Annotated in this window: 49 protein-coding genes (1 of these 49 running past the window's edge); 36 read left to right on the forward strand and 13 right to left on the reverse strand. The window is 70.3% G+C overall.

Annotated elements, in window-relative coordinates; translation table 11 throughout:
* A partial coding sequence (locus tag APR04_RS27240) for a hypothetical protein (protein ID WP_253874911.1) occupies positions 1-403 on the reverse strand: 403 nt, incomplete at its 3' end.
* 262 nt (positions 404-665) lie between these two features.
* On the opposite strand from APR04_RS27240, the gene APR04_RS27245 reads away from it, so the two are divergent.
* A complete protein-coding gene (locus APR04_RS27245; RefSeq protein WP_253877002.1) occupies positions 666-1,409 on the forward strand; it encodes a VOC family protein in 744 nt (247 codons plus the stop codon).
* A gap of 116 nt (positions 1,410-1,525) precedes the next feature.
* On the opposite strand, the gene APR04_RS27250 is transcribed toward APR04_RS27245, so the two are convergent.
* On the reverse strand, positions 1,526-2,005 hold the full coding sequence (locus tag APR04_RS27250; RefSeq protein WP_253877139.1) for a tRNA (cytidine(34)-2'-O)-methyltransferase: 480 nt from the start codon (positions 2,003-2,005) through the stop codon (positions 1,526-1,528).
* A gap of 374 nt (positions 2,006-2,379) precedes the next feature.
* Here APR04_RS27250 and trpS point away from each other — a divergent pair, with 374 nt between their 5' ends.
* A complete protein-coding gene (gene trpS, locus APR04_RS27255; protein WP_253877004.1) occupies positions 2,380-3,513 on the forward strand; it encodes a tryptophan--tRNA ligase in 1,134 nt (377 codons plus the stop codon).
* A gap of 94 nt (positions 3,514-3,607) precedes the next feature.
* On the forward strand, positions 3,608-4,096 hold the full coding sequence (locus APR04_RS27260) for a hypothetical protein (RefSeq protein ID WP_253877006.1): 489 nt from the start codon (positions 3,608-3,610) through the stop codon (positions 4,094-4,096).
* 148 nt (positions 4,097-4,244) lie between these two features.
* Here the strand turns inward: APR04_RS27260 and APR04_RS27265 are convergent, their stop codons facing one another.
* Positions 4,245-6,179: a phosphoenolpyruvate carboxykinase (GTP) gene (locus APR04_RS27265; RefSeq protein WP_372496179.1), complete on the reverse strand. Its 1,935-nt coding sequence runs from the start codon at positions 6,177-6,179 to the stop codon at positions 4,245-4,247.
* Between the two features lie 220 nt (positions 6,180-6,399).
* Between APR04_RS27265 and APR04_RS27270 the strand changes: the two genes are divergently transcribed.
* A complete protein-coding gene (locus APR04_RS27270) occupies positions 6,400-7,887 on the forward strand; it encodes a helix-turn-helix domain-containing protein (protein ID WP_253877008.1) in 1,488 nt (495 codons plus the stop codon).
* Positions 7,888-7,934: 47 nt separating this feature from the next.
* Entirely contained in the window at positions 7,935-8,612 is a 678-nt protein-coding gene (locus tag APR04_RS27275; RefSeq protein ID WP_253877010.1) for a hypothetical protein, read from the forward strand.
* Positions 8,613-8,719: 107 nt separating this feature from the next.
* Here APR04_RS27275 and APR04_RS27280 read toward each other — a convergent pair whose 3' ends face one another.
* On the reverse strand, positions 8,720-10,015 hold the full coding sequence (locus tag APR04_RS27280; protein WP_253877012.1) for an alpha/beta fold hydrolase: 1,296 nt from the start codon (positions 10,013-10,015) through the stop codon (positions 8,720-8,722).
* A 129-nt stretch (positions 10,016-10,144) separates the two neighbouring features.
* On the opposite strand from APR04_RS27280, the gene APR04_RS27285 reads away from it, so the two are divergent.
* Genes APR04_RS27285 through APR04_RS27295 form a run of 3 tightly spaced genes read left to right on the forward strand, consistent with a single transcriptional unit; the run spans position 10,145 to position 12,235 of the window.
* A complete protein-coding gene (locus tag APR04_RS27285; protein WP_253877014.1) occupies positions 10,145-10,846 on the forward strand; it encodes a YqeB family protein in 702 nt (233 codons plus the stop codon).
* A gap of 41 nt (positions 10,847-10,887) precedes the next feature.
* Positions 10,888-11,658 carry a YqeB family protein gene (locus tag APR04_RS27290; RefSeq protein ID WP_253877016.1) on the forward strand — a complete coding sequence of 257 codons (771 nt, stop codon included), beginning with the start codon at positions 10,888-10,890 and terminating at the stop codon, positions 11,656-11,658.
* Complete coding sequence (locus tag APR04_RS27295; RefSeq protein ID WP_253877018.1) at positions 11,642-12,235, forward strand: TetR/AcrR family transcriptional regulator; 594 nt, start codon at positions 11,642-11,644, stop codon at positions 12,233-12,235. The genes APR04_RS27290 and APR04_RS27295 overlap by 17 nt, the downstream gene beginning before the upstream one ends.
* Before the next feature lie 57 nt (positions 12,236-12,292).
* On the opposite strand, the gene glpK is transcribed toward APR04_RS27295, so the two are convergent.
* The 3 genes from glpK to APR04_RS27310 form a co-directional block, all read right to left on the reverse strand.
* The gene (glpK, locus tag APR04_RS27300) at positions 12,293-13,807 is read right to left on the reverse strand and encodes a glycerol kinase GlpK (protein WP_253877028.1); all 1,515 of its coding nucleotides are present in this window, start codon (positions 13,805-13,807) and stop codon (positions 12,293-12,295) included.
* 45 nt (positions 13,808-13,852) lie between these two features.
* The gene (locus APR04_RS27305) at positions 13,853-14,584 is read right to left on the reverse strand and encodes an MIP/aquaporin family protein (RefSeq protein WP_253877030.1); all 732 of its coding nucleotides are present in this window, start codon (positions 14,582-14,584) and stop codon (positions 13,853-13,855) included.
* Between the two features lie 105 nt (positions 14,585-14,689).
* Positions 14,690-16,435 carry a glycerol-3-phosphate dehydrogenase/oxidase gene (locus tag APR04_RS27310; protein ID WP_253877032.1) on the reverse strand — a complete coding sequence of 582 codons (1,746 nt, stop codon included), beginning with the start codon at positions 16,433-16,435 and terminating at the stop codon, positions 14,690-14,692.
* Between the two features lie 183 nt (positions 16,436-16,618).
* Here APR04_RS27310 and APR04_RS27315 point away from each other — a divergent pair, with 183 nt between their 5' ends.
* Entirely contained in the window at positions 16,619-17,152 is a 534-nt protein-coding gene (locus APR04_RS27315; protein WP_253877034.1) for an amino-acid N-acetyltransferase, read from the forward strand.
* Between the two features lie 18 nt (positions 17,153-17,170).
* Here APR04_RS27315 and APR04_RS27320 read toward each other — a convergent pair whose 3' ends face one another.
* A complete protein-coding gene (locus tag APR04_RS27320) occupies positions 17,171-18,067 on the reverse strand; it encodes an iron-sulfur binding domain-containing protein (protein WP_253877036.1) in 897 nt (298 codons plus the stop codon).
* A gap of 202 nt (positions 18,068-18,269) precedes the next feature.
* Here APR04_RS27320 and APR04_RS27325 point away from each other — a divergent pair, with 202 nt between their 5' ends.
* On the forward strand, positions 18,270-19,073 hold the full coding sequence (locus APR04_RS27325; protein ID WP_253877038.1) for a hypothetical protein: 804 nt from the start codon (positions 18,270-18,272) through the stop codon (positions 19,071-19,073).
* Between the two features lie 240 nt (positions 19,074-19,313).
* Here APR04_RS27325 and disA read toward each other — a convergent pair whose 3' ends face one another.
* Both disA and radA read right to left on the reverse strand, forming a co-directional pair.
* Positions 19,314-20,396 carry a DNA integrity scanning diadenylate cyclase DisA gene (gene disA / locus APR04_RS27330; protein WP_253877042.1) on the reverse strand — a complete coding sequence of 361 codons (1,083 nt, stop codon included), beginning with the start codon at positions 20,394-20,396 and terminating at the stop codon, positions 19,314-19,316.
* Positions 20,397-20,459: 63 nt separating this feature from the next.
* Positions 20,460-21,893: a DNA repair protein RadA gene (radA, locus tag APR04_RS27335; protein ID WP_253877049.1), complete on the reverse strand. Its 1,434-nt coding sequence runs from the start codon at positions 21,891-21,893 to the stop codon at positions 20,460-20,462.
* Between the two features lie 112 nt (positions 21,894-22,005).
* On the opposite strand from radA, the gene APR04_RS27340 reads away from it, so the two are divergent.
* The 12 genes from APR04_RS27340 to araA all read left to right on the forward strand — a co-directional run bounded on the left by APR04_RS27340 (position 22,006) and on the right by araA (position 35,537).
* Positions 22,006-22,983 carry a phosphatase PAP2 family protein gene (locus APR04_RS27340; RefSeq protein WP_253877060.1) on the forward strand — a complete coding sequence of 326 codons (978 nt, stop codon included), beginning with the start codon at positions 22,006-22,008 and terminating at the stop codon, positions 22,981-22,983.
* A gap of 34 nt (positions 22,984-23,017) precedes the next feature.
* Entirely contained in the window at positions 23,018-23,683 is a 666-nt protein-coding gene (locus tag APR04_RS27345) for a hypothetical protein (protein WP_253877062.1), read from the forward strand.
* A gap of 66 nt (positions 23,684-23,749) precedes the next feature.
* Positions 23,750-24,553 (forward strand): pyrroline-5-carboxylate reductase, encoded by an 804-nt coding sequence (gene proC / locus APR04_RS27350; protein WP_308292399.1) that lies wholly within the window; start codon positions 23,750-23,752, stop codon positions 24,551-24,553.
* Positions 24,554-24,600: 47 nt separating this feature from the next.
* Positions 24,601-25,602, forward strand: coding sequence for a LacI family DNA-binding transcriptional regulator (locus APR04_RS27355; protein WP_253877154.1), 1,002 nt, complete (start codon positions 24,601-24,603; stop codon positions 25,600-25,602).
* 14 nt (positions 25,603-25,616) lie between these two features.
* Positions 25,617-26,540 (forward strand): CPBP family intramembrane glutamic endopeptidase, encoded by a 924-nt coding sequence (locus APR04_RS27360; protein WP_253877070.1) that lies wholly within the window; start codon positions 25,617-25,619, stop codon positions 26,538-26,540.
* A gap of 282 nt (positions 26,541-26,822) precedes the next feature.
* Positions 26,823-27,644 carry a carbohydrate ABC transporter permease gene (locus tag APR04_RS27365; protein ID WP_253877156.1) on the forward strand — a complete coding sequence of 274 codons (822 nt, stop codon included), beginning with the start codon at positions 26,823-26,825 and terminating at the stop codon, positions 27,642-27,644.
* A complete protein-coding gene (locus APR04_RS27370; protein ID WP_253877072.1) occupies positions 27,644-28,504 on the forward strand; it encodes a carbohydrate ABC transporter permease in 861 nt (286 codons plus the stop codon). The genes APR04_RS27365 and APR04_RS27370 overlap by 1 nt, the downstream gene beginning before the upstream one ends.
* A 37-nt stretch (positions 28,505-28,541) precedes the next feature.
* Positions 28,542-29,888: an ABC transporter substrate-binding protein gene (locus APR04_RS27375; protein ID WP_253877075.1), complete on the forward strand. Its 1,347-nt coding sequence runs from the start codon at positions 28,542-28,544 to the stop codon at positions 29,886-29,888.
* 60 nt (positions 29,889-29,948) lie between these two features.
* Positions 29,949-31,352: an RICIN domain-containing protein gene (locus APR04_RS27380; RefSeq protein WP_253877077.1), complete on the forward strand. Its 1,404-nt coding sequence runs from the start codon at positions 29,949-29,951 to the stop codon at positions 31,350-31,352.
* Between the two features lie 230 nt (positions 31,353-31,582).
* A complete protein-coding gene (locus tag APR04_RS27385) occupies positions 31,583-33,250 on the forward strand; it encodes a xylulokinase (RefSeq protein WP_253877158.1) in 1,668 nt (555 codons plus the stop codon).
* On the forward strand, positions 33,247-34,026 hold the full coding sequence (locus APR04_RS27390; protein ID WP_253877079.1) for an L-ribulose-5-phosphate 4-epimerase: 780 nt from the start codon (positions 33,247-33,249) through the stop codon (positions 34,024-34,026). The genes APR04_RS27385 and APR04_RS27390 overlap by 4 nt, the downstream gene beginning before the upstream one ends.
* A complete protein-coding gene (gene araA / locus APR04_RS27395) occupies positions 34,023-35,537 on the forward strand; it encodes an L-arabinose isomerase (protein WP_253877081.1) in 1,515 nt (504 codons plus the stop codon). The genes APR04_RS27390 and araA overlap by 4 nt, the downstream gene beginning before the upstream one ends.
* 219 nt (positions 35,538-35,756) lie before the next feature.
* Here the strand turns inward: araA and APR04_RS27400 are convergent, their stop codons facing one another.
* Together APR04_RS27400 and APR04_RS27405 are read right to left on the reverse strand one after the other, a co-directional pair.
* Entirely contained in the window at positions 35,757-36,170 is a 414-nt protein-coding gene (locus tag APR04_RS27400) for a GOLPH3/VPS74 family protein (protein ID WP_253877083.1), read from the reverse strand.
* A gap of 198 nt (positions 36,171-36,368) precedes the next feature.
* Positions 36,369-36,965 (reverse strand): peptidoglycan-binding domain-containing protein, encoded by a 597-nt coding sequence (locus tag APR04_RS27405; RefSeq protein WP_253877092.1) that lies wholly within the window; start codon positions 36,963-36,965, stop codon positions 36,369-36,371.
* Positions 36,966-37,278: 313 nt separating this feature from the next.
* Here APR04_RS27405 and APR04_RS27410 point away from each other — a divergent pair, with 313 nt between their 5' ends.
* The 6 genes from APR04_RS27410 to APR04_RS27435 all read left to right on the forward strand — a co-directional run bounded on the left by APR04_RS27410 (position 37,279) and on the right by APR04_RS27435 (position 46,599).
* Positions 37,279-38,286, forward strand: coding sequence for an ABC transporter substrate-binding protein (locus APR04_RS27410; protein WP_253877094.1), 1,008 nt, complete (start codon positions 37,279-37,281; stop codon positions 38,284-38,286).
* A 104-nt stretch (positions 38,287-38,390) separates the two neighbouring features.
* Entirely contained in the window at positions 38,391-39,917 is a 1,527-nt protein-coding gene (locus APR04_RS27415; RefSeq protein WP_253877096.1) for a sugar ABC transporter ATP-binding protein, read from the forward strand.
* Positions 39,914-40,981, forward strand: a complete 1,068-nt coding sequence (locus APR04_RS27420) for an ABC transporter permease (protein ID WP_253877098.1) — start codon at positions 39,914-39,916, stop codon at positions 40,979-40,981. The genes APR04_RS27415 and APR04_RS27420 overlap by 4 nt, the downstream gene beginning before the upstream one ends.
* Positions 40,978-41,976, forward strand: coding sequence for a galactofuranose ABC transporter, permease protein YjfF (gene yjfF / locus APR04_RS27425; RefSeq protein WP_253877100.1), 999 nt, complete (start codon positions 40,978-40,980; stop codon positions 41,974-41,976). The genes APR04_RS27420 and yjfF overlap by 4 nt, the downstream gene beginning before the upstream one ends.
* Before the next feature lie 105 nt (positions 41,977-42,081).
* Positions 42,082-45,711 (forward strand): alpha-L-arabinofuranosidase family protein, encoded by a 3,630-nt coding sequence (locus tag APR04_RS27430; protein ID WP_253877102.1) that lies wholly within the window; start codon positions 42,082-42,084, stop codon positions 45,709-45,711.
* Between the two features lie 108 nt (positions 45,712-45,819).
* Positions 45,820-46,599 carry a GTP pyrophosphokinase gene (locus tag APR04_RS27435; RefSeq protein WP_253877104.1) on the forward strand — a complete coding sequence of 260 codons (780 nt, stop codon included), beginning with the start codon at positions 45,820-45,822 and terminating at the stop codon, positions 46,597-46,599.
* A 77-nt stretch (positions 46,600-46,676) separates the two neighbouring features.
* Here the strand turns inward: APR04_RS27435 and arfA are convergent, their stop codons facing one another.
* Positions 46,677-48,209, reverse strand: coding sequence for an arabinosylfuranosidase ArfA (gene arfA, locus APR04_RS27440; RefSeq protein WP_253877106.1), 1,533 nt, complete (start codon positions 48,207-48,209; stop codon positions 46,677-46,679).
* 127 nt (positions 48,210-48,336) lie between these two features.
* On the opposite strand from arfA, the gene APR04_RS27445 reads away from it, so the two are divergent.
* From APR04_RS27445 to APR04_RS27480, 8 genes are all read left to right on the forward strand, one after another.
* The gene (locus APR04_RS27445) at positions 48,337-49,434 is read left to right on the forward strand and encodes a LacI family DNA-binding transcriptional regulator (RefSeq protein WP_253877160.1); all 1,098 of its coding nucleotides are present in this window, start codon (positions 48,337-48,339) and stop codon (positions 49,432-49,434) included.
* A gap of 184 nt (positions 49,435-49,618) precedes the next feature.
* Positions 49,619-50,971 (forward strand): ABC transporter substrate-binding protein, encoded by a 1,353-nt coding sequence (locus APR04_RS27450; protein WP_253877108.1) that lies wholly within the window; start codon positions 49,619-49,621, stop codon positions 50,969-50,971.
* On the forward strand, positions 50,968-51,927 hold the full coding sequence (locus tag APR04_RS27455; RefSeq protein ID WP_253877110.1) for a carbohydrate ABC transporter permease: 960 nt from the start codon (positions 50,968-50,970) through the stop codon (positions 51,925-51,927). Before APR04_RS27450 ends, APR04_RS27455 begins: the two co-directional genes overlap by 4 nt.
* On the forward strand, positions 51,927-52,829 hold the full coding sequence (locus APR04_RS27460; protein ID WP_253877112.1) for a carbohydrate ABC transporter permease: 903 nt from the start codon (positions 51,927-51,929) through the stop codon (positions 52,827-52,829). The genes APR04_RS27455 and APR04_RS27460 overlap by 1 nt, the downstream gene beginning before the upstream one ends.
* A 261-nt stretch (positions 52,830-53,090) precedes the next feature.
* A complete protein-coding gene (gene chvE / locus APR04_RS27465; protein ID WP_253877114.1) occupies positions 53,091-54,266 on the forward strand; it encodes a multiple monosaccharide ABC transporter substrate-binding protein in 1,176 nt (391 codons plus the stop codon).
* Positions 54,267-54,445: 179 nt separating this feature from the next.
* The gene (gene mmsA, locus APR04_RS27470; RefSeq protein WP_253877124.1) at positions 54,446-56,017 is read left to right on the forward strand and encodes a multiple monosaccharide ABC transporter ATP-binding protein; all 1,572 of its coding nucleotides are present in this window, start codon (positions 54,446-54,448) and stop codon (positions 56,015-56,017) included.
* Positions 56,014-57,195 (forward strand): multiple monosaccharide ABC transporter permease, encoded by a 1,182-nt coding sequence (gene mmsB, locus APR04_RS27475; protein ID WP_253877127.1) that lies wholly within the window; start codon positions 56,014-56,016, stop codon positions 57,193-57,195. The genes mmsA and mmsB overlap by 4 nt, the downstream gene beginning before the upstream one ends.
* 120 nt (positions 57,196-57,315) lie before the next feature.
* Positions 57,316-57,671, forward strand: the 5' portion of a protein-coding gene (locus APR04_RS27480; RefSeq protein ID WP_253877129.1) for a TetR/AcrR family transcriptional regulator. 271 nt of this gene lie beyond the right edge of the window; only the first 356 of its 627 coding nucleotides appear in the window; its start codon is at positions 57,316-57,318; its stop codon lies beyond the right edge, outside the window.

A 57,671-nucleotide genomic window follows, 5' to 3' on the forward strand; every position in this document is an offset into this window, starting at 1 on the left:
CACCCAGGGTCCCCGCGACCAGGCGCTCCCGCGTCACCGGCAACGCCGTGGCCAGGCGACGCGCCATCGTCATGTCCTTGCCCGCCGCCGCCGCCGAGATGCCCTCACGCACCCGCAACCACGACGTGAACGTGCGCGCCGTACCACCCGACCGCCACGAACCCTCAGCCTCGATCCGCGGCAACAAGACGTACCGCACCCCGTCCAACCGGCCCGTCAACCGACGGGCCCGGGTGTGCGCCTCGACCAAGCGGGCGACGGACGGCGCATCCCACCCGTCCAACACCTCCGGACCGGTCAGACCCGCCAGCTCACCCACCGCGTCCTCGATCCGCGCCAACGCCTCCTCGATCGACACCGCGGGAGGCAGACCACCAGTCGTGTCGTTCGTCGACTGCTCCACCAGTACCCACCCCCCATCTCCGTCGTCCGTTGACCCCATTATCTCGAACATACGTATGATATGCGCGCGCTATCCGGAATCTGTGGATAACCCTCCACGACAGCGAGATCCCCCTGAGGCCTGTTCCAGAAGTCCCCCAGGACAGGCGATCGCGGAGTGGTACGACTCGGGTGAGGTCGAGATGTGGGACGTGACTGTGGCCGACGGGATCTCCTGAACCACGCTTGACCTCAACCGGCATTGAGGTTGTTGGCTGTGCCGCATGGAGATCATGAGCGTCGACACGGTGACCCGGTCGACGGCGGAGACCGCTGCGTACTACGAGACCGTCCTCGGGCTCCCGGTGCGGAAAGAGATCGGTGCGGTTGAGGTTGCCGTCGGGCGGTCGGTCATCCGGTTCCGGGAGGACGCGGATTCCGTGGGGGACCAGCACTACGCCTTCCTCGTCGACGACGCGCGGTTCGAAGCTGCCCGGGACTTCCTCGCAGCGGGCCCTGGGCTGCTCGGCGACGGTGACCGCACCGAGTTCGAGGCGCAGCAGGCCTGGAACGCGCGGTCGCTCTACTTCCCCGGGCCGGACCGGTCGGTGCTGGAAGTCATCGCGCGCCGTGATCTCCCCTCAGCGCTGGGTGCCGGGCCCGTGCCGGGTGCGAAGGCCTCAAGCCCGCACGAGCCCGACACCCAGCTCGTCCCGTTCGGGCCCGGTGACCTGTTGTCAGTGAGTGAGGTGGGCATCGCGGTGCCCGACGTCGTCGGTACTGCCGACCGCCTTACCGAGACAGGGATCGGTCGCTACCCGGACGGTTCGGAGACGTTCTCTCCGGCCGGGCACATCGACGGCATGCTCATCCTGGTCAGCCAGGGGCGCACGTGGTTCCCGACGTCGGACCGCGTCGTGGGCGAACCGCCGGTCACGGTGATCGGGCAGGCAGGAGCAGCGAGTCCCGGCGTGGTCGCCGGGAGGTACGAGCTGGCCCCGGGCCGCGTGCTCGTCGTCCGACCGTAGCTCGCACGAGGGAAGCGGCAGACCTCAGGCCATCCGCATGATGGTGATCGCCCTGTTTTGATCATCTCGTTGTCACTTCTGCGAGGATCTCGACAGCACTCTTGCGATCGGCCACCTCACGCGCCCTCCGCGAACCCCGCCTGTCGCCACACCTCGTACACCGCGATCGACGCCGCGTTCGTCAGGTTGAGCGACCGCCGCCCGGGCAGCATCGGGATCCGCAGCTCGTCGGTGACGCGCGGGTGGGCGAGCGCCTCCGGCGGCAGCCCCGTGGGCTCCGGGCCGAACAGCAGCACGTCTCCCGGCTGGTACTCGACGTCGGTGAAGCGCGTGGTCGCACGGGTCGTGAACGCGAAGACGCGTGCTCCCGGCAGGGCGTCGAGCGCCGTGTCGAGCGACGGGTGCACGTCCATGACGGCGAGGTCGTGGTAGTCGAGGCCCGCACGCTTCAGCTTGGCCTCCGACAGGTCGAAGCCCAGCGGCTCCACCAGGTGCAGCCGGGCACCGGTGACCGCCGCGAGCCGGATCGCGGACCCGGTGTTACCGGGGATGCGGGGCTCGAAGTAGACGATGTGGGCGAGCGGGAACTCGGGCAGCGCGGAGGCGTCAGGCTGGTGCGGCACAGCCCCATTCTCCCTGCCCGACGTCGGGGCGCGTGACGCCACGGCGGTCGGCTTGTTCGCTTCCTCGATCTCGAACCGCAGCTGAAGGTCGGTGCGCTCGATCATGTCGCGCTGACCGTCGTAGGGACTTGCACCAGCAGCCACGGCCTCGAAGACCTCCTTGCTCGGCGTCGAAAGGACACATACTCTGAGCGCATGACGCACGGGCTCGACTGGTGGCGGCTGCACTCGCAGCCGTGACCTGACGCGCCCACCCGCACGGAAGTCCCGAGCTGCTCGCCGCAGCCCGGGACTTTTCTGTGCCCGACGCCGTCCGTGGGCAGCTCCCTGACCAAGGAGACACCCACATGTCCGTCACTATCGCACCCGAGGCGACCACACCGCCGTCGGCCACTCCCGGCGGGCCGGCCAGCACGACCCGCTCCGCCGCAGCGGCCCGCGAGCGAACCGCCGACCTGGAGCAGCTGATCGTCCAGAACCCGGGGGCGTACCGCGTCCTGACCGGGGACCGGCCCACGGGGGCGCTGCACCTGGGCCACCTGCTCGGCACCGTGGCCAATCGCGTGCGCCTGCAGAACCTCGGCGTCGAGATGTTCCTCATCGTCGCCGACTACCAGGTCATCACCGACCGGGACGACGCAGGGGACCTGCCCGCCACCGTTCGCGAGGTGCTGCTCGACTATCTCGCCGCAGGGATCGACCCCGAGTGCACCACGATCTTCACGCACTCGGCAGTCCCGGCCCTGAACCAGCTGCTGCTGCCCTTCCTGTCGCTGGTCACCGTCGCAGAGCTCGAGCGCAACCCCACGGTCAAGGCCGAGTCGGAGGCCGCGGCAGAGCGCGGCGGCCGGGGAACGAGCGGCCTGCTGTTCACCTACCCGGTGCATCAGGCAGCAGACATCCTGTTCTGTCACGGCAACCTCGTGCCGGTCGGCGAGGACCAGCTGCCGCACCTCGAGGCCACCCGGACCGTGGCCCGCCGGTTCAACCAGCGCTACTCAGCCGCGCAGCCGTACTTCCCCGAGCCGGATGCGCTCATCGCACAGTCCCCGACAATCCTGGGCAGCGACGGGGGCAAGATGTCGAAGTCACGCGGCAATGCGCTGGAGCTGCGCGCCACCGAGGACGAGACCGTTGCGTTCTTCCGGCGCGCGAAGACCGATGCCGACCGTGCGATCACGTACGAACCCGAGCGACGGCCCGAGATCGCCAACCTGCTCCAGATCGGTGCGTACTTCACCGGGACCTCGCCGCAGGCACTCGCCGACGAGGTGGGCTCGGCCGGCGCGGGGCGTCTCAAGACGCTGGTCACCGAGGCGGTCACGGAGGGCCTGCGCCCCCTCCGTGCCCGACGCCGGGAGCTCGCCGCCACCGGTTCTCGCCACCTCGCCGAGGTGCTCGCCCGCGGCAACGCCCATGCGAACGCGATAGCCGACCGCACCCTCGACGACGTCCGCGATCTCATGGGGATGCGGTACTGACCTGTCTGCCCGAGCCCGGGAGGGGTCCCTTCCGTTCATGGCTACGGTGTGCCGCGCGTGCGCTCGGCACGCGTGTCGACCGAAGGAGAGAGACATGATCACCGCACCTCGGAGAGCGACGAGCAAGCTGGCAATAGCATTGCTGGCGACGTTCTCCCTTACGCTGCCCGCCACCGCTGTCGCGGCTGTGCCCGCTGCCCCGGCGCCTGTCGCACCGGTGGTCGCCGCTGCGCCCTCCGCGCCGGTCTCCGCGTTGGCATCCGTGTGTCCGGGCAAGCGCATCGTGCACAAGCCGATCAAGCTGAACGGATACAAGATCGGCTGGCTGAACGTCTACTACAGCCGGAGCAAGGGCACCAAGTGCGGCGTGGTGATGCACGCGGGGGCGAGCTGGGGAAAGACCGCCTACACGCAGGTGCAGGTCTGGAACGCGTACTCGTCGTCCTTCTCGGGTGGCGACTATCGCTACCGGACAGGCAAGGCGTCGGTCGGCGGCGTCCGCGGTGAGTGCGTCTCGGCGCAGGGGCTCATGGACTGGCGCGGCAAGACCAGGACGGCCACCGTGCACGGGCTCTGCGGCTGATCCGACACCGCGGGCCGGCGCACCAGCCCGCGGACAAAGAAGTTCCCCGGCCGGGATGCCTCGATGACCCGGCCGGGGAAGTCTGCTCGGACGGCTGCCGGCACGACGGGTAGCCACCCGTTGCAGCCGCGCCGTCAGCCGTCCGAAGTCACTTGGCCAGACGCTCCCGCAGGGCGTCCAGCTGGGCGCGCAGCGCGGCCGGTGTGTGGTCGCCGAACCGCGCGAAGAACTCCTCGGTCAGCTCGGCCTCGGCCAGCCACGGCTCGGTGGGGACGTCGAAGAGCGCCGCCAGATCGGCGTCGGACACCTCGAGGCCGTCCAGGTTCAGCGTGCCCGGCGCGGGCAGGTTGCCCACCGGGGAGGCCACCGACGTGTCGGTGCGCAGGCCGCGGCCGGCCTCGACCTGACCGACGATCCACTCGATGACACGCGAGTTCTCGCCGAAGCCCGGCCACAGGAAGCTGCCGTCGTCGCCCTTGCGGAACCAGTTCACCTGGAAGATCTGCGGGCGCTTCGACTCCTCGATGCCCGCACCGACGTCGAGCCAGTGCGACCAGTGGTCGGCCATGTTGTAGCCGCAGAACGGGAGCATCGCGAAGGGGTCGCGGCGCAGCTCGCCGAGCGCGCCCTCTGCCGCTGCCGTGCGCTCCGACGAGATCGTCGCGCCCATGAACACGCCGTGCTCCCAGCCGAACGACTGCGCCACGAGCGGCACGTTGGTGGCGCGGCGTCCGCCGAAGACGATGGCGTCGACCGGCACGCCGGCCGGGTCCTCCCAGGTGTCCGCGATGGTCGGGCACTGGGCCGCCGAGACCGTGAAGCGGGAGTTCGGGTGGGCGGCGGGGCGCTCGTCGGCGTCGGCGGGCGTCCAGTCGTTGCCCTGCCAGTCGATGAGGTGCTCCGGCGCCTCGGGCGTCAGGCCCTCCCACCAGACGTCGCCGTCGTCCGTCAGGGCGACGTTGGTGAAGATGGTGTCGCGGTCGAACGTGGCAACGGCCGTCGGGTTCGTGTCGATGCCGGTACCCGGCGCCACGCCGAAGAAGCCCGCTTCTGGGTTGATGGCGCGCAGGGCGCCGTCGGGTCCCGGGCGCATCCACACGATGTCGTCGCCGAGGGTCTCGACCTTCCAGCCCGGGATGGTGGGCTGCAGCATCGCGAGGTTGGTCTTGCCGCAGGCGCTCGGGAAGGCGGCGGCAAGGTGGTACTGGCGCTGCTCGGGCGACGTGATGCGGATGAGCAGCATGTGCTCGGCGAGCCAGCCTTCGTCGCGCGCCATCGCCGAGGCGATCCGCAGCGCGAAGCACTTCTTGCCCAGCAGGGCGTTGCCGCCGTAGCCGGACCCGTACGACCAGATCTCGCGGCTCTCGGGGAAGTGCACGATGTACTTGGTGTCGTTGCAGGGCCAGGCGACGTCGGCAGCGCCATCAGCCAGCGGGGCGCCCACGGAGTGCACGGCAGGGACCCACGGCTGCCCCGCGTCGATCAGCTCGAGGATCTCGTCCGAGACGCGCGTCATGACGTGCATCGAGACGACGACGTACGGCGAGTCGGTGATCTCGATGCCGACCTGTGAGATCGGGCCGCCGACCGGGCCCATCGAGAACGGCACCACGTACATGGTGCGGCCCTTCATCGAGCCCTCGAAGACACCTTCCAGCTCGGTGCGCATCTCGGCGGGGGCCGCCCAGTTGTTCGTGGGACCGGCGTCCTCCTCGGCCTCCGAGCAGATGAAGGTGCGCGACTCGACACGCGCGACGTCGGCGGGATTGGAGCGGGCCAGGTACGAGCCGGGGCGCTTCTCCTGGTTGAGCTCGACGAGCGTGCCGGCGGCCAGCATCTGGTCGATGAGGCGCTGCTTCTCGTCGGCGGAACCATCGCACCAGACGATCTCGTCCGGCTGCGTGAGCTCGGCGACACCGGCCACCCAGGCCCGCACGCCGTGCTCTCCCGCGGACGCGGCCTGCGCGGTCGCCTCGGACGAGGTGGTGGAGCCCTGGCCGGCCGTCAGCTCGGAGACGAGCTCGGCGACGAGCCGGGTACGGCGGGGGTTCGCGAGGACGGACATGTGCGCTCCGATCGTCATGCGGCGAGCCACGGTGGCGGGCTTGTTTCCACTCTGGTACGTGGATCTTCCCGATTTCCAGCCCACGGGCTGTCAAGAAACGCGGATCTTCACGTAGTGTGAAGTAGCGGGTTCCTGTTGGCCGATCCCGGGTTTCCCGGCGTGACGGCCATCACACGAACGGCCGTCACACGAACGGCGATCACACGAACGGCGATCACACGAACGGACGGAGGGCGACGTGCCGAGCTCGAACGAGGCGACCTCGCGCGGCGAGACCGACCTGATCACCCTGGGCCGGCGCATCCGGCACCTGCGCACCACGCAGGGACTCACGCTCGACGGGCTCGGCGAGAAGGTGGGCTCCGCGCCGAGCCTCTTGTCGCTCGTGGAGAACGGGCGGCGCGAACCGCGCCTCGGCCTGCTGCGGTCCATCGCCGAGGCGCTCGGCGTGCCGATGAGCGAGCTGCTCAGCGCTGAGCCGCCGTCGCGCCGCGCGGCCCTGGAGATCGCGCTCGATCGGGCCCAGCGCGGACCGCTGTTCACCACCCTCGGGGTGCCCGCCGTCAAGCCCAGCCAGAAGCTGCCGATGCCCGTGCTGGAGCAGCTCGTCGGGTTGCACGAGGAGCTGGCCCGGCGCGAGCAGCTGGCCATCGCCACCCCGGAGGAGGCGCGGCGCGCCAACACCGAGCTGCGCCTGGAGCGGGAGGCCCGCGACAACCACTACCCGCAGTTCGAGGCGGTGGCGGAGCAGCTGGTCAGGGCCGCCGGGTACACGGGCGGCGCCCTGACCCACCGCACGGTGGCGCGGATGGCGGAGCAGATGGGCTTCACCCTGCTGCACGTTGACGACCTGCCGCGGTCCGCGCGCTCGGTGACCGACCTGCACAACGGCCGCATCTACCTGCCACCTGCGTCGACCCCTGGTGGACACGGGCTCCGGTCGCTCGCGCTGCAGGCGCTGGCGCACCGGGTGCTCGAGCACGACCGGCCGCGCTCCTACGGCGAGTTCCTGCGCCAGCGCGTCGAGATCACGTACTTCGCCGCCGCGTGCCTCGCGCCGCAGTTCGTGGCCGTGCCGTTCCTGGAGGCGCGCAAGCGGGAGCGTGACCTCGCGGTCGAGGACTTCCGCGACGCGTTCGGCATCACGCACGAGGCCGCCGCCATGCGGCTCACCAACCTCGCCACGCACCACCTGGGCATCCCGCTGCACTTTCTGCGGGTGGGGGCCGACGGTGCCCTCTTCCGCGGCTACGCGAACGACGGTCTGCCCTTCCCGCAGGACGTCACCGGCGCCATCGAGGGCCAGCTGATCTGCCGGCGGTGGGCGGCGCGCGAGGCCTTCGAGCGGCGCGACCGCGCCACCGAGTTCTACCAGTACACCGACACACCGGCCGGGACCTTCTGGTGCTCCACCCAGACGGGTTCCATGTCGCAGTCGGGCGGGCCGGACGGCGGGTCGGGTGCGTTCTCGATCACCGTCGGCGTGCCCTATGCCCATGCCAAGTGGTTCCGCGGGCGGGACTCGCAGGTGCGGCGCAGCTCCGGCTGCCCGGACCCGGCATGCTGCCAGCGCCCGGCGCCTGAGCTCACGGACCGCTGGTCGGGCGAGGCCTGGCCGTCCGGGCGCATGCACCAGCAGATCCTCGCGGCCCTCCCGCGCGGCGCCTTTCCCGGCGTGGACGACGCAGAGGTCTACGCGTTCCTGGACAAGCACGCGCCTGGGTAGACCCCGGCTGCTGCTGCTGCCTGTCGGACGGGTTAGCGTAGTCGACCGTGGCATCGAACCTGGCTTGTATCGGACTGGACGTCTGGCGACGTAGCGACTTTCGCGACATGGTGGCGGCGGCTCGCTCCGAGGCGGAGACCATCGCAAAGGACGGCGAGGTCGGCGTCCACGTCTGGACCGACGTGTCCGGTGCCCGGCTGATCATCACCACCGAGGGCGACCTGGTCCGAGCGGTCACGCCCACGTTCTACGCGGCGCCCGGCGCCGTCATCTCCGAGCCGCAGGCGGTCGACGGCGGGCTCGTGCTCGCAGAGCTCGTGAACGACCAGGACGAGGTCATCACCGAGATCGCCTGCCAGCTCGAGGAGCTCGCCCTGCTCGGTTCGGCGCCGCCGCCGGTCAGGGGCCCGGTGTCCGTCGTCGTGCTGGGCAACTCCACCCAGGTGACCGGGCGGGCCGACGGCGCAGCGCCCGGCCTGGTCTTCGAGCCCACCGGGGCCTACTCCCGGTCGACCGACGCCGTCGCGCACCTGACCGGCGTCGTGCTCGCGGTCGAGCGGCGCGCCGTCGGCCGTACCGGCCAGGCCTTCACCGCCGCCCGCGTGCAGACCGACGGCTTCCACGTCACCCTCTGCGTCCCGGCGGGCAAGCCGGAGCTGACCACGGGCGACGTCGTCGAGGTGGACGGCTACGTGGTCGTCTCGATCCCGGCGCTGCGCGCCTGAGGTTGCCCGTCGAAACCCTCCCCTTCGAGGCCTAAGCTTCTTCGCTTTGAGCCGCCTCAAAGCGAAGAAACTTAGGCCTCGAAGGGGATTACCCGGTCGCCGCCGAACTAGCGCAGCGGGCCACCGCGGGCGTCCAGGCGGTCCAGCAGCTTCGGCAGGACGTCGCCGAGACGCAGGCCGTCGTGCTCGAACTCGTTGGTGACCCACGGCGCGACGTTGCCCACGTGCATGGCCGTCTCCAGCGAGAGCGACGAGTCCACGAACATGTCGTCGAAGTACACAGTGGCCTCGACCGGGACCTCGTTCTCCGCGAGGCGGTGCAGGTCGTACAGGTCGCGCCAGTCCTGCCGCTCCGCCAGCGCGTCGGCGGCGGCCCGGAACGGGCGCAGGGCGTTGATCTCGGCGAACATCCAGGGGTAGATCATCTCGCCGGTCAGCAGCAGCGGCCGGGCGCTCTCGGCGAACGCGGGGTCGGCGTCGCGCACGGACTGGGCCGCCCACGCCGTCGGGCCGGTGTGGGACTGGGCGTAGATCGACTCGTGCAGCAGCGCGTACAGGGGGTTGGTCGCGAACGACGTCTCCGCTCCGACCGTGGCGAGGAGGGTGTCGCTCAGCGGGCCACCGTGCGGGGAGTCGAACGCCTCGTCGAGGATCCAGTGCACCCGCTCGAACCCCGGCTGCATGCCGAAGTCCATGCCGAGCGTCTGGAACCGGCGGGTGGTCAGGGTGTCGCCGCCCGGCTCGGTCACCTCGCCGGTCGAGAGCCGGTCGGCGATGCGGCCGAGCGTCTTCACCGCGTGCGGGTAGCGCGCCCTGAACTGCTCGTTCTTGGCGACCACACGCGGCTGGGTGCGCTCGTACACCTCCCGGGCCGACGCCGTCAGGCTGGGCAGGCCGCCGGTGACGAGGCTCGCGTTCAGGCCCTCCGGCGCGAACGACAGGTAGGTCATCGTGATGAACCCGCCGTACGACTGGCCCAGCGACGTCCAGCGCCGCCCGTCGAAGAGCGTCTTCCGGACGTGCTCCGCGTCGCGCACGATGTTGTCCGCGCGGAAGTGGCTGAGGTGCTCGGCCTGCTGCGCCGGCGTGCCGACGGCGTCGAGCGCGGCGGCGCGGACGGCGCTGGACCGCCCGGTGCCGCGCTGGTCCAGCAGCACCACGCGGAAGCGCTTCAGGGCGGTGCCCACCCAGCCCTCCGGGCCGGTCGGGCGCGGGCCCTTGCCGCCGGGGCCGCCCTGCAGGAACACCAGGAGCGGCAGATCCTCGGTCCGCCGCGCGGGATCCACGAGCTCGCGGGCGAACACGGAGATGGTGGGCGAGCCGTCGGGCTGGGACCAGTCCAGCGGGACGTCGACGGAATGGTCGGTGACGTGGACACCGGGAAGGGTGTAGCTGATGGGCACGGGGACGAGCCTATGGGGCCGAGTCGGTGTCTGTGCAGCGAGCCGACGCCACGAACCTCGCAGGCTGCTCACAAGGGTTCGGCTCGCCACTCGTTGCATTACTGGAGTCGCTGCTCTAATAATTGACCCATGACGACCACCGAGGTGCGCCAGCCACCCGCGCTACCCGTCCTGCTCGGCCTGGGCGTGCTCGCCCTCGGCGTCGTGCTGGGCTGGTTCGCGCCCGCGCTGGCCCGGGGCCTGGCCGGTCTGATCGAGGCGACGCCGCTGCCCGCACCTGGTCTGATCCGGCTGATCGAGACCCTCCCGCTGGAGTGGTCGCTCGGGATCCTCGGCGGGCTCGGCCTCCTGGGCGGAGGTTTCGTCGCCTTCATGACGGTGGGCGAGGCGCCGCGCCTCACCGTCGCGGACGACCACCTGGAGCACCGGCAGGAGGAGCGCGAGGTGTGGATCGAGCGGTCCGACGTCGGCGCCGCGTTCCAGGACGGGAGCGACCTCGTGCTCCTGCGGCCCGACGGCGGTCTGCGTGCCCGGCTCGACGTCGACACCCTGCCGGCCACAAAGGTCCTGGGCGCGCTGGAGCAGCACCGCTGGCCCTGGCGGGACGCCGACCCGCACGAGCAGCAGTTCGAGCGCTGGGTCGACGGCAGGCCCGGCTTCACGCCCGACGAGCACGCAGTGCTCCGCCGTCGGCTCGAGGAACGCAAGGATGCCGCCGCCCGTCGCAGGGCGGACGAGGACCTGGCCCCGCTGGGACTGGTGGCGCGGATCCGGGACGACCGGATCCAGGTGCGCCGGACCACGTCGGACCGCGACACGACGAGCCGGTAGAGCCCGTGGATCGCAGGCGCGGAAGTCTGGATAATCCAGCCATGGACACCACCACCCTGCGCCGACCACGCACTGCCCCCTTCGTCCTCGTCCTCGTGGGTGCGGTGATCGGGGCGCTGGCCGGCTGGCTCGGGCCGATCGCGGCCCGGATCACGGTCGACCAGGCCGCACGAGCCGGTCTGCGGGAAGAGACGGCGGACTCCGTGCTCGGCCCCGTCGTCGAGCTCGCCGCCATCCCCACAGAGCTGGCGGTACCGCTGCTCGGCTTCGCGGGGCTGATCGGCGGGGTGTTCCTCGCGGTCTCACGGGCGGCAGAGGCCCCGCGTGTCGAGGTCGCCGACGGCCATGTGGAGCACCGGCAGCGGCACGTGCCAGAGGTCCGGGTGGAGCGAGCTGAGGTCACAGCGGTGTTCAGGGACGGGAACGAGCTGGTGCTGCTGACCCGCGGTGCGCTGCACGCGCGCCTCGACGTCCGTACGTTGCCGCCTGCGCGGGTCCGTGAGGCGCTGACCCACCATGGCTGGCCGCTGTGTGACGCTGACCCGTTCGAGGCGGACTTCAGGCCGTGGGCCGACGGACAGGCGGGCTTCACCGAGGCCGAGAACGACCTGTTGCGGTACCGGTTCTCGGTGCGGAAGGACTCGGCCGTGTGCCGGGAGGCCGACGCGGGACTCACCGGTGCGGGTCTCGTGGCTCGGACCCGAAAGCGCCGGCTCGAGGCGCGGCGGGTCGGAGACGTCGCGAGGATCCGGAGCGGGTCGGGAGACCTGGCGACGTCGGCCGGCGAGGGAGCCCGTGGCACGGACCGTTGACCCCGTGCGCCACGAGGCGCGCCGGCTCGTCATCATCGACGCGGCCCTGACCGTCTTCGCCGAACGCGGGTACGACGGCGCCACAACCGCCGAGATCTGCCGGCGGGCGGGCATCGGCTCGGGCACGTTCTTCCACTACTTCCCGACCAAGCTCGCGCTGCTGCTCGCGATCCTGGCGCTCGGCACCGCAGAGGTACGCGACGCCGCCGCGGTCTACTCGGACCGGACCGACCCGCTCGGTGTGCTCCTCGACATCGTCAGGCAGGGCGCCGACGACGCGGCAGACCCCCGGATGCCGGGCTTCGTGCGCGCGGTGGGCGGCGTCATGCACCTGCCAGAGGTCGCCGCCGCCCTCGACGCGGACACCCAGGCGCAGCGCGACCTGCTCCTGCCCTGGGTGGAGAGGGCCCAGCGGGCGGGAGAGACCAGGACCGACCTCACCCCGGAACAGATCACCTCGTGGCTCTACCTGCTGACCGACGGCTTCCTTGGCCGCACAGCGGTCGAGGAGAGCTTCACGGCGCGGGGCGAGAAGGCGACGCTCGTCGACACGGCGAGCCGCTTCCTGGCACCGTAACCGGACCTGCCCACCCACCGAGGACTGGTGGGTGGGCCCTCCGCTGACCCGGCCAGGTCAGCCGATGTCCGCGTCCACCCAGTCGAACGTCTTCGTCACGGCCTTCTTCCAGCTCCGGTACAGGCGCTCCCGCTCGTCCTGCTCCATCGCGGGCTCCCACCGGCGGTCCTCCGCCCAGTTCGCGGTGACGTCGGACTCGCCCTTCCAGAAGCCGACGGCGATACCTGCCGCGTACGCGGCGCCGAGCGCCGTGGTCTCCGCGACGACCGGCCGGACGACGGGCACCCCGAGCTGGTCGGCCTGGAACTGCATGAGCAGCTCGTTGGCGATCATGCCGCCGTCGACCTTGAGCTCGGTCAGCTCGACGCCGGAGTCGGCTCGCATGGCGTCCATGACCTCTCGGGTCTGGTACGCCGTGGCCTCGAGCGCGGCTCGCGCGATGTGGTTCCGGTTGACGTACCGGGTCAGGCCGACGAGCGCGCCGCGTGCGTCGGGCCGCCAGTACGGTGCGAACAGGCCCGAGAAGGCGGGGACGAAGTAGGCACCGCCGTTGTCCTCGACCTTGCGGGCGAGCCACTCGACGTCGGGCGCGTCGTGGAACAGGCCCAGGTTGTCGCGGAGCCACTGGACCAGGGACCCCGTGACAGCGATGGAGCCCTCGAGCGCGTAGATGGGGGCCGCGTCGCCGATCTTGTAGCAGACCGTGGTGAGCAGGCCGTTCTCGGACGGCACCTTCTCCGTGCCCGTGTTGAGCAGCATGAAGTTACCGGTGCCGTACGTGTTCTTCGCGGTGCCGACCTCGAAGCACGCCTGACCGAACGTGGCGGCCTGCTGGTCGCCGAGGATGCCCGCGATGGGCACGCCGGGAACCATGCCCCGGGGGCGGCCCTTGCCGTACACCTCGGAGGAGGAGCGGATCTCCGGGAGCATCGACAGCGGGATGCCCATGTCCGCGGCGATGTCCTCGCGCCAGGACAGCGTGTCGAGGTCCATCAGCATGGTGCGGGAGGCGTTCGTGACGTCGGTGACGTGCACGCCGCCGTCGACCCCGCCGGTCATGTTCCACAGGAGCCAGGCGTCGGTGTTGCCGAACAGCAGGTCGCCCCGCTCGGCCGCCTCGCGCGCACCCTCGACGTTGTCCAGGATCCACTTCACCTTCGGGCCGGAGAAGTAGGTGGCGAGCGGCAGGCCCACGATCGCCTTGTACTTGTCCGGGCCCTCGGACCCGCCGAGCTCCTCGACGATGGCCTGGGTGCGCGTGTCCTGCCACACGATCGCGTTGTAGACCGGCTTGCCGGTCGTCTTGTCCCACACGACGGTGGTCTCGCGCTGGTTGGTGATGCCCACGGCCGCGAGGTCGCTGTGGTTGATGTTCGCCCTGGTCAGCGCGAGCCCGACCACCTGGCGGGTGTTGTCCCAGATCTGGTCCGGCTTGTGCTCCACCCACCCGGCCTTCGGGAAGATCTGGTCGTGCTCGATCTGGCCGCTGGACACGACGGTCCCGGCGTGGTCGAAGATGATCGCCCGAGAGCTCGTCGTGCCCTGGTCGATCGCGAGTACGTAGTCAGCCATCGCTGTTGACTCCCTTGTCTGTGTCCGTGTCGAAGTCCGTGTGGATCAGAAGACCGCCGCAGCCAGCAGGCCTCCGATCGCACCACCCACCAGCGGCCCGAGGACCGGCACCCAGGAGTACGCCCAGTCGCTGGAGCCCTTGCCGGGGATGGGCAGGATGAAGTGCGCGATGCGCGGTCCGAAGTCACGCGCCGGGTTGATGGCGTATCCCGTGGGGCCACCGAGGCTCGCGCCGATGCCGACCACGAGGAGGGCTGCGGCCAGCGGCCCGAGGTCGCCCGGCCAGTTGCCGAACGACAGGATCACGAAGACCAGCATGAACGTGGCGATGACCTCGGTGACGAAGTTCCACGTGTACGAGCGGATCTCGGGGCCGGTGGAGAAGACGCCGAGCTTGACGGCCGGCTCGGCGTCCTCGTCGAAGTGCTTCTTGTGCGCGAGGTAGGCGAGGACGGCGCCCACGAAGGCACCGGCGAGCTGGGCCACCCAGTACAAGAGCATGTTGCCGAAGGTGGCCGGGACCCCTTCCGCGAACTCCTCTGCCCCGTTGGTCAGGATGCCGAGCGTCACGGCGGGGTTGATGTGCCCGCCGGACCTGAAGGCGACGAACACGCCGGCGAAGACCGCGAGGCCCCAGCCGAAGTTGATGAGCAGCCAGCCGCCGTTGAAGCCCTTGGTCCTGGGCAGGATGGCGTTGGCCACCACGCCGGCACCACCGAGGATGAGGATCATTGTGCCGAGGAACTCCGGCAACATGATGTCTGTGAATGCGTTCATCGCTGACTCGCTCTCTGCCGACCACACTGTCGGCGTACGGGGGTGTACCCGGCGGCTCTCTGGGGGGAGCCCGTCGGCAGTTCGGTGCTTACGTCCTTTGCTTCCTTAGTTTCGGAGCGGCTGCATGGCCGCGACGTCCGGGGTGGTCAGGCGCGACCGTTCGGCGGCCTCGTCGTCGGGAGCCTCTTCCGCCTGGCGTTCGGCCTCTATCCGCGCCTGCCAGGCGCGGACCTCGCGCTCGGTGTCGGACGCGTCCCAGCCGAGCAGCGGGCCGACGACGGAGGCGACCTCCTCGGCCGCCTCGGTGCCTCGGTCCGCGATCTCGTAGACGAGCCGTGTGCGGTGCGCGAGCACGTCCTCGAGATGGAGGGCGCCCTCGTGGCTCACGGCATAGTGCGCCTCGGCGCGAAGGTAGGCGGTGGCGTGCTCGAGGGGCCGTGCGAGCGAGGGGTCGGCGTCGCACAGCTCGACGATCTCGGCGAGGTTCGCGCCGTACCGGTGCAGCAGGTGGTCGAGCAGCGGGGGAGTCCAGCCGAACCGCTTGCCCCACGTGCGCGCCTGACGCTGCACGGCCCGCAGCCCGACGGCGCCCGTGAGCGGGATCTGGTGCGTGATCGAGGGCAGCGCGGCGGAGCGCTGCCCGATCGCGAAGTCGACGGCGTCCTTGGCCATGATCCGGTAGGTCGTCAGCTTGCCGCCCGCGATCACGGTGAGGCCAGGCGTCGGCGAGGCGACGGTGTGCTCGCGGCTGACCTTCGCGCTGCTCGTGCCGGCCTTGGTGCCCGGCTGGAGCAGCGGGCGCAGGCCCGCGTAGGTGCCGATGATGTCTTCCCGGGTCAGGGGGTGTGCCAGCACGGCGTTGGCGTGGTCGAGCACATAGTCGATGTCGGCGCTCGTGGCGACCGGGTGGGTCGGGTCGAGGTCCCACGGTGTGTCGGTGGTCCCGATGATCCAGTACCTGCTCCACGGGATCACGAACAGCACGGACTTCTCCGTCTGCAGGATCAGTCCGGCATGGCCACGGATGCGTTCCCGCGGGACGACGAGGTGGACGCCCTTGCTGGCGAGCACGCGCAGCCCGCCCTCCGAGCCCGCGAGGGCCTCGGTGTCCTCTGTCCACACGCCGGTCGCGTTGATGACCGAGCGGGCCCGGACGGTGATCTCCTTGCCGGTCTCCAGGTCCACGATCACCGCGCCGTTCACTGCGCCCGTCGCACCCTGCGTCAGGCCCACCACCTGGGTACGGCTCGCGGCGTGCGCCCCGTAGCTCGCGGCGGTGCGGATGACCGTGGCCACCAGCCGGGCGTCGTCGACCGACGCGTCCCAGTACTGCACGGCGCCGACGGCGGCGTCGTGCGCCAGGTCCGGGAACTTGGCCTCCATCTGCTTCTTGCTCAGGTGCCGGTGGAGCGGCAGTGGCCGGCGGCCCGGCGTGAGCGTCGCGAGCACGTCGTACATGGCGATGCCGGCGCCCACGTAGGCACGCTCCCAGACCCGGTGCTCCAGCGGGTACAGGAACGGGACCGGTCGCACCAGGTGCGGTGCGAGGTCCCGGAGCAGGAGGTCGCGTTCGGTGAGGGCCTCGTGGACCAGCTCGAAGTCCAGCATCTGCAGGTAGCGCAGCCCGCCGTGGACCAGCTTGCTGCTCCGGCTGGAGGTGCCTTGCGCCCAGTCCTGTGCCTCGACGACGGCGGTCGACAACCCGCGGGTCACCGCGTCCAGCGCTATGCCGGCCCCGGTGATCCCGCCCCCGATCACCAGCACGTCGAGCTCGGCCGATGGACTGACACTGGCTTCGAGCGCGGCCAGTGCTTGCGTCCGCGCGTCTGCGGTCAGGCGTGTGGATGCCATGCGCCCAACTCACCACGCATTCCGTCACTTGGCAAGACCTTTGCCCTGTTAGCCAGGGTGTGTCGGTAGGTTCTCTTGCTCACATTCCGGTTCGCCGTACGCTTCGTCCGGCGCAACCGCCTGATATGCCCGTCTGGTGCGCCCACCGGGCGCAGCGCGAGGGCTCGGCCGTAGTGTGTCGCCGTGACGACACCCGAGGCGCCGGCCGCGCCCGTGATCCGCCCAGCGCTCCCGGCCGACGTGCGCACTATCCGTGACCTCGTCGAGCCGCTCAGCCAGGAGCGGATCCTCCGACCGTACGAGATGGTCGGCTATTTCGAGGCGGTCCAGGAGTTCCTGGTGGCCACCGACCGGGCGGCGGCGACGGGCGACGCCGTCGTCGGCTGCGGGGCGCTCCATGTGATGTGGGACGACCTCGCCGAGGTGCGCACGCTGGCCGTGCACCGCGACTGGCGCGGCCGCCGGGTGGGGCACGCTCTCCTCGAGGCGCTGATCGAGCGAGCCGGCGCCCTCGGGCTGCGCCGCGTTTTCTGCCTGACCTTCGAGGTCGACTTCTTCGCCGCCCACGGGTTCCGCGAGATCGACGGCACGCCCGTCACCCACGAGGTGTACGCGGAGCTGCTGCGCTCCTACGACGAGGGCGTGGCCGAGTTCCTCGACCTGGCGCGGGTGAAGCCCAACACCCTTGGCAACTCGCGGATGCTGCTGGAGCTCTGACCCACGCCCACGACCGAGCTATCTCGGGAGGTGGAGGCGGCTTGCTTCGTCCTGCTCGGCCAGGCCGTCCTCGACCAGGCCGGCGATCGCGCGGTCCAGCTGCCGCGGGTCGTGCCACAGGGACGTGAGCAGGGCGCGGTCCACCGGCTCGTCCGCCTGGCGGAGCTCCGCCATGACCCGGCCGCGCGCCTGCCGGTCGGTGCCTGCCCAGGCCTGCGTGCGGCGTCGTTCGGCGTGGGCGTCCGGCGGCGAGCCCGCCTGGCGCCACGCGCACAGCGCGGCCACCGGGCACGCGCCGCACTTCGGGGCCTTCGCCGTGCAGACCAGCGCGCCCAGCTCCATCGACGCGGCGGCCCAGCGGGCGGCGTCGGTGTCGCCGTCGGGCGCGAGGGCCGTGGCAAGGGCACGTTCCGCAGCGGTGTACGACGGCGCGGGAAGGGCCGCCCCGCCGACCGCGCGCGCCAGCACCCGGCGCACGTTGGTGTCGACCACCACTGATCGCTTGCCGTAGGCGAACGCCAGCACCGCCGCCGCCGTGTACTCACCCACGCCGGGCAGGTCACGCAGCTCGGCCTCGGTGCCGGGCACCACGCCGCCGTGCCGTTCGACGACCACCCGGGCGCACTCCTGCAGCCGCAGCGCACGGCGCGGGTACCCGAGCCGGCCCCAGGCCCGGAGGACGTCGGCGGTCGCCGCGTGCGCCAGGTCAGCGGGGGTCGGCCACTGCTCCAGCCATGCGCGCCAGGCGGGCTCCACGCGGACCACCGGTGTCTGCTGCAGCATGACCTCGCTGACGAGCACGCCCCAGGGGGTCCGGTCCGGTGCACGCCAGGGCAGGTCGCGTGCGGCGCCGTCGAACCAGTGCACGACGCCGGAGCGTACCGCCGTGCGTCGTGTCGCTTCCCGTGCTGTCACGGGGACTCATCCTGCCCCACGATCGCCGCTCGGCCGAAGCGGACCGAGTGGCGGGTGGGGCTCGCGGACCCCGTGAAGTAGGACACTTGACCGAGTCGGCGGCGCGGCTGTCACCACGGCGGTGCGGAGCGTCGTATTTTGGTGCCGCGCGGTGTTACCGCACGTGGGACCGTGTCCAGGAGTCCAGCAGGGGGTTCAGCAGGTGGTCAGTGCGCCGGAGGAGGCCGAACGGCCCCAGGACCACGACGCGGAGCGGGCGTCCGCCGGCCGGCGACGGCTCGGGCGTGTGGCCGTGGTGCTGGCCGTCCTGGCGTTCGGCGGCGTCGGGGTAGCCCTGACGTGGCCCGAGACCGACGCGCCGATCGTGTCGGACAAGGCGAACCCGCCGAACCCCGTGGACCCGAACGCCGCCGCGGCGCCGTGCGAGCCCGGCGACCTCGATGTCGGGCTGGCGGCGGACCGGCTGACGGTCACCCCCGGCGTCCCGGTCGGGTTCACGGTGTCGCTCCGGAACGAGGGGCCGGTGCAGTGCCTGGTCGAGGCGCCGGCGCACGGCCTCGCCGTGACCGTGTACCAGGGCGAGGTGGGTGAGCCGACGGCGGAGCGGGTCTGGTCGTCGGCGGACTGCGCCGACCAGGAGGAGGAGCGGCTGCTGCTGCTCGGGCCGGACGACGTCGACACCACGGACGTGAGCTGGTCCGACTCCCGGTCCGTGCCCGGTTGCGAGGCGGGCCAGCCCAGGCTGACCGCCGGCGAGTACACCGCACAGGTCACGCTCGCCGATATCGAGGGGGTGTCCAGCGACGTGGTGCGCATGACGTACACGGTGCCGGAGCCGAGCGGGTCGCCGTCGCCGTCAGGGAGCCCGTCCGGGGACTCGTCCGCGAGCCCGTCGGCGGACGCGTCGGACGACGCTGAGGCATCGGCGGAGCCGGACGGGACGGACGGGACGGACGGGACGGACGCGGCGAACGAGCCGAGTGGCGACTCCGACAAGAAGCCCTGACGCCGCTGCCGGCCGGCGCCAATGCGCGAGTGCAGATTTGGTTGCGATCGCAGATGCCGACTGCAGACTTTGTCGCGGTGAGGGGCACTCAAACCGCAATCAAGTCTGCACTCGTCGGCCGGGGGCGCGATCAAGTCTGCACTCGCCGGTCCGGTCCGGTCCGGTCCGGTCCGGTGCGGACCGGACCGGTGTGTTCCGGGCAGCAGTCCGCGTCAGGCGTGCTCCGTCAGAGGTATCGCGTCAGACGTACCGCTCGAGGATGCTGGACTCGGCCAGCCGGGACAGGCCCTCGCGGATGGTCCGGGCGCGCTGTTCGCCGACGCCGTCGACCGACATCAGGTCGTCCACGCTTGCGGCGAGGAGCTTCTGCAGGCTGCTGAAGTGCCCGACGAGCTGCTCGATGGTGGTGTTCGGCAGGCGCGGCACCTTGGACAGGAGCCGGTAGCCGTGCGGCGCGACGGCGGCGTCGAGCGCGTCCCCGCCGCCGGGCAGGTCGAGGATCCTGCCGATCTGGCTCATGTCGAGGAGCTCCTGCGACGTGAGCGCGGAGAGCTCGGCCTGCACGTCGGCGAGCGTGCGGTCCTTGCGGCCCAGCACGTAGTCGCGGATCACGAACTCGCGGTCCGAGCCGACGTCGCCGATCAGCTCGTCGAGCTGGAGCGCCAGCAGGCGGCCGTCCACGCCGAGCTCGATCACGTAGCCCGCGATCTCGTCGGAGATGCGGCCGACCATCTCGAGGCGCTGGACCACCGAGCACACGTCACGCACCGTGACCAGGTCCTCGATCTCCAGTGCGGACAGCGTGCCGGACACCTCGTCGAGGCGGGCGCGGTAGCGCTCGAGCGTCGCGAGGGCCTGGTTGGCCCGGCCGAGGATCGTGTCCGAGTCCTCCAGCACGTGCCGCTGCCCACCCACGTAGAGCGCGACGATCCGCATGGACTGGCTCACGGAGATGATGGGGAAGCCGGACTGCTTGGCGACCCGCTCGGCAGTGCGGTGGCGGGTGCCGGACTCGGTGGTCTCGATGGTCGGGTCGGGCAGCAGCTGCACCGCGGCCTTGCGGATGCGGGTAGCGGCCCGGTCCAGCACCACCGCGCCGTCCATCTTGGACAGCTCGCGCAGCCGGGTGGCCGAGAAGTCGACGTCGAGCGAGAACCCGCCGGAGCAGATCTGTTCCACCGTCGGGTCGAGCCCGAGCACGATGAGCGCGCCGGTACGGCCGCGCAGGATGCGCTCGAGTCCGTCGCGGAGTTCGGTCCCGGGCGCGACGGCGGCCAGGGTCTCCCGGAGCAGCTCGTCAGGGTGCGAGGAGGTGGTGGCCACGAAGAAATCCTACGCTGCGCGCAGGCTCACAAGCAGTTCGTTTCGCGGACCGGTCAATCACGGTCAATCACGGTCCGTCTCGCTTCCGGTCTCGCTGCCTGCGGACTGCGCCCACTCCACGGCGTCGCGGATGTGGGCGGCCTCCACCAGCCGGAGCCCCTCGGGCGCCTTGACGCCGGTCCCGTGCGGCACGACGGCGTGCGCGAAGCCCAGGCGCGCCGCCTCGCCAAGGCGGCGATCCAGCCCGGCGACCGGGCGCAGGTCGCCGGCCAGGCCAACCTCGCCGACGGCGACCGTGGCCCCGGGCAAGGGCCTGCCCGTTCGCGCGGAGACGAGCGCCAGCGCGGCCGCGAGGTCCGAGGCCGGTTCGGTGATCCGGGCACCGCCGACGGTCGAGGCGTAGACGTCCTGGTCGGCGAGCCGTAGCCCGCCGTGCCGCTGCAGCACGGCCAGGATCATGGCGAGCCGGCTGGAGTCGACGCCGCTGGTCGCACGCCGCGGGTTGTTCAGCGGGCTGGGGGCGACGAGGCCCTGCACCTCGACGGCGAGCGGCCGCCGTCCCTCCAGGGTCACCGTGATGCACGACCCCGCGACGCCCGAGCCGGCGTGCGAGAGGAACAGGCCGGACGGGTCCGGCAGCCCGACGATCCCGTCCTCCGACAGGTCGAAGCAGCCCACCTCGTCCGTCGGTCCGTACCGGTTCTTCACCGCTCGGATCATGCGCAGGCGAGAGTGTCGGTCGCCCTCGAACTGGCAGACCACGTCCACCAGGTGCTCGAGCGTGCGCGGGCCGGCGACGGAGCCGTCCTTGGTCACGTGCCCCACGAGGATCGTGGGGATCTGCCGTTCCTTGGCCACGGCGATCAGCGCCCCGGCGACCTCCCGGACCTGCGACACGCCGCCCGGGGCGCCGTCGACCTGAGCGGACGCGATGGTCTGCACCGAGTCCACGATGAGCATGTCCGGCTGGTTCGCCTCCAGATGACCGAGCACCGTTCCCAGGTCGGTCTCCGCGGCGAGCAGCAGGGTCGGCGACAGTGCGCCGATCCGCTCGGCACGCAGCCGCACCTGCCCAGCGGACTCCTCGCCGGTCACGTACAGCACGGTGCGGGGTGACTCGAACCCGTCGGGCCCCAGCGCGCCGTCGGCCACGTTGCTGGCGACGTCGAGCAGCAGGGTCGACTTGCCGACGCCCGGCTCGCCCGCGAGCAGGATCACGGCGCCGGGCACGAGCCCGCCGCCGAGCACCCGGTCGAACTCACCGACGCCGGTCGGGTTGGCGCGCGCCGACTCGACGTCGATGTCCCCGATGGGCCGAGCGGGCTCACGCGCGGGAGACACGGTGGCCGTGCGGGGGCCGCCCGCCGCAGGCCCGTCCTCGGACACGGTGCCCCACGCCTGGCACTCCCCGCAGCGGCCGACCCACTTGACGGTGGTCCAGCCGCACTCGGCACAGCGGTAAGCGGGCCGAGCCCGCTTGGAGGTCGAAGAGGTCACGTGCGCCACCGTACGTGCCACCACCCACACGGGCGGGGTACCTTGCGTCCATGCTGGTCTCCGACGGGAACCGGGTGAGCCGCGAAGCATCGCGCGCACCGGTCCCGACCCCATGAAGTCCCAGAGCTCCACGGCCCGTCGCGCGGCCCGCGCGGCAGGCCTCGTCGTGGCCATGGGGGCAGCGGTGGGGACCTGGCTCGTCTGGTGGGCGATGGTGGCCACGTGGCCGGGGCAGCGGGTCGAAGAGCGTGTCTTCGAGACCGCGGACCGGTTCCAGGACGTCGTCAACCCCCTGGTGGAGCCCGTGCTGCTGCTCGGCTCGCTGCCATGGCTCCTGACCGGGCTCGGCCTGGTGTGCGGGATCGGGCTGCTGCGCCGGCGATGGGTTGCCGCGGGTCTGGCCGCCGTCGTGATCATCGGGTCGAACGTGACCACACAGGTGATCAAGGACGGGGTGTTCCACCGCACGGGACTCGTCGGCGAGTGGAACCGGGACATCAACACCCTGCCGAGCGGTCACGTCACCGTCGTGGTCGCGGCCTGGGCGGCGCTGCTCCTCGTCACGCCGCGCGGCTGGCGGCCGCTGACGGCGTTCGCCGGAGCCGTCGCCGCCTGCGGGATCGGCCTCGCGACGCTCGGCGACCGCTGGCACCGCCCGTCCGACGTCGTCGCGGCGGTTCTCGTGGTGGTGGCATGGACTGCGCTGGTGTGCGCAGCGGCGCCCCGGGGATGGGCCGACCGGACCGGCGGCGACCCGGCCGACCGGGCCGACTTCTCGACGTGGCTGGTCACCACGGTCCTCGGTGTCGTAGCGGTGCCGACGGCGGGGCTCTCCGTCCTGGCCGCCGCGGCGACAGAGGGGCACACCTGGACGGGCCTGCCGTGGGCCGGTGGTCTCACCGCCTATACCGGAGGCCTGCTCGCCGCGTGCGCCGTCTCCGCGGCAGCGTTCGCGGTGCTGCTCCCGTTGTGCCAGGCGACGGCGCGGCCCTGGTCGTCCGGCCGGCGGAGCGCCGCACCGGCCCTTCCCGGGCGTGCCTACCCCCGGATGTCAGTGCCGCACCATAAGGTGCCAACTGAGCCACCGTGACATACCCGGTGGACAGAGCACGGGGGAGCCAGCCATGACCGACCAGCGCGTGAACTCACCGCGCACCGGTGCGACAGCATCGGTGGCCACGCCGGGCGCGCGGAAGGCTTCGCCCGCCGTGTACCGGCGTCGTCGCCTCGTGGTGTTCGTGGGCCTGCTCGTGCTCGTGCTCGCCGTGGTGCTCGTCGGTGGTCTCGTATGGCCCGGCTTCATGCGGGCCGAGGCGACCCCGCAGCCCGTTCCCACGGTGACCGTCACGGCGCCGGTGCCGACTCCAACGGTCAAGGCGATGGACCGCAGCGGTGACGAGACGGCCTTCCAGAAGGCGCTCCCGTCGACCGTGCTCCAGTTCGCGCTCGGCTCCATCGCCGAGGCCAAGGAGATCAGGGAAGAACAGGACGCGCTCGAGGCGTGGACCGCCGAGTACTCGGACGGCGGCTCCGGCGAGGTGACGCTCCAGGCGGGCCAGTGGGCGACGTCGGACGAGGCGGCTCAGGCCGCGACGGCCTGGATCGAGGCAGCGGGCGAGGCCGAGCGTGAGGGCGACGTCAAGGTCGGCAAGAAGGTGGTCGGGCAGTACGCGATCATGCCTGCCGAGGATGGCAGGGCCGTCGCGGTCTGGCAGAACGGGACCGCCGTGATGCAGGCGACCGGCCCGGCCGACACGATGGAGGACTTCTACGCGGCCTTCCCGCTGTGACGGGTCTCGGCCTGGCCCGAGCGGCGGCCGTCCAGCGGCCCGAGCGGCGCGGGGGACAATAGCGCCGTGAACCAGCGACTTGCGGTCCTCGGGGCCGGGAACATGGGCGAGGCGGTGCTCGCGGGCGCGCTGTCGGCGGGCTGGGCGGCCTCCGACGTCGTCGCCACCGTGCGGACCGAGGCCAAGGCACAGCGCCTGCGTGAGACCTACCGGGTGGCCACCACGAGCGACAACGTGGCGGCGGTCCGGGGCGCAGGCCTCGTCCTCGTGGGGGTGAAGCCGAAGGACGTCGGAGCCCTGCTCGACGAGATCGCGTCCGCGATCGACCCTCAGGCCGTGGTGGTCACCGTCGCGGCAGGCCACCCCGCGGCGTTCTACGAGCAGCGGCTGCCCGCCGGCGTCCCCGTCGTGCGGGCGGTCCCCAACACGCCCGCCGCCATCGGCGCGGGTATCACCGCGATCGCGCCCGGCCGGGGCGCGACGGACGCCGACCTCGAGGCGGTCGAGCACCTGTTCTCCGGCACGGGCGCTGTGGTCCGCGCTGCAGAGAAGGACCTGAACGCCGTGTCGGCGATCTCCGGGTCCGGACCGGCGTACATCTTCTACGTCGCCGACGCGCTGGCCGAGGCGGGCGTGCTCCTCGGCCTGACGCGGGACGTCGCGCGCCGCCTCGCGGTCCAGACCCTGCTCGGCGCGTCCCGGCTCATGGACGAGTCGGGGGAGCACCCCGTCCTGCTGCGGGAGAAGGTCACCTCGCCCGGCGGCACCACGGCGGCCGCCCTCCGAACGCTGGACGACGGCGGGGTGCGTGCCTCGTTCCTGGCGGCCGCGACCGCCGCGCGTGACCGCGCCGACGAGCTGGGTGGATGATTCCTTCCGTGACCATCTCTCGACCCGCGACGACGCGGCCGCCGGCCATGGCCGACGTCGCCGCGCTCGCCGGCGTGTCCCACCAGACCGTCTCACGTGTCCTCAACGGGCACCGGAGCGTGCGCCCGGCGACGCGGGAGAAGGTGCTGGAGGCGATCGCCGAGCTCGGGTACCGCCGCAACAGCGCGGCGCGTGCCCTGGTCACCGCGCGATCGACCACCGTGGGCGTGGTCACCACCGGCTCGCCGCTGTTCGGCCCGTCGAGCACCCTGATCGCCGTCGAGGAGGCCGCGCGTGAGCAGGGCTGGTACGTCAGCGTCGCCACGCTGCGCCGGTACGACGCCGAGACCATGCACAAGGCTCTCGAGCACTTCATGGACCAGGCGGTCGAGGGCATCGTGGTCATCGCGCCGCACACCGACGTCGCCGACGCGGTGGAGTCGTTCCAGGCCCCGGTGCCCGTGGTCATCATCGCGGCCCGAGACCTGAAGCCCGACGTGCCGACCATCCCGCTGGCCGTGGACCAGCGAGCCGGGGCGCGGCTCGCCGTCGAGCACCTGATCGGGCTGGGACACCAGCGGATCCTGCACGTCGCAGGTCCGCCGGACTGGCTGGACGCCGTCGAGCGCGAGGAGTCCTGGCGCGCGGTCCTCACCGAGCACGGCCTTCCGGTCCTCGGTCCGGTGGTGGCGGGCTGGACCGCGGACCGCGGCTACATGGTGGGCCTGGACCTGGCGCAGCGGGTCAAGGCCGGCTCCGGCCCGACGGCGGTCTTCGCCGCCAACGACCAGCTCGCCCTCGGTCTGCTCCGGGCGTTCTGGGAGTGCGGCGTCTCGGTGCCCGACGACGTCTCGGTGGTCGGGTTCGACGACGTCGACGGCTCTGGCCACTTCATCCCCCCGCTGACGACCGTGCGCCAGCCGTTCGTCGACCTCGGCCGGCGGAGCGTTGCCCTGCTCCTCGCGGCGGTCGACGGTGGCACGCCTGGGGCGGAGCTGATCGCACCCGAGCTGGTGGTGCGCCGGAGCGCTGCCGCGCCACGACGCTGAAGGGACCCCCAGGAATGAGCACGAGCCCACCGCAGAGCGTCCCTGCCGTCCGGGTGGGGCCCGTGGACACCTGGCGCTGGGCCGGGCCGGTCCTCATGGTCCTGGCCGTCGCAACGGTCCTGGTGGGCGTGGTGGCCGGGCCTGTGGCGGTCCTGCGGTCCGGCGCCATCGGCCTGGCCGACACCGCGATCACGCTCGCCGTCGTCGGGCCGCTCCTGGCCGTGGCGCTGTGGCGCCGACCAGGCGCCCTGCGGGTCGTGGCGGTGCTGGCCGTCCTGATCGCGTGCAGCCGGTGGGCGCACGGCCTGCCCGAGGTCTTCGGCACCGGGCTCGAGTGGAACTTGCTCGAGTGGAACTGGCAGGGCAAGACCGTCGAGCTGCTCTGGCTGGTCGCCCTCTTCCTGGCGCTCGGGCCGTGGGCGCGCGAGGAGGCGGGTCTCGGCCTCCGGCTGCGGGCCGGCTGGCGGCCGGCGGGCTGGGTGGTGGTGGGGCTGTTCGGCGGGTTCGCCCTCCTCTCGCTGTGGAGCCTTGCCGACGCCGGTGCGCCACCTACCCCGATGGACACCGAGCGGTTCCTGTTCGACGTCGGTCACCCCAACCTCGTCGAGGAGCTGCTCGTGCGGGGTGCGATGCTGGCCGTGCTCGACCGGGCCTGCGGAACGCCGTGGCGGTTTCTCGGCGCGGACGTCGGCTGGGGGCTCGTCCTGACGGCGCTGTGGTTCGGGCTGTGGCACGGCTTCGTGCTCACCGCAGACGGGTTCGTCGTGGATCCCGTTGCGGTGCTGAGCACGGGGATCGTCGGCCTGCTGCTGGGCTGGGTGCGCGCTCGGAGCGGTTCTGTCTGGCTCGCGTACGCGGCGCACTGCGCGGTCGAGGTCGGGCAGGACACCGGAGTGATGGCCTGGGCGCTGCTCGGCGGGAACGTCCCGCTGGGCTGACCGGCCCGGCTGCACCGGCTCCTCCCGACGGCCTGCCCCGGGCTGTCCCGCCCTGTGGCCGGGGCCGTTGACAGCCTTCTGCCGGGGTGGCAGAGTCACCGCGCACGGAGATGTTTACGTTCACATTCCGTCGCCGGGCAGCGTTGCCCTGCGTGTTCCAGGACATCGAAGTCCAGGTGATTCCGGACACTGTGGTCCGGGGAAAGGGGTGCGCCAGTGCCTGGTCGCCGCCCACCGAGCCGCCGCGTCTCCGCGGCAGGCTGGACCTTCGTCGCGCCGTTCATGGTGGCGTTCGCCTTCGCGTTCCTCGCTCCGGTGCTCTACTCGCTGTACCTCAGCCTGTTCCGCAACCAGCTCATGGGCGGCAACCAGTTCGTGGGGCTGGCGAACTACTCCGCCGCGTTCACCGACCCGAAGTTCTGGGACGGCACCGGCCGGGTGCTCCTGTTCCTGGTGGTGCAGGTGCCGATCATGCTCGCAGTGGCCCTGGCCGCCGCGCTCGTGATCGACAGCGGCCGCCTCTTCGGGAAGCGCTTCACGCGGATCGCGCTGTTCGTGCCCTACGCGGTACCCGGCGTCGTCGCCGTCCTGATGTGGGGCTTCCTGTACGGCGACCGGATCGGGCTGGTCGGCTGGATCAACGAGGCGGCGGGCTCGCAGGTCCTCACTCCCTTCTCCAGGGAATGGATGCTCGTCGCGATCGGCAACATCGTGACGTGGGAGTTCGTGGGCTACAACATGCTCATCCTGTACTCGGCGCTGCGCACCGTCCCCGGCGAGCTCTACGAGGCGGCGGCGATCGACGGCGCCGGGCAGTGGCGGGTGATCAGGGCGGTGAAGCTACCGGCCCTGCGCGGGGCGCTCGTGATCGCGACCATCTTCTCGATCATCGGCAGCTTCCAGCTGTTCAACGAGCCGAACATCCTCAAGGTGCTCGCGCCGACGCTCATCTCGTCGTCCTACACGCCCAACATGTACGCCTACAACCTCAGCTTCCTTGGCCAGCAGGTCAACTACGCGGCGACCGTCGCGATCATCATGGGCGTGCTGACCGCCGCGATCGCCTACGTGGTCCAGCTCCGTGGCACCAGGAGGGACAGCTGATGGCGCACTCCTTCTCGCGGCCGCGCAAGTCCGTGGTCCTCACCCTGCTGATGGCAGGGCTGGTCGTCTACTCGCTGGCACCGCTCTGGTGGCTGCTCGTCAGCTCCACCAAGACGCAGGAGGCGCTCGCCGACTCCTTCGGCCTCTGGCCGGCGGGGCCGTTCGCGCTCTTCGACAACATCGCGGCGGTGCTCACCTATCAGGACGGCGTCTTCGTCCGCTGGTTCGGCAATACGGTGGTCTACGTCGTCGCGGGCGCAGGCGGTGCCACGCTCCTGGCGACGCTCGGGGGCTACGGCCTGGCGAAGTACCGGTTCCGGGGGCGTTCGGCGGTCTTCGCCACCGTCATCGGCGCCGTCGCCGTTCCCGGCGCGGCGCTCGCCGTGCCGACGTTCCTCATGTTCAGCCAGCTCGGGCTGACGAACACGATGTGGTCGGTGATCCTGCCCACCCTGGTCTCCCCGTTCGGGCTGTACCTGATGTGGGTGTTCGCCACGGAGGCGATACCGACCGAGCTGCTCGAGGCCGCCCGGGTCGACGGAGCGGGGGAGTGGCGCACCTTCTTCACCATCTCGCTGCGGCTGCTCGCGCCCGGCATCGTGACGGTCGCGCTGTTCGCGATCGTCGCGACGTGGAACAACTACTTCCTGCCGCTGATCATGCTCTCGGACCGGAACCTGTTCCCCCTCGCGATCGGGCTAGCTAGCTGGAACGCCGATGCGACCGGGGTGGGCGCCACGCCGGTGTTCCACCTGGTCATCACGGGTTCGGTGCTGACCATCCTGCCGATCGTCGCGGCGTTCCTGCTGCTGCAGCGCTACTGGCAGTCCGGCCTGAGCGCCGGAGGCGTAAAGGGATGAGCGGCTTCAAGACGAACTACCTCAAGGAGGAGGAATCATGAGCATCACACGTAACGGCCGGATCGCGGCGGGCGCCATGGCCGCCGTGCTGGCCGGCAGCCTCGCAGCCTGCTCTGGGGGTGGCGGCGGCGGAGGGGAACCCGACGAGGGAGCGACCGCCGAGGAGATCGAGGCCGCTCTCGAGGAGGGCGGCATCATCGACTACTGGACCTGGACGCCGCAGGCCGAGAAGCAGATCGAGGCCTTCGAGAAGGCGTACCCGAACATGACCGTGAACCTCACGGACACGCAGGGCGCCGAGGAGCACAACACGGGGCTGCAGAACGCGATAGCAGCGGACAAGGGCATCCCTGACGTGGCCCAGCTGGAGTACCAGTCGGTGCCGCAGTTCCAGCTCCCCGGCCAGCTGACCGACGTGACCGGGTACGGCCTCGGCGAGCTCGAGGACCTGTACACGCCGTCGACCTGGGGTTCAGTGGCTCTGGGTGATGGTCTCTGGGGCCTGCCCCAGGACTCCGGTCCGATGGCGCTGTTCTACAACGCCGAGGTCTTCGAGGAGAACGACCTCGTGGTGCCGAAGACCTGGGACGAGTACGTCGAGCAGGCGCGGAAGCTGAAGAAGTCAGATCCCGACAAGGTCCTCTTCAACGACGACGGGAACGGCCCGGGCACCGTCACGTCGATGATCTGGCAGGCCGGCGGCAAGCCGTTCCAGGTGGAAGGTGACACCGTCACGATCGACCTCGCCGACGAAGGCACGACTCGGTGGGCCGAGACGTATCAGCAGCTGATCGACGAGGAGCTGATGTCGGACATCACCGGCTGGAGCGACGAGTGGTACCAGGCGCTCGGGGACGGCACGATCGCCTCGATGGTCGTGGGCGCCTGGATGCCCGGCATCTTCGAGGACGGTGTGCCGGACGGTGACGGCGCGTGGCGGATCGCCCCGATGCCGACCTACGACGGCACTCCGGTCAACGCCGAGAACGGCGGTTCGGCGGACGTCATCCCGGCCGGTGCCGACGACAAGGTGCTCGCCGCGGGCTTCCTCAAGTGGCTCAACAGCGACCCGGAGAGCATCCGCGTGTTCATGGAGACGGGCGGGTTCCCGGCAACCGTCGCGGAGCTGGGCTCCGAGGAGTTCCTGGGCTACGAGTCCGAGTACTTCGGCGGTCAGAAGATCAACGAGGTGCTCGCGGCCGGTGCGGACGACGTCGTCGAGGGCTGGAGCTACCTGCCGTGGCAGTCGTACGCGAACAGCATCTTCTCGGACACCGTAGGTCAGGCCTACCTCGACAGGACATCGCTGCTGGACGGCCTCTCCGAATGGCAGGCGGAGAACGTCCGGTACGGCGAGGAGCAAGGCTTCACCGTCGACGGCTGACCGCCTGCACCGCCTGCACTGCCCCCGAACCCTGCACCGCGATGAAGGAGTGTGGTCCCCGTGAGGCGTCTTCTTGCTGCCCTCGCTGCCCTGACCTGCGTACTGGCGCCGGCCGTCGGCGCGGTCTCCGCCCAGGCCTCGCCCGAGACGGTGGTCAACGCCACCCAGTTCACCGACACGGCCGGCGATCCGCTGCACGCCCACGGCGGCGGGGTGGTCAAGGTGGGTCAGTACTACTACTGGTTCGGCGAGAACCGGAACGAGGACAACACCTTCCGGTACGTGTCGGCCTATCGCTCCACGGACCTCGTGCACTGGGAGTTCCGGAACCACGTGCTCACCGAGGCCAGCCACCCGGAGCTGGCCGTGGCCAACATCGAGCGGCCCAAGGTGATGTACAACGAGGCCACCGGCCAGTTCGTCATGTGGATGCACAAGGAGAACGGCAGCGACTACTCCGAGGCGCGGGCGGCGGTCGCCGTGAGCGACACCGTGGACGGCGACTACACGTACCAGCGCAGCTTCCGGCCGCTCGGGCACATGTCCCGCGATATCGGCGTGTTCGTCGACACCGACGGGACCGGTTACATGTACTCGGCCGCTAACGAGAACTATGACCTGCACATCTACCGGCTCACCAGCGACTACACGGACGTGGCGACGCTCGTCGCGAACCCGTGGCCCGGCGGCCACCGTGAGGCGCCCGCCCTGTTCAAGCGCGGTGGCACGTACTTCATGCTGACCTCCGGGGCCACGGGCTGGAACCCGAACCAGCAGAAGTACGCGACCAGCGGCAGCCTGGCGTCCGGCTGGTCAGCCATGCGGAACGCGGGCGACTCCAGCGGATACGGCTCGCAGACCACGTTCGTGCTGCCGGTGCAGGGCACGTCCGGCACGTCGTACCTGTATCTGGGTGACCGCTGGGGCAACTCCATCGGCAGCAACGTGAACGGTTCGCGCTACGTGTGGGCGCCGATCACGTTCCCCACGTCGACCTCGATGTCGTTCGACTACTACCCGGAGCTCTCCATCGACGCGGCGGCGGGAACCGTCACAGGGCAAGGTGGACCGTTCGAGTCGCTCACCGCGCGGCACTCCGGCAGGTGCGCGGACGTGACCAGCCAGTCGAACGCCGCGGGCGCCCAGATCAAGCAGTACGACTGCAACGGCGGCGGGAACCAGCGGTTCTGGTTCCGGAACGCGGGCGGCGGCTACCACAACCTCGTGGCCCGGCACAGCGCGCTCTGCGTGCAGGAGAACGCCACGACCGTGACCCAGGAGGGCTGTGGGTCGGGGACGAACCAGCAGTGGTCGGTCGTCGCGGCGTCGGGCGGCCATGTGACCGTCCGGTCGCGCGCGACCGGCGAGTGCCTGGACGTCAACGGCGGCTTCACCGCGAACGGTGCCGCGGTGATCACCTACGCCTGCAGCGGCGCCACCAACCAGCAGTGGACCCGCGGCTGAGGACACACCGGTCCTGAGGTCCGCTCCGAACGACGTCGGGCACCGAACCGGGCACGGTTCGGTGCCCGACGTCGTTCTCAAGGCGGACCTGTCCTTACCCGGTTGTCGTAACGTATCGTGTGAGCGCTAACATCGCCGGGGGCGGTCAGGCCACGGCTTGCCGTGACGGTCGACCGACGGTGACACGAACGACGCCACGCGACGATGCGGGCAGGATGGAGCGGCCCACGATGGTGGAGCGGCAGGACGAAGGAGCGGAACGGCTCGCCGGTCTCCGGGAGGCGATCGAGCAGGGGCGGACCGCTCTCGGCATCGAGCTCGGCTCCACCAGGATCAAGGCGTGCCTCGTCGGCCCGGCGGGCGCGCCGCTCGCGAGCGGCAGCCACGACTGGGAGAACCAGCTCGTCGACGGCACGTGGACCTACTCGCTGGACGCCGTGTGGTCGGGCCTGCAGGACTCGGTGACAGCGCTGTTGCGCGACGTCGAGCGGCAGTACGGCGTGCGGCTCACCACCGTCGGCGCACTCGGCGTCTCGGCGATGATGCACGGCTACCTCGCGTTCGACGAGGCGGACGAGCAGCTCGTGCCGTTCCGCACCTGGCGCAACACCAGCACCGAGCGCGCCGCTACCGAGCTGACCGGCCTGTTCGGGCACAACATCCCGCTGCGCTGGTCGGTCGCCCACCTCTATCAGGCGATCCTCGACGCCGAGCCGCACGTGACACAGGTACGGCACGTCACCACGCTGGCCGGCTACGTGCACTGGCGCCTGACCGGGCAGCAGGTGCTCGGCGTCGGCGACGCCTCCGGCATGTTCCCGATCGACCCGGCGACGAAGGACTACGACCAGCGGATGCTTGCCCAGCTCGACGAGCTGGTGGGCGACCGCGGCCCGGGCCGGGGCATCGCCGACCTGCTGCCGCGCGCCCTCCCCGCCGGTGCCGACGCCGGTGCGCTGACCGAGGAGGGCGCCGCGCTCCTGGACCCGACGGGCACGCTCCGCCCGGGCATCCCGCTGTGCCCGCCCGAGGGCGACGCAGGGACCGGCATGGTCGCCACCAGCTCCGTGGCGCCCCGCACCGGCAACGTCAGCGCGGGGACCAGCATCTTCGCGATGGTCGTCCTGGAGAAGCCGCTGGACCGCGTGCACGAGGAGCTGGATCTCGTCACCACCCCGGCCGGCGATCTCGTCGCGATGGTGCACTGCAACAACGGCGCCAGCGAGCTCGCCGCCTGGGCGGGGCTGTTCGGCCAGTTCGCGTCCGCCCTCGGGCAGCCGGCCGAGCCGGGCGCCGTCTTCGGGGCACTGCTGCGGTCCGCCCTGGACGGCGACGCCGATGGCGGCGGCCTGCTCGCGTACAACTACCTGTCCGGTGAGCCGATCACCGGCCTCGAGGCCGGCCGCCCGCTGTTCACGCGCACGCCCGACAGCCGGCTCACCCTCGGCAACTTCGCGCGCACGCAGGTCTACAGCGTGTTCGGCACCCTGAGCCTCGGCATGCGCGTGCTGGCCGAGGAGCAGGTCGAGCTGGACACCATGTTCGCGCACGGCGGCCTGTTCAAGACGGAGGGCGTGGCCCAGCGGCTGCTGGCCGCCGCGCTCGGCGCGCCGGTGGCCGTGGGCCGGACGGCGGGCGAGGGCGGTGCCTGGGGCATCGCGCTGCTCGCCGCCTACCGGGCGTCCGCACACGGCGCGACCGCCCCCGAGCAGGACCTGGGCGCCTACCTCGGCGCCGAGGTGTTCGCGGATGCCGCGCTCGACGTCGTCGAGCCCGACGCCGACGACGTGGCGGGCTTCTCCGCCTTCCTGGAGCGCTACAGCGCGGGCCTCGCGATCGAGCGCGCCGCCGTGGAGACGCTCCGGACCCGGGACACGACGCAGGAGGACGACCGATGACCACGCAGGCCCTTACCGACTACCCGCAGGCAGTCCAGGACGAGGTGGCGCGCGTCCGCACCGTCGTCTCGGACCTGCATGCCGAGCTGCCACGCTGGGACCTGGTGGTCTGGACGGCGGGCAACGTCTCGCAGCGCGTGCCGAACCCGGACGTGCCGGACGGCAGCGCCGACCTCTTCGTCATCAAGCCGTCGGGCGTCTCGTACGACGACCTGACACCCGAGGGCATGGTCGTCTGCGACCTCGACGGCAGCCTCGTGGACGGCACGCGCGCGCCGTCGTCGGACACCGCGGCCGCCGCCTACGTGTACCGGCACATGCCCGAGGTGGGCGGCGTGGTGCACACGCACTCCACGTACGCGACGGCGTGGGCCGCGCGCGGCGAGGAGGTGCCGTGCGTGCTGACGATGATGGCCGACGAGTTCGGCGGGCCCGTCCCCGTCGGCCCGTTCGCGATCATCGGCGACGACTCGATCGGCCGGGGCATCGTCGAGACCCTCGCGGGTCACCGCAGCCCCGCCGTGCTGATGCGGAACCACGGTCCGTTCACCATCGGCAAGGACGCGCGCGCAGCCGTCAAGGCGGCAGTGATGGTCGAGGAGGTCGCCCGGACGGTGCACGTCTCCCGCCAGCTCGGCGAGCCCGTCCCGATCGAGCAGCAGCACATCGACTCCCTCTACGACCGCTACCAGAACGTCTACGGCCAGCCCGCGACGACGCCGTCGGGCACCGCCGCATCGAACACGGCCGGACAGAACACGGAAGGACAGGCATGAGCACCAAGCCCTACGCGGACCGTGAGGTCTGGTTCCTCACCGGGAGCCAGGACCTCTACGGCGAGGAGACCCTTGCCCAGGTCGCGGAGCAGTCGCAGGAGGTGGCCCGCGCGCTGGACGCGTCGTCGGACGTGCCGGTCAAGGTCGTGTGGAAGCCCGTCCTGAAGGACTCGGTCTCGATCCGCCGGGCCATGCTCGACGCGAACGGTGACGACAAGGTGCTGGGCGTCGTCACCTGGATGCACACCTTCAGTCCCGCCAAGATGTGGATCGCGGGCCTGGACGCGCTGCGCAAGCCGCTGCTGCACCTGCACACGCAGGCGAATGTCGAGCTCCCCTGGGACGACATCGACATGGACTTCATGAACCTCAACCAGGCCGCGCACGGCGACCGCGAGTACGCGTACATCGCCACGCGCCTCGGCGTCGCGCGGACGACGGTGGTGGGGCACGTCTCCAACCCTGCGGTCACGCGCCGGGTGGGCACCTGGGTGCGCGGCGCCGCCGGCTGGGCGGCGACGCACGAGCTCAAGCTCGTCCGCTTCGGCGACAACATGCGCAACGTGGCCGTCACCGAGGGGGACAAGACCGAGGCCGAGCTGCGGTTCGGCGTCTCGGTGAACACGCACGGCGTGAACGAGCTGGTCGCGGCCGTCGACGCCGTCGAGGAAGCTGCCATCGACAAGGTGGTGGCCGAGTACGAGGATAGGTACGACGTCGCCCCCGAGCTCCGGGCCGGCGGCGAGCGGCACGACTCCCTGCGCTACGCCGCGCGCCAGGAGATCGCGCTGCTCGGGTTCCTGGAGGCGGCGGGCGCCAAGGCGTTCACCACCAACTTCGAGGACCTTGGCACGCTGCGCCAGCTCCCCGGGCTCGCGGTGCAGCGCCTCATGGAGCAGGGCTACGGCTTCGGCGCGGAGGGCGACTGGAAGACGGCCGTGCTCGTCCGGGCCGCCAAGGTGATGGGCGAAGGCCTCCCCGGGGGCGCGAGCCTCATGGAGGACTACACCTACGACCTCACCCCGGGCGCAGAGCTCATCCTCGGCGCGCACATGCTGGAGGTCTGCCCGTCGCTGACCACCTCGAAGCCGCGGATCGAGATCCACCCGCTCGGCATCGGCGGCAAGGAGGACCCGGTCCGCATGGTCTTCTCGGCGGACGCCGTCGAGGGCGCCGTCGTCGTGTCGCTCGCCGACATGCGGGACCGGTTCCGGCTGACGGCCAACGTGGTCGACGTCGTCACCCCGCCGCGCGACCTGCCGAAGCTGCCGGTCGCCCGCGCGATGTGGGCGCCGCGACCGTCGTTCGAGATCTCCGCGGAGTCGTGGCTGACGGCAGGCGGCGCGCACCACACCGTCATGTCGACCGCGGCGGGCATCGAGGCGTTCGAGGTCTTCGCGAACATCGCGCGCACGGAGCTGCTCGTCATCGACGAGGACACCACGCGCCGCGGCTTCGCCGACCAGGTCCGCTGGAACCAGGTCTACTACCGCGTGGCCCAGGGCCTCTGACCCGGACCCCCTCGCCGAGTGCGGGCTACTCGTCGCCAGAAGACCGTCTGGCCAACAGGCAGCCCGCACTCGACGAGGGGGGTGGCGGCTAGCTGCCCGCCGTGGCGGCGCTCGTCGCCGCCACCGTCGCCGCCACCATGGCCGCGTTGACGTCGTCGATCGCGCGCTTCACCGCGGCACCGGCCCATTCCGACTCAGCGATCTCCTTGGCGCGGCGCTTCAGTGCGCGGCGGTCGACGGCCAGGCGGTGCTGGGGAACAGCCCGAGGATCTTGACCTGCTCCTCGCGCAGCACCCCGCGTGCGGCCAGCCCGCGCTGCAGCGCCTCGCGCAGCCGCTTCGCGAAGCCGCCCTGCCCGATCTTGCGGATCGCGTCCTTGGGCCTGCGCTCGTGCATCAGCTCGAGGACCTCGCGCTGCAGCGGGTCCGTCGGCGTCGCCCGGCCGGTCGTGCGGAACCGGCCCTTGCGCCCGCCGTCCGCGCCGTCCGACACGTCGAGCGAACCCTGCAGCGTGAGCTCGGCGACCGAGGCTCCGGCCAGCGCGAGCTGCAGGTGCTGTGCGCTGAGGAGCGGTCGGCCCGAGACGTCGTCGAGCGCGAGGAGCAGGTACTCCTCGGCGAGGCTGAGTTCCATGAGGGCTCCTCGAGGGCGGGTGCTGGTTCTGTCGGACTTAGCAGACCACGGGACACCCACGCAAGAGATCCACCCCAAGGCGGAGCCTTGGTCGTGGGCGCGATCGTTGCGCCTATAACAGGCAGGAAGCCGCAACGATCGCGCCCACAGAACGGACGGCCCACCCGGGTGCGCCTCTCCGGCTCGACGACGTCGCTCCTACGAGTAGGTGGCACCGATCGTGATGGAACGGCTCTTGAGGTTGACGTGGTGGCTTCCGCTGAAGCCCTTCTTCACGCCGGAGTCCCTGCGCAGCAGGTCGAGCTCGTACGACCCGTCGACGTAGGCCCTGCCGGAACCTCGGGTGAAGAACACGTCTCCTCGGCCCGCACCCGCCTCGTAGCGCACAGCGACCCCGCTGAAGGACCAGCTCAGCTGGTCGTCGGCCTTGTCCCAGGTGTTTCGGCCGACCCTGCCGTCCGAGGAGATGCCGTAGCGGTCCTGCCAGTTCTCGGTCGCCCTCTTGGTGTTGGAGCCGAAATAGCCGTCGACTCCCGAGTAGGGCAGCAGGCCCTCGGCAGCGAGCAGCGACTGCCAGAGGATGACGATGTCGGTGTTCGACGAGTTCGAACAGCCTTGGCACAGGTCGCCACCGAGCTCGTCGCGGTGATCACCCCAGTCGTCGCTGATCGCGCCGGCTCCGTCGACGAACGACGTGCTGAAGCTGTCCGTGTGCGCCTGCGCCGGTCCAGCGATCATCGTCGTGGCTCCGACGAGGATTGCGACAGCCGCCGCGATTCTTCCTGTGCTCCGCATGAGTGCCCTCCTGATGGTGAGTCCTGGCTCGACCTGACGGTCGAACGCGGCGCCGTCAGCGCCGAGACCCAACGTAGGGACGCGCGCTTGCAAGAAACATGCAGCCCGCTTGCAGGTTCCCCGAACGGCGGAGCGTCCCGCCAGAACGGGCACCGAGCAGGAGCAGGTACGCCACGAGGCCGAAACGCGGCGGACTCGTTACTGGAACGTGACGTCGCGCACTATGAATCCAGCCCATGTGAGCGCTAACATTCGAGCGGGCAGATAGCCGCTAGTCCTCGCACGAAGCCGTGCAGGATCTCAAGGAGGAGACATGGCACGCACGACCCTGACCCGCACCGTTCTGGCCGCGGTGTCCGTAGTCTCGCTGTTCGCGCTGGGCGCCTGCGCCTCGGACGCGGGTGGTGAGCCGGCAGCCGGAGGCGAGACCAGCGGCGGCGCCGACGACGGCGTCATCACCCTCGGCTTCTCACAGGTGGGCGCCGAGTCCGGGTGGCGCGCCGCGAACACGAAGTCCATCCAGGACACGCTGACCGTGGACAACGGCTTCGAGCTCAAGTTCTCCGACGCGCAGCAGAAGCAGGAGAACCAGATCCAGGCGATCCGCTCCTACATCACCCAGGGCGTGGACGTCATCGCGTTCTCCCCGGTGGTCGAGACCGGCTGGGACGCAGTGCTCCAGGAGGCCAAGTCGGCAGGGATCCCCGTGATCCTCACCGACCGCGCCGTCGACTCGAGCGACGAGACCCTCTACGAGTCGTTCATCGGCTCGGACTTCGTCAAGGAGGGGGAGATGGCCGGCGAGTGGGTCGTCGAGCAGTACGACGGCGAGGGCTACCAGGCCGTCGAGCTGCAGGGCACCACGGGTGCCGCCCCGGCGATCGACCGGAAGGAAGGCTTCGAGTCGGCCATCGAAGGCTCGGACGTCGAGATCATCGACAGCCAGACGGGCAACTTCACGCGGGCCGAGGGCAAGACCGTCATGGAGGGCTTCCTCAACAAGCACGACGACATCGACCTCGTGTTCGCGCACAACGACGACATGGGGCTCGGTGCGATCGAGGCCATCGAGGCGGCCGGCATGACACCGGGCGAGGACATCAAGATCGTCACCATCGACGCCGTCAAGGACGGCATGCAGGCGCTCGTCGACGGCAAGATCAACTACATCGTCGAGTGCAACCCGCTGCTCGGTCCGGACCTGGCGGAGATCGCGCAGAAGGTCGTCGCCGGCGAAGAGGTCGAGAAGCGCATCGTCGTAAAGGACGAGGCGTTCGACCAGGCCGCGGCCGAGGAAGCGCTGCCCACGCGCGAGTACTGACGCCCCCCGCTGGCCCTCTTGGTCGTGGGCGTGATCGTCGCGACTGCCCGTTCTGGGCGCAACGATCACGCCCACGACCAAGGGACTGAGTTAGAAGGTCGAGGATGACCCAGCAGACAACACCGCCCGTCGTCGAGATGACGGGCATCAGCGTCGAGTTCCCCCCGGTGAAGGCCCTCGACGGGGTCGATCTCCACCTGCGCCCCGGCGAGATCCACGCCCTCATGGGCGAGAACGGCGCGGGCAAGTCCACCCTGATCAAGGCCCTCACGGGGATCCACTCCCCGACGGAGGGCACGATCCGGGTCGACGGCGTCGAGCGCCGGTTCACCGGTCCCGCCGACGCCAGGGCACACGGGGTGAGCACCGTGTACCAGGAGGTCAATCTCTGCGGGAACCTCACGGTCGCGGAGAACATCATGCTCGGCGCCGAGCCGCGCCGGCTGGGCGGCCTGCACTGGCGGGCGATGCGCCGTCAGGCGGCGACGCACCTGGAGCGGATGGGCCTGAGCATCGACCCGGCCTCGTCCCTCGGATCGCACTCGCTCGCGGTGCAGCAGCTCGTCGCGATCTGCCGCGCCACCGTGGGTGACTGCAAGGTGCTGATCCTCGACGAGCCCACCTCCAGCCTGGACACCGACGAGGTGGCGCACCTGTTCACCGTCATGCGCGCGCTGCGCGACGACGGCGTGGCCATCCTCTTCGTGAGCCACTTCCTCGACCAGGTCTACGAGGTGTCCGACCGCATGACCGTGCTGCGCAACGGCCGCCTCGTGGGCGAGTTCATCACCGCGGACCTGCCGACGCACGAGCTGGTCCAGCACATGATCGGCCGCTCGATGGACGTGCTGGAGGCCGCCGAGCACGTGGTGGAACGTGCCGGCAGGCCGGCGGGCACCACCCCCCTGCTCCAGGCTGTCGGCCTGGGCCGCAAGGGCTCCGTGCAGCCGTTCGACCTCGAGCTCTACGAGGGCGAGGTGGTGGGCCTGGCCGGGCTGCTCGGCTCGGGCCGCACGGAGCTCGCGCGCCTGCTGACGGGCGCCGACCGGGCCGACGCCGGCCAGACCCGCATGGCGGGGAAGCCTGCCCGGCTGCGGACACCGCGTGCGGCCATGGACCTGGGCATCGCCTACACGTCCGAGGACCGCAAGGGTGAGGGCGTCGTGGACGGCCTGACCGTGCGGGAGAACATCGTGCTCGGCCTCCAGGCGCGGCGGGGCTGGATGCGGCCGCTGCCGCGCAAGCAGGTGGACGAGCTGGTCGCCTCGTACATCGAGCAGCTCGGCATCCGGCCCGCCGACCCGGAGGCGCTGCTGCGCAACCTGTCCGGGGGCAACCAGCAGAAGGTGCTGCTCGCGCGCTGGCTCGCCACGGCTCCGCGGCTGCTCGTCCTCGACGAGCCCACGCGCGGCATCGACGTCGGCGCCAAGGCCGAGATCCAGAAGCTCGTGGCCGACCTCGCCGCAGACGGCATGTCCGTCGTCTTCATCTCGGCGGAGCTCGAGGAGGTGCTGCGCATATCCCACCGCATCGCAGTGCTGCGGGACCGCCGCAAGGTGGCGGAGATCGACGGAGGAGGAGCCACGATGGACCAGGTGGTCGACCTTATCGCCGGGGGTGGTGCAGCATGACGAACCTGCTTCGCCACCACCTGTTCTGGCCGGTGGCCGCCCTGGTCGCCCTGCTGGTCGCCAACACGGTCGCCAGCCCCGGCTTCCTCGCCATCACCGTCCGGGACGGCCACCTGTTCGGTGCGCCGATCGACATCCTCCGGACCACCGCACCGCTCCTGCTCGTCGCCCTCGGCATGACGCTGGTCATCGCCACGCGCGGCATCGACCTCTCGGTCGGCGCGGTGGTCGCGGTCTCGGGAGCGGTGGCGCTGTCGCACATCGCGTCGTCGCCGAACCCCGACTCGCCCGTGACCGTGCTCACCGCCATCGGCCTGGCCCTGGCGCTGTGCCTGGTGCTGGGCGTGTGGAACGGGTTCCTGGTCTCGGTGCTGGGGATCCAGCCGATCATCGCCACGCTCATCCTGATGACGGCGGGCCGCGGCGTCGCCATGCTCATCACGGGCGGCATGATCACCACCGTCAACAGCGCACCGTTCAAGGTGCTGGGCTCGGGCTTCTGGCTCGGGCTGCCCGTCGCGGCGGTCCTCGCGTTCGGCGTGTTCGCCGTCGTCGCGTTCGTCGTGCGGCGCACCGCGCTCGGCATGCTCCTGGAGGCGACGGGTATCAACCCGGCGGCCAGCAGGCTCTCCGGGGTGCGGTCCAAGACGCTGACCTGGACCGTGTACGCGGCGGCAGGCCTGTTCGCCGGACTGGCGGGCCTGCTCATCAGCGCCGACACCATGGCGGCCGACGCCAACAACGCCGGCCTGTTCATCGAGCTCGACGCGATCCTCGCGGTGGTGATCGGCGGGACGGCGCTCTCGGGCGGCAAGTTCAACCTGTCGGGCACCCTGGTGGGCGCGCTCGTCATCGCGACCCTGGAGCGGACGGTGACCGTCGTCGGCATCTCGCCGCTGGTCACGCCCTTGTTCATGGCGCTGGTCGTCATCGCGGTGACGCTGCTGCAGTCGCCGAGGATGCGGGAGCGGCTCACGGCAGCCACCCGCCGACCGGTCGCCACGACGCCGCCCGAGCCGCAGTCCGCTGCGCGCCCCGACTCGACGGAGGTGAAGGCCCGATGACGACGTCGGCCCCCGCCCGCGCCCCACGCGCACTCAAGATCCCGACCCGGCTGGACCGCCGCTACCTGCCGGTGGTGGGCACGTTCGTGGTGCTGGCGCTCATGCTCGTCGTGGGCGGCAGCAGGTACGAGAACTTCGTCTCGCCGGCCGTGATCTCCAACCTGTTCATCAACAACGCGCACCTGATCGTGCTCGCGGTCGGCATGACCTTCGTGATCCTCACGGGCGGCATCGACCTGTCGGTCGGTTCTGTGCTGGCGCTGTCCACCGTGGTCACGGCGGCTCTGCTCCAGGCCGGCTGGCCGCCTGCCGTGGTGATCCCGCTCGCCGTGGGCGCAGGGACCGTGATCGGTCTGGCGCACGGCGTGATGGTCCACTACTTCCAGGTGCAGCCGTTCGTGGCGACGCTCGCCGGCATGTTCTTCGCGCGCGGCCTGTGCTTCGTCATCGCGCCGGAGTCCATCGCCATCGACGAAGCGTCGTTCGTCTCGCTCGCTACCTGGGTGCAGATCTTCGGCGGATGGCGCATGTCGTCCGGCGTGCTCATCGCGCTGATCGTGGTGGGCGCCGGCTTCCTGGTGCTGCACTTCACGCGGTTCGGCCGCACGGTGTACGCGGTCGGCGGTGGTGAGCAGTCCGCCCTGCTCATGGGGCTGCCCGTGGCCCGCACCAAGGTGCTCGCCTACGTGGTGAGCGGCACGTGCGCAGGGCTCGGCGGACTGCTGTTCGCCATGTACTCCCAGTCGGGCTACTCGCTGACCGGCGTAGCGATGGAGCTCGACGCCATCGCGGCGGTCGTCATCGGCGGAACGCTGCTGACGGGTGGCACCGGCTTCGTGCTCGGCTCCGTGCTGGGCGTGCTGGTGCTCGGTCTGATCCAGACCATCATCACGTTCGAGGGCACCCTCAGCTCCTGGTGGACCAAGATCGTGATCGGCGTGCTGCTGCTGATCTTCGTGGCGGTCCAGCGCGTGCTCAGCCTCCGCAAGACCTAGCGGGGCCCCCGGCCCTGACCCGGCGTACTCGGTACGCCGAGTCAGGGCCGCAGTACCACCCACCGCACAACCCCACCCACAGTGACGTGAAGGGATCGACAGAACATGGTTCTACATCGATATAAAAGAGCTGCGCTCGCGGCGGGCGCTGCCCTCGCGGTCGGCCTGGCGGGCGTCGTCGCGGCGCCCGACGGCGACCCGGTCGCCTCGGCGGCCGAGCCGCCCGCTGCGACGTCCGGCACGGCGGCGGCCTCGGGGGAGGAGGGCGACCACGCCGCCTACTTCTTCCCCTACTTCACCGGCGAGTCCACCGCGGACGGCGAGACCATCTCGTTCGCCGTCTCGGACGGCCCCGACCCCCTGGACTGGACCACGCTGAACGGCGGCGATCCGGTGCTCACCTCCACGCTCGGCACCGAGGGCCTGCGCGACCCGTTCCTGATCCGGGGCGACGACGGCACGTACTACCTCCTCGCGACCGACCTGCAGATCTACGGCGGCGGCAACTTCGGCGACGCCCAGGAGACGGGCAGCCGCTCGATCATGGTGTGGGAGTCCACCGACCTGGTGAGCTGGGGCGAGCAGCGCGAGATCGAGCTCGCCCCCGAGAACGCCGGCAACCTGTGGGCGCCAGAGGCGTACTGGGACGAGGCGGCCGGCGAGTTCGTCGTCTACTGGGCCTCCGCGCTCTACCCGGACGACGTCCCGCCCGCCGAGCGCGACATCCGCACGTCATACCAGCGCATGATGTACGCGACCACCACGGACTTCGAGACGTTCTCGGAGCCGGAGGTCTGGATCGACGAGCCGCAGGGCGACGGGCTCGGCATGATCGACTCCACGGTCCAGGAGGAGGACGGCGTCTACCACCGCCTCACCAAGGACGAGTCGTACATGGGGATGCGCCAGGAGTCGTCAACGGACCTGCGGCGCACGCAGGGCGTGTCCGACGGCGACGGCTGGGACCTGGTCTCCGAGCGCGTCGGGTTCGGACAGCCGAACCCCTGGGGCGGCACGTTCACCGGCGGGGAGGGACCCACGCTGTTCCCGTCGCTCACCGACGACCGCTGGTTCCTGCTGCAGGACCAGCCGAGCTATCACGGCGGCCAGGGCTACATGCTCTTCGAGTCGGACGACCTGAGCAGCGGGGAGTGGACCGCCAACCTGGACGCGAACCTGCCGGCCAGCCCCCGGCACGGCACGGTCCTGCCGATCACCGCCGAGGAACAGGCCGCGCTGCTGGCGGCGTACCCGCCGGCGGAGACCCCGGTGCAGGAGCACACGCTCGACGTCGACGCCGCCGCTGCGGGCACCGAGATGAGCGACGACCTGTACGGCGTCTTCTACGAGGACATCAACTACGCGGCCGACGGCGGCCTGTACGCCGAGCTGGTCCGCAACCGGTCCTTCGAGTTCGCCTCGACGGACAACGCGGCGTTCACCGGCATGACCGGCTGGGACGTCGTCCAGCGGGGGAGTTCGGGCACCGCCACGGTGGAGTCCGAGCGGGCCGAGTGGCTGGGCGGCACCAACCGCGCCTACCTGACCGTCGAGGCGGACGGCCCCGGCGTCGGCGTGCGCAACGCGAGCTACAACGAGGGCTTCGCGATCGAGAAGCGCGAGAAGTACGACTTCTCGGTGTTCGCGCGCGCCGAGCGCAAGCAACGCCTCAAGGTCAGCCTCGAGTCCCCGGACGGCAGCACGACCTACGCCTCCACCACGATCAACGTCAACGGCACCGACCGGTGGAAGAAGCACAACGCCAAGCTCACCGCGACCAAGACGGTGAACGACGCCCGGCTCGTGGTGACGGGCGGCGCGGCCGGCACGCTGCGCCTTGACATGGTCTCCCTGTTCCCGCGCGACACCTGGGACGGCCCGGTCAACGGCCGCTCGGTGCTGCGCGAGGACCTCGCGCAGAAGGTCGCCGACCTCGAGCCGTCCTTCCTGCGGTTCCCCGGCGGCTGCGTCACCAACGTCGGCACGTTCGACACGTACCTGGAGTCGGACGGCGCGGACCGCCGTCGGACCTACCAGTGGAAGGAGACCATCGGGCCGGTCGAGGAGCGCCCGACCAACTGGAACTTCTGGGGCTACAACCAGACCTACGGCCTCGGCTACCTCGAGTACTTCGAGTTCGCCGAGGACCTGGGGGCGACGCCGCTGCCGGTGCTGTCGGTCGGCGCCAACGGCTGCGGCAGCAACATCCCCGAGCTGACCGACGACGCAGGCATCGACCGCTGGGTGCAGGACACCGTCGACCTCATCGAGTTCGCCAACGGTTCCGTGGACACGGAGTGGGGTGCGAAGCGCGCCGCGCTGGGCCACCCCGAGCCGTTCGACATGAAGTACATCGGCCTGGGCAACGAGGAGAACACCCGGACGTTCGAGGCCAACTTCCCGCGGTTCCGGGACGCCGTCGAGGCGGCTCACCCCGAGGTCACGGTGATCTCGAACTCCGGCCCTGACGACACCGGCGCCCGGTTCGACGAGCTGTGGGACTTCAACCGCGAGCAGGGCGTCGCGATGGTCGACGAGCACTACTACAACGACCCCTCGTGGTTCCTCAGCAACACCGAGCGCTACGACTCCTACGACCGGGAGGGGCCGCACGTGTTCCTCGGCGAGTACGCGTCGCGCGGCAACGCCTGGTCCAACGCGCTCTCGGAGGCCGCGTACATGACGGGGATCGAGCGCAACGCCGACCTGGTGGAGCTCGCGTCCTACGCGCCGATGTTCGCCAACGAGGACTACGTCCAGTGGTCCCCGGACATGATGTGGTTCGACAACGACGAGTCGTGGGGCTCGACGTCGTACTACACGCAGCAGATGTTCATGACGAACACCGGCGACCAGGTGGTCCCGTCCACGCACGACGGCCCGGAGGAGACGCCGGAGGACATCGGTGGCGGCGTCTTCCTGTCGACCTGGAACACCCAGGCCGCGTACGACGACGTGACGGTGACCGACAACGAGTCCGGTGAACTGCTCTTCTCCGACTCGTTCGACGACGGGTCGCGGTGGGACCCGAAGTCGGGTTCGTGGGCCGTGTCCGACGGCGAGTACGTGCAGTCGGCCGGCGACGTCACCGACGCCCGCTCGATCATCACGGACGCCTACACCAAGGACTGGGACAACTACACGCTGGAGCTCGACGCCCGGAAGCTGGGCGGCAGCGAGGCCTTCCTCGTCGGGTTCGCCGCCGGGGGCCAGGACGACTTCTACTGGTGGAACCTCGGCGGGTGGAACAACACGCGGCAGGCGCTGCAGCGGGCCGACGGCGGCCCCGCGGGCGAGGTCGCGGCCATCGAGGGGCACTCCCTGGAGACGGGCAAGGACTACCACGTGAAGGTCGTGGTGTCCGGGCGGACCATCGAGCTGTACCTCGACGGTGAGCTGCAGATGAAGTACTCCGAGCCGACCACCGAGTCGCTGTACCAGGTGGTCACCCGGGACGCCGAGACCGGCGAGCTGGTGCTCAAGGTCGTCAACCCGTACGACTCCGTGGCGCGCACGGCGGTGTCCGTGAACGGGGCCCAGGTGGGTCCGGAGGCGTCCGTGACCGAGATGAGCGGGGCGCCGTCGGCGGTGAACACCAAGACGCGACCCGAGCGGATAGTGCCGGTGGAAGGCACGGCGACGCTCGACGTGTCGTCGTCCGACGGCGGCACGGAGTTCACGTACGACTTCCCCGCGCACTCGATCACGTTCCTCCGCCTCACAGACGCCGGATAGCTGGTTGTGGGCGTGATCTTTGCGGCTAGAACGTGCATGTCGCCGCAACGGTCGCGCCCACAACGAACTCGGGCCCATGGGACCGCCGTCAACCCGTACGGTGGTCCCGTGAGCAAGCTGCCCGAGGATGTCCGGGAACATCCGATACCAGATCCCGCCGAGCTCCGAAAGCTCGTCGGAGAGATGCGCCGGCTGGTGCTGACCTACAAGTTCGGGATCGACGAGATCATGACCAAGGTCTCGATCCTGCGCGACGAGTTCCGGCACATGCAGAACTACAACCCGGTCGAGCACGTCGGGTCGCGGCTCAAGTCGTTCGAGTCGATAGTGGCCAAGTGCCGCCGCAAGGGCATTCCGCTGACGCCGGAGGGCATCCGGGCGCAGATGTTCGACATCGCAGGGGTGCGGATCACCTGCAGCTTCGTCAACGACATCTACCTGGTCCGCGACATGCTCCTGAAGCAGTCGGACATCACGGTCCTCGAGGAGCGGGACTACATCAAGAGCCCGAAGGCGGCCGGGTACAAGTCGCTGCACCTCATCGTGCAGATCCCCGTGTTCCTGTCCGACCGGGTCGAGAACGTCATCGTCGAGATCCAGCTGCGCACCATCGCCATGGACTTCTGGGCGAGCCTCGAGCACAAGATCTACTACAAGTACGACGGCGACGTGCCCAGGCACCTCACCGACTCGCTCAAGCTCGCGGCCGACGTCGCCTGGTCGCTCGACACCTCGATGGAGCGCATCCACGACGAGGTCAAGGCGATCTCGGGCGACGAGGAGCCCGTGTCGAGCCGGCACAACCTGCACACCCCGGAGGAGATGCTGCGCGACTTCTGGCGCGCCGCAGAGGCCGACGGCGGCTTCGACTTCGGCAACAAGGGCTGACCTCTTCGGTCGTGGGCGTGATCGTTGCGCCTGGAACGGGCACGTAGCCGCAACGATCACGCCCACGACAAAGGGAATCAGTGGGTGGTGAGGGTTCCCGACAGCGCTGTCCACGACTCCGCGGGCAGCGTCACCTTCGTCGTCGGGCCTCCGCCGGCGGCGACCCGACCGGTGACGTCGAACGCGCCCCAGTGCTCCGCGGCCACCTTCTCCGCGTGCTCGGGGCCGACGACGGCGGGCTCGTGGTCGGCGGTCATCGACCAGCCCTCGGTGACCTCGAGCGCCGCACCCAGGTGCGCCAGCTCGACCTCGACCGGCTCGGCGGAGCGGTTGGTCAGGAACAGCGCGACGGCGCCGTCCGACAGGGTGGCCGCCGCCGTGACCGCCGGCACCTCGCCGTGCGCCTTGGTCGTGATGGTCGGGGTCGCCACGCGCAGGTCGAGCGCCTCGCCCTGGGCCAGGCGTGCCGTCGTCGCGAAGGGGTGGAACGTCGGCTGCCGCCAGGCCTCGCCGCCGGGCTCGGTCATGATCGGCGCGATCACGTTGACGAGCTGGGCGAGGCAGGCGACCGGCACGCGGTCGGCGTGGTTCAGCAGCGTGACCAGCAGGTCACCCACCACCACGGCGTCGAGCCCGGAGTAGACGTCCTCGATGATGCGCGGGGCGTCCTTCTGGATCGGCAGGTTCTCCTCGCCGGGGAAGCGGGTGGTCAGGTACCAGACGTTCCACTCGTCGAAGCTCACGGTGATCTTCTTGTCCGAGCGACGCTGGGCGCCGACGGCGTCGGCGGAGGCCACCACCCGATCGATGAACCGGTCCATCGCGGTGCCGGACCCGAGGAACGACGCGCGGTCGCCGTCGACCTCCTCGTAGTACGCGTGCATCGAGATGTGGTCCACCAGGTCGTACGTGTACTCGAGGACCGTGCGTTCCCACTCGCCGAACGTCGCCATCTGCATGGACGACGACCCGCACACGACGAGCTCGATCGACGGGTCGACGAGCTTCATCGCGGCGCCGGCGTTGCGGGCGAGCTTGCCGTACTCGTGCGCGTCCTTGTGCCCGATCTGCCAGGGGCCGTCCATCTCGTTGCCGAGGCACCAGAGCCTGACGCCGTAGGGTTCCTCGCGGCCGTTCGCGATCCGCAGGTCGGCCCAGCGGGTGCCCGCCTCGCCGTTGCAGTACTCGAGCAGGGCCACCGCCTCCTCGACACCGCGGGTGCCGAGGTTGACTGCCATCATCGGCTCGATGCCCTCGCGCTCGGCCCACTGCAGGAACTCGTCGGTCCCCACGAGGTTGGGCTCGACGGTGCGCCACGCGAGGTCGAGGAACGGCTTGCGCTGCTCCACCGGGCCGACGGCGTCCTCCCACCGGTAGTTCGAGACGAAGTTTCCACCCGGATACCGGACGGTGGTGACGCCGAGCTCACGCGTCAGGTCGGCGACGTCCCGGCGGAAGCCGTTGCTGTCGGACGTCGGGTGGCCCGGTTCGTGGATGCCCGTGTAGACCGCACGCCCCAGGTGCTCCACGAAGGAGCCGAAGAGGCGACGGTCGACGGCGCCGACGGTGAAGTCGGGGTGCAGCAGGACGCGGGTAGGTGAGGTCGTCATTGTTCCTCGCTGATCGGTCGGCGGTTCTACAACGTTGCACACTAGTCGATCGACGACGCGGCGGCGACGACGGTCCTCTACCCTGTGGGAAAACTCAGGAGCGGAGGCTGGCAGCGTGGCCGTGACGATGCACGACGTGGCACAGCGCGCAGGCGTGTCCATCAAGACCGTGTCGAACGTGGTGAACGGCTATCCGTACATCCGGGCCGAGACCAAGCAGCGGGTCGAGACGGCGATCGACGACCTGGGTTACCGCGTCAACATGTCCGCCCGGAACCTCCGGACGCGGCGTACCGGGCTGATCACGCTGGCGGTCCCGGAGCTGTCGCTCCCGTACTTCGCGGAGCTGGCCGACGCCGTCATCTCCGCCGCGGACGCCGCCGGGTGGACGGTGCTCATCGAGCAGACCAGCGCCAGCCGCGAGCGGGAGACCGAGGTGCTCTCGGGCCGGCGCAGGCACCTCACGGACGGGCTGATCTTCTCGCCGCTGGCGCTCGGGCCCGACGACCTCGGCCTGTTCACCGTCGACTTCCCGCTGGTGCTGCTGGGCGAGCGCGTCTTCGGGGCGCCGGCCGACCACGTGACGATGAACAACGTAGCGGCCGCCAAGGCGGCAACGTTGCACCTGGCGTCGCTCGGCCGCCGTCGGATCGCCGTGATCGGGGCGCACGAGGGGGAGCAGGTGGGGTCCGCCGCGCTGCGTACGGCGGGCTACCGCGAGGGGCTGGAAGAGGCGGGGCTGCCGTTCGTGCCGGAGCTCGTCGGCGAGGCGGGCCTCTGGCACCGCTCCACCGGCGCGGAGGCGATGAGCCGCATGCTCGACGACGGGGTGGAGATCGACGCCGTGTTCGCGCTCAACGACGCGCTGGCGCTCGGCGCGCTGCACGCCCTGCACGCCCACCGGATCGACGTCCCCGGGGGCGTGGCGCTCATCGGGTTCGACGACGTCGACGACGCGAAGTACTCGGTCCCCGCGCTGTCCTCCGTGGACCCCGGCCGCGACCAGATCGCGCACACCGCGGTGGAGCTGCTGCTGGAGCGCATCGGCGCGACCGGCGACCCTGCGCCCTTCCGGAAGGTGGTGCCGGACTCGCGGATCGTGGGCCGCGAGTCGACCGGCGACGTCGCGACGGGCGAGGCCGGCCGGGTGGTAGCGCTCCAGGAGGGCGGGACCGAGCTGGTGGGTGATGCCCGGCGGTGGCGTGGTCGGCAAAAGGTCACGTAGTCGGCAGTTCGAACTCACGACGACCTGACGTTTTGCCGATCGGCCACGGTCGACCCCCTTGCCACGGCGGCCAGTAGCCGGTAGAACGGTGCCCGGCGTTCCTACAACGTTGAAAAGAAACCCGGTGACGACGCCGGGAGCGCCTCGGCCCTTCGGCCGTGGCACCGAATCAAGGAGGACTCGGATGCGTAGATCAGCCCGACGCCGAGGCGTGGCTGCCGCAGCCGCCATGGCCGTATCCGCCGCTGGTCTCGCGGCCTGCTCCGGTGGCAGCGGTGGCGCCGCGGAGGCGACCTGCACCAACGAGATCAAGCAGGCCGACGCCACCCAGGTGACCGTGTGGGCCTGGTACCCGTCGTTCGAGACGATCGTGGACCGCTTCAACGAGACCCACACGGACCTGCAGATCTGCTGGACCAACGCAGGCCAGGGCGCCGACGAGTACAACAAGTTCCAGACCGCGATCGAGGCAGGTACCGGCGCGCCCGACGTGATCATGCTCGAGGCAGAGGTGCTCCCCACCTTCACGATCCTCGACTCGCTCGTGGACCTGTCCGAGTACGGCGCGGGCGAGCTGGAGGCCGACTACACGGCGGGCTCGTGGTCCGACGTCTCGGGCGGCGACTCCGTCTACGCGATCCCCGTCGACGGCGGCCCCATGGGCATGCTCTACCGGGCCGACATCTTCGCGGAGCACGGCGTCGAGGTGCCGACCACCTGGGACGAGTTCGCGACGGCCGCCCAGGACCTGCGCGACGCCGGCTTCGAAGGCCACATCACCGACTTCCCGACCAACGGCAACGCGCTCAACTACGCGCTGTTCGCGCAGAACGGCTGGGAGCCGTTCCAGTACGACGCCGCGAAGCCGACCGAGATCGGCATCAATGTCGACAGCCCGGAGGCTGAGGAGGTCCTCGGCTACTGGAAGGGCCTGATCGACGACGACCTGGTCGCCACCGAGGACGCGTTCACGACCGACTACAACGCGGCGCTCGTGGACGGCACCTACGCCGTCTACCTCGCGGCCGCCTGGGGCCCCGGCTACCTGCAGGGCCTCTCCGAGGCGGACGCCGACGCCGAGTGGCGCGCCGCTCCGCTCCCGCAGTGGGACCCGGAGAACCCGGTCCAGGTGAACTGGGGCGGTTCCACGTTCGCCGTGACCACCCAGTCCGAGCAGCCGGAGGCCGCCGCGACGGTCGCGAAGGAGCTGTTCGACACCGACGAGGCGTGGAGGCTCGGCGTCGAGGAGGCTGCCCTGTGGCCGCAGTGGAAGCCGATGCTCGAGTCGGACTGGTTCACGGGCCTCGAGGCGCCGTTCTTCGGCGGCCAGAAGATCAACGAGGAGGTGTTCCTCGACGCCGCGAACGGGTACGAGGGCTTCTCGTTCAGCCCGTTCCAGGTCTACGCCTACGACCAGCAGACGCAGGCCCTGTTCGACATGGTCGAGAACGACACCGACGCCGCCACCGCACTGGGCACCGTCCAGGACGGTCTGGTGCAGTACGCCACCGAGCAGGGCTTCACGGTCACAGAATGAGCTCGGTACTGAGCGAGAGCAAGAGCGCCGTCACGCCTGGTGGGCCGGCCAGGACGACCCGGCCCACGAGCAAGATCGCCAGCCGACGGCAGCGCTGGGGATACGTGTACGTGGCACCGTTCGCCGCGGTGTTCGCCGTGTTCCTGGTGCTGCCGCTGGGCTACGCGCTGTGGATGAGCCTGCACAACAAGGGCATCGCGACGGCCGGCCGCAACGTGTTCGTGGGCGCCGACAACTACGTCAAGGCGTTCACGGACCCGGTGTTCCTCGAAGGGCTCTGGCGGGTCCTCCGGTTCGTGCTGGTCATGGTGCCGGTCCAGGTCCTGGTCGCGCTCGTGGCGGCGCTCCTGCTCGACACGCTCGCCACGCGGCTGAGCCAGGTCTCGCGGCTGCTGATCTTCGTGCCGTACGCCATCCCGGCCGTGATCGGGGCCCTCATGTGGGGCTTCCTGTACAGCCCGCGGTTCGGCCCGGCACAGGACCTGTTCGGCCTGGTGGGGCTGACGGCGCCGGACTTCCTGAGCTCCGCCAACATCTTCGGGTCGCTGGTCAACATCGTGACCTGGCAGTGGGTGGGCTACTACATGATCATCATCTACGCGGCCCTGAGGTCGATCGACCCGTCGATCTATGAGGCGGCGGTGCTCGACGGCGCCGACCGCCGGCAGATCGCGCTGCGGATCAAGGTGCCGATGATCTCGTCCTCGATGGTGATGATCGTGGTCTTCGCGCTCATCGGCACGCTGCAGTTCTTCACGGAGCCGCAGGTGCTGCGGTCCTCCGCGATGGGAGCCATCCCGACCGACTACACCCCGAACATGTACGCGTTCGCCACGGCGTTCAACTACAGCCAGTTCAACTACGCGTCGACGCTCGCGTTCTCGCTCGGCTTCCTGGTGTTCGTGGGCTCGTACCTCTTTCTGTTCCTGACACGCAAGCAGAGCGGGCTGAAGTGATGGCGAACTCGACCCTTCTTTCCAGGGCACGTACCGAGCGGGCCACCGGCACGCCGGTGGGCCAAGGCCGCCGGCTGGGCTCCCACGTGGTGCTCGTCCTGCTCGCGCTGTACTTCGTGGTGCCCCTGTGGTGGCTGGCGGTGGCGTCCACCAAGACGAACGCCGGCCTGTTCGGCGGCGCACCGCTCTGGTTCGGCTCGGACTTCGCCCTGGCCGACAACATCGCCGGCCTCTTCAGCCACCAGGGCGGCATCTACTGGATCTGGTTCCGCAACTCGTTCGTGTATGCCATCGCGGGCGGCGTGGGCGCGACGGTGCTCTCGGTGCTGGCCGGCTACGGCCTGGCCAAGTACCGGTTCCGCGGCCGGAGCGTGTTCTTCGCGCTGCTGCTCGGCTCCGTGATGGTGCCGATGACGGCGCTCGTGATCCCCACCTTCGTGCTGCTCAGCGGGATGGGCCTGCTCAACACGATGTGGGCGGTGATCCTGCCGTCGCTGCTCAGCCCGGTCGGCGTCTACCTGGTTCGGGTCTACGCGCAGGACGCCGTGCCGGAGGAGGTGCTCGACGCCGGGCGGGTCGACGGCGCGGGTGAACTTCGGCTCTTCTTCCAGGTGGTGCTGCCGCTGCTGCGCCCGGCGATCGTCACGGTGCTGCTGCTCACGACCGTCGCGACCTGGAACAACTTCTTCCTGCCGCTCGCCGTGCTCCGGGACCCGAATCTGCTCCCGGTCACGGTAGGGATCTATAACTGGCAAGCCCTTTCCAATGCCGGCGCGGGGGGCGAGCAGGTCTGGAATCTCATCGTCACCGGGTCCTTCCTCTCGGTGGTCCCCCTGGTCATAGCGTTCCTCTCCCTGCAGAAGTACTGGCAGGGCGGCCTGTCGCTCGGGAGCGTCCGGTGAGGCGCACATCGTCCTCGAGCGTCGGCGCACGGGGTTCAGGATTCCTTGACCTGGCTCCCAGCGGGTTGACGGTATCAATGCCGTAACCATTCGAGAAGGGCTCCTTACATTTCCTCTACCACGGCTACGGTGATAGCGTCGCCGATCGATCGTGGCGGAGTTCACCCCGACACGATTTTGACCGGCGCTCGTGTGAGCGTTAACAATCGTAGTCGGCCGGGTCGCAGACGTGCCCGGAAGGAACCTCGAAGAGGAGATGTCATGGCAAGGAAGCTGTGGGCCAGGCACGGTCTGGCAGTACTGGCGACGGGTGCGATGGCCGTCTCGCTCGCCGCGTGCGGCGGCGGTGGCGCAGGTGCCGGTGGTGGCGCTGACGGTGGTGCGGCAGGGGACGGCGAGGAGGGCGGCCTCGTGGGCGTTGCCATGCCCACCCAGACCTACGAGCGTTGGATCGCGGACGGCGACGCCGTCAAGAGCGGTCTCGAGGAGGCCGGGTACGACGTCGACCTGCAGTTCGCGGGCGACGACATCCCGACCCAGCAGCAGCAGATCGACGCGATGATCAACAAGGGCGCCGAGGCGCTGATCATCGCCTCCATCGACGGCACCGCGCTGGGCAGCCAGCTCGAGGCCGCCGCTGCCGCGGACATCCCGGTCATCTCGTACGACCGCCTCATCCGCGACTCGGAGAACGTCGACTTCTACGTCACGTTCGACAACGAGGAGGTCGGTGTGCAGCAGGGCACCTCGCTGCTGACCGGTCTCGGCATCCTGGACGAGAACGGCGAGGAGGCCGCTGACGCGCCCGAGGGCCCGTTCAACATCGAGATCTTCGCCGGTTCACCCGACGACAACAACGCCGGGTTCTTCTTCGACGGCGCCATGTCCGTCCTGCAGCCGTACCTCGACGACGGCACGCTGGTCGTGCCCTCCAAGCAGACCGACTTCGGCACCGTCGCCATCCAGCGCTGGGAGCAGGAGGGCGCGCAGAGCCGCATGGAGGACCTGCTGACCTCCTCGTACAGCAAGGGCGAGAAGACCATCGACGGTGTGCTGGCACCCGCCGACGTGCTGTCGCGCGGTGTCATCACCGCGCTGAGCAACTCGGGCTACGGCAAGGGTGACCTCGACATGCCGGTCATCACCGGGCAGGACGCCGAGGCGGCGTCGGCCAAGCTGATCGAGGACGGCAAGCAGTACTCGACGATCTTCAAGGACACCCGGCTGCTGGCCGAGCAGGCCGTCATCGCCGCCACGTCGTTCCTCGAGGGCAACGAGCCCGAGGCGAACGACACGGAGACCTACGACAACGGCGTGAAGGTCGTGCCGTCGTTCCTGCTCCCCACGGTGATCGTCACGGCGGACAACCTCGAGGCCGAGCTCATCGAGTCCGGCTACCTCACCGAGGAAGAGGTCGCTTCCGGCCAGACCGACTAGCCGGAGCGGCACCTCGGTAGGTCGGCCCGACCCGGCTGATGTCCCGGCGGCCGGTCGGTGGTCGCGCTCCCAGAGACCCGGTCTCGACGAGCTCGACCACCGGCCGGCCGGTCGGAACCAGGCCGGCGTCGGCCACCCGCAACACCACCACTGGCGACAAGTACGCGACAAGGACTGGCATGGCCGATTCGGCGCCGACCGACATCCTCGAGATGCGCGGCATCACCAAGACATTCCCCGGGGTCAAGGCACTCCAGGACGTCAACCTCACTGTCCGTCGAGGCGAGATCCACGCGATCTGCGGCGAGAACGGGGCGGGCAAGTCCACCCTGATGAAGGTGCTGTCGGGCGTGTACCCGTACGGTACCTACGACGGCGACATCGTGCTCGACGGCGAGACCGCCCAGTTCGGCACCATCAACGACTCCGAGGCGCGGGGCGTGGTGATCATCCACCAGGAGCTCGCGCTCGTCCCGTACCTGTCGATCGCGGAGAACATCTTTCTCGGCAACGAGCGCCGTCGTGCGGGCGGAGCGATCGACTGGAACCGGACCAACGCCGAGGCCGCAGCACTCCTCGAGCGGGTCGGGCTCAACGAGACCCCCACCACCCTCGTCTCCGCGCTCGGCGTGGGCAAGCAGCAGCTCCTGGAGATCGCCAAGGCGATCTCCAAGGACGTCAGCCTGCTCATCCTCGACGAGCCGACGGCAGCGCTGAACGACAACGACTCCGAGCACCTGCTGAACCTGCTCCGGCAGTTCAAGGCGCAGGGCATCACGTCGATCATGATCTCCCACAAGCTCGCCGAGATCGCCGAGATCGCCGACCGCACCACGATCATCCGGGACGGTCAGTCGATCGAGACGTTCGACATGGCCGAGGCGGGCGCATCGTCCGAGGCGATCCAGAACCGCATCATCCGCGGCATGGTGGGACGTGACCTCGACAACCGCTACCCCGCCCGCGAGTCGCACCCCGGTGCGGAGGTGCTGCGCATCGAGGACTGGACGGTGCATCACCCGACCCAGCCAGGACGCGTCGTCGTCGACAGGGCGAACCTGAACGTCCGGGCCGGCGAGGTGGTCGGCATCGCAGGCCTGATGGGCGCCGGGCGCACCGAGCTCGCGATGTCGGTGTTCGGCCGCTCCTACGGCCGGGACATCTCCGGCAAGGTCTACCTGGACGGCAAGCAGGTGACCGTCGGGACGGTGCCGGACGCGATCAAGGCCGGCATCGCCTACGTGTCCGAGGACCGCAAGCAGTACGGGCTCAACCTCATCGAGGACATCAAGCGCAACATCTCGGCGGCCGGTCTCGGCAAGCTGTCGAAGAACGGCTTCGTGGACGCGAACGAGGAGCTCAAGGTCGCGGGCGAGTACCGCGACTCCATGAACATCCGCACCCCCAACGTGCTGGTGGAGGTGGGCAAGCTCTCGGGCGGCAACCAGCAGAAGGTGGTGCTGTCCAAGTGGCTGTACACCGCCCCTGAGGTGCTGATCCTCGACGAGCCCACGCGCGGCATCGACGTCGGCGCCAAGTACGAGATCTACACCATCATCAACGAGCTGGTCGCGGCGGGGAAGGCCGTGCTGGTCATCTCCTCGGAGCTCCCGGAGCTCCTCGGGATCTGCGACCGCATCTACACCCTGGCCTTCGGCCGAATCACTGGCGAGGCCGACGTCGCCTCAGCCACCCAGGAAGGACTCATGGCCCTCATGACGCAGGAGAACACGCAGGAGACGAAGGCATGACCGGCATCGCGAACCTCAGAGAGCTGTTCACGCGCAACATCCGCACGAGCGGTATCTACATCGCGTTCGTGCTGATCATCGTGCTGTTCTCGGTGCTGACCGACGGGCTGCTCCTCAGCTCGCGGAACATGACCAGCCTGGTGCTGCAGTTCTCGTACATCCTGATCCTCGCCATCGGCATGGTGATCATCATCATCGGCGGGCACATCGACCTGTCGGTCGGGTCGGTGGTCGCACTGACGGGCGCGGTGGCGGCCGTCGTCGTCATCCGGGGCGAGCAGCCCTGGTGGGTAGGCGTGCTGGCGGCCCTCGGTACCGGGCTCCTGGTAGGGGCCTGGCAAGGGTTCTGGGTGGCCTACGTCGGCATTCCAGCGTTCATCGTGACGCTGGCCGGCATGCTGCTGTTCCGCGGTCTGACGCTCGAGGTGCTCAACAACGTCTCGCTCTCACCGTTCCCCTCGGAGTACACCTCGATCGCCTCGGGCTTCCTCAACGGGCTGCTCGGCGGGTACGGCTACGACACCTTCACCCTCGTCATCTTCGCGATCGGTGTGCTGGGCTTCGCGTACAACGCGTGGCGCAACCGCCGCGCGCGCGTCGCGTACAAGCAGACCGTCGAGGCGCCGGTGCTGTTCGTGCTGAAGCTCGTCGTGATCGCCGCTGTCGTCATGTGGTTCGCGTGGAACCTCGCCACGTACCGCGGGCTTCCTGCGGTGCTGATCATCCTCGCGGTGCTGGTCATGGTCTACACGCTCGTCACAAAGCACAGCGTGTTCGGCCGCCACGTCTACGCCATCGGCGGCAACCTCGCCGCGGCGCAGCTGTCCGGCGTCCGCGTGAAGCGCGTGAACTTCTGGATGTTCGTGAACATGGGCTTCCTCGCCGCGATCGCTGGCATCGTGTACTCCGCCCGGTCGAGCGCCGCCCAGCCGGCGGCGGGCAACATGTTCGAGCTCGACGCGATCGCGGCCTGCTTCATCGGCGGCGCCGCAGTGACCGGTGGTATCGGCACCGTGACCGGCGCGATGGTCGGTGGCCTGATCATGGCCGTCATGTCCAACGGCATGTCGCTCATGGGTGTCGACCAGTCGACGCAGCAGATCGTCAAGGGCGTCGTGCTGCTCCTGGCCGTCGCGTTCGACGTCTGGAACAAGAAGCGGGCCGCGGCCGCGCGCTGACCCCCCTCAGGCGTTCGCGCCAACCCAGCGATCTGGCCCGGAACTCACGTGAGTTCCGGGCCAGATCGCTGGGTTGGCGCGGAACTCCGGACTCGCCCCGGCGTGGGCGAGAATGGCCGGATGGCATCACCCGACTCCGCGCCGCGCCGCGGGCGCCGTCCTGCCGGGCAGGACGCGCGTTCCGAGATTCTCGCCGCCGCGCGCACGGAGTTCGTCGAGCGCGGGTACGAGGCGGCCTCCCTGCGCTCGGTAGCCCGTCGCGCCGGCGTGGACCCGGGGACGGTGCGGCACTGGTTCTCCGACAAGGCGAAGCTCCTGACGGCGATGCTCGGCGTCGTCGGGATCGATCCCGGCGCAGTCGTGGGACGGATCGCGACCGGCCCGGTGGAGACGCTGGGGGAGCGGCTCGTCGAGGCGCTGCTCGGCCTCTGGGACGAGTACGGCGGTGACACGGTCCGGGTGGTCGTGCCTGCCGT

It is taken from the genome of Promicromonospora umidemergens, from assembly GCF_024171995.1.
In the GTDB taxonomy this organism is placed as follows: Bacteria; Actinomycetota; Actinomycetes; order Actinomycetales; family Cellulomonadaceae; genus Promicromonospora; species Promicromonospora umidemergens.

Excerpts from the sequence above, each read along its gene's own strand:
- APR04_RS27245 (WP_253877002.1), top strand. The coding sequence starts at position 666 with ATGGAGATCATGAGCGTCGACACGGTGACCCGGTCGACGGCGGAGACC.
- trpS (WP_253877004.1), top strand. The coding sequence starts at position 2,380 with ATGTCCGTCACTATCGCACCCGAGGCGACCACACCGCCGTCGGCCACT.
- APR04_RS27260 (WP_253877006.1), top strand. The coding sequence starts at position 3,608 with ATGATCACCGCACCTCGGAGAGCGACGAGCAAGCTGGCAATAGCATTG.
- APR04_RS27265 (WP_372496179.1), bottom strand. The coding sequence starts at position 6,179 with ATGACGATCGGAGCGCACATGTCCGTCCTCGCGAACCCCCGCCGTACC.
- APR04_RS27285 (WP_253877014.1), top strand. The coding sequence starts at position 10,145 with ATGACGACCACCGAGGTGCGCCAGCCACCCGCGCTACCCGTCCTGCTC.
- APR04_RS27290 (WP_253877016.1), top strand. The coding sequence starts at position 10,888 with ATGGACACCACCACCCTGCGCCGACCACGCACTGCCCCCTTCGTCCTC.
- glpK (WP_253877028.1), bottom strand. The coding sequence starts at position 13,807 with ATGGCTGACTACGTACTCGCGATCGACCAGGGCACGACGAGCTCTCGG.
- APR04_RS27305 (WP_253877030.1), bottom strand. The coding sequence starts at position 14,584 with ATGAACGCATTCACAGACATCATGTTGCCGGAGTTCCTCGGCACAATG.
- APR04_RS27310 (WP_253877032.1), bottom strand. The coding sequence starts at position 16,435 with ATGGCATCCACACGCCTGACCGCAGACGCGCGGACGCAAGCACTGGCC.
- APR04_RS27340 (WP_253877060.1), top strand. The coding sequence starts at position 22,006 with ATGAAGTCCCAGAGCTCCACGGCCCGTCGCGCGGCCCGCGCGGCAGGC.
- APR04_RS27345 (WP_253877062.1), top strand. The coding sequence starts at position 23,018 with ATGACCGACCAGCGCGTGAACTCACCGCGCACCGGTGCGACAGCATCG.
- APR04_RS27355 (WP_253877154.1), top strand. The coding sequence starts at position 24,601 with ATGGCCGACGTCGCCGCGCTCGCCGGCGTGTCCCACCAGACCGTCTCA.
- APR04_RS27360 (WP_253877070.1), top strand. The coding sequence starts at position 25,617 with ATGAGCACGAGCCCACCGCAGAGCGTCCCTGCCGTCCGGGTGGGGCCC.
- APR04_RS27365 (WP_253877156.1), top strand. The coding sequence starts at position 26,823 with ATGGTGGCGTTCGCCTTCGCGTTCCTCGCTCCGGTGCTCTACTCGCTG.
- APR04_RS27370 (WP_253877072.1), top strand. The coding sequence starts at position 27,644 with ATGGCGCACTCCTTCTCGCGGCCGCGCAAGTCCGTGGTCCTCACCCTG.
- APR04_RS27375 (WP_253877075.1), top strand. The coding sequence starts at position 28,542 with ATGAGCATCACACGTAACGGCCGGATCGCGGCGGGCGCCATGGCCGCC.
- APR04_RS27385 (WP_253877158.1), top strand. The coding sequence starts at position 31,583 with ATGGTGGAGCGGCAGGACGAAGGAGCGGAACGGCTCGCCGGTCTCCGG.
- APR04_RS27390 (WP_253877079.1), top strand. The coding sequence starts at position 33,247 with ATGACCACGCAGGCCCTTACCGACTACCCGCAGGCAGTCCAGGACGAG.
- araA (WP_253877081.1), top strand. The coding sequence starts at position 34,023 with ATGAGCACCAAGCCCTACGCGGACCGTGAGGTCTGGTTCCTCACCGGG.
- APR04_RS27400 (WP_253877083.1), bottom strand. The coding sequence starts at position 36,170 with ATGGAACTCAGCCTCGCCGAGGAGTACCTGCTCCTCGCGCTCGACGAC.
- APR04_RS27405 (WP_253877092.1), bottom strand. The coding sequence starts at position 36,965 with ATGCGGAGCACAGGAAGAATCGCGGCGGCTGTCGCAATCCTCGTCGGA.
- APR04_RS27410 (WP_253877094.1), top strand. The coding sequence starts at position 37,279 with ATGGCACGCACGACCCTGACCCGCACCGTTCTGGCCGCGGTGTCCGTA.
- APR04_RS27415 (WP_253877096.1), top strand. The coding sequence starts at position 38,391 with ATGACCCAGCAGACAACACCGCCCGTCGTCGAGATGACGGGCATCAGC.
- APR04_RS27420 (WP_253877098.1), top strand. The coding sequence starts at position 39,914 with ATGACGAACCTGCTTCGCCACCACCTGTTCTGGCCGGTGGCCGCCCTG.
- yjfF (WP_253877100.1), top strand. The coding sequence starts at position 40,978 with ATGACGACGTCGGCCCCCGCCCGCGCCCCACGCGCACTCAAGATCCCG.
- APR04_RS27430 (WP_253877102.1), top strand. The coding sequence starts at position 42,082 with ATGGTTCTACATCGATATAAAAGAGCTGCGCTCGCGGCGGGCGCTGCC.
- arfA (WP_253877106.1), bottom strand. The coding sequence starts at position 48,209 with ATGACGACCTCACCTACCCGCGTCCTGCTGCACCCCGACTTCACCGTC.
- APR04_RS27445 (WP_253877160.1), top strand. The coding sequence starts at position 48,337 with ATGCACGACGTGGCACAGCGCGCAGGCGTGTCCATCAAGACCGTGTCG.
- APR04_RS27450 (WP_253877108.1), top strand. The coding sequence starts at position 49,619 with ATGCGTAGATCAGCCCGACGCCGAGGCGTGGCTGCCGCAGCCGCCATG.
- APR04_RS27455 (WP_253877110.1), top strand. The coding sequence starts at position 50,968 with ATGAGCTCGGTACTGAGCGAGAGCAAGAGCGCCGTCACGCCTGGTGGG.
- APR04_RS27460 (WP_253877112.1), top strand. The coding sequence starts at position 51,927 with ATGGCGAACTCGACCCTTCTTTCCAGGGCACGTACCGAGCGGGCCACC.
- chvE (WP_253877114.1), top strand. The coding sequence starts at position 53,091 with ATGGCAAGGAAGCTGTGGGCCAGGCACGGTCTGGCAGTACTGGCGACG.
- mmsA (WP_253877124.1), top strand. The coding sequence starts at position 54,446 with ATGGCCGATTCGGCGCCGACCGACATCCTCGAGATGCGCGGCATCACC.
- mmsB (WP_253877127.1), top strand. The coding sequence starts at position 56,014 with ATGACCGGCATCGCGAACCTCAGAGAGCTGTTCACGCGCAACATCCGC.